This window comes from Nocardioides maradonensis, from assembly GCF_054777115.1.
This window is the reverse complement of sequence record NZ_BAAHAZ010000002.1, coordinates 57672-114059: the sequence shown is the minus strand read 5'-3', so window position 1 is coordinate 114059 and position 56388 is coordinate 57672. Positions and strand designations below refer to the sequence as shown.

Annotated in this window: 52 protein-coding genes (2 of these 52 running past the window's edge); 31 read left to right on the top strand and 21 right to left on the bottom strand. The window is 72.5% G+C overall.

What is annotated here, in order from left to right; all coding sequences use genetic code 11:
* Window positions 1-968, top strand: partial view of a RimK family alpha-L-glutamate ligase gene (locus tag ACYVAQ_RS02215; protein ID WP_460786819.1) — the 3' portion only. The gene continues 223 nt to the left of window position 1, outside the view; the window shows 968 of its 1191 coding nt (coding positions 224-1191); the start codon falls outside the window, past its left edge; its stop codon occupies window positions 966-968.
* Window positions 969-1098: 130 nt separating this feature from the next.
* Window positions 1099-1857, top strand: a complete 759-nt coding sequence (locus tag ACYVAQ_RS02210; RefSeq protein WP_460786818.1) for an enoyl-CoA hydratase-related protein — start codon at window positions 1099-1101, stop codon at window positions 1855-1857.
* Between the two features lie 190 nt (window positions 1858-2047).
* Here the strand turns inward: ACYVAQ_RS02210 and ACYVAQ_RS02205 are convergent, their stop codons facing one another.
* Window positions 2048-3574, bottom strand: coding sequence for an MFS transporter (locus tag ACYVAQ_RS02205; protein WP_460786817.1), 1527 nt, complete (start codon window positions 3572-3574; stop codon window positions 2048-2050).
* A gap of 106 nt (window positions 3575-3680) precedes the next feature.
* Here ACYVAQ_RS02205 and ACYVAQ_RS02200 point away from each other — a divergent pair, with 106 nt between their 5' ends.
* The 4 genes from ACYVAQ_RS02200 (at window position 3681) to ACYVAQ_RS02185 (ending at window position 8477) form a co-directional block, all read left to right on the top strand.
* On the top strand, window positions 3681-4262 hold the full coding sequence (locus ACYVAQ_RS02200; RefSeq protein ID WP_460786816.1) for a TetR/AcrR family transcriptional regulator: 582 nt from the start codon (window positions 3681-3683) through the stop codon (window positions 4260-4262).
* A 63-nt stretch (window positions 4263-4325) separates the two neighbouring features.
* On the top strand, window positions 4326-6536 hold the full coding sequence (locus ACYVAQ_RS02195; protein ID WP_460786815.1) for a HelD family protein: 2211 nt from the start codon (window positions 4326-4328) through the stop codon (window positions 6534-6536).
* Between the two features lie 143 nt (window positions 6537-6679).
* Window positions 6680-7192: a SigE family RNA polymerase sigma factor gene (locus ACYVAQ_RS02190; protein WP_460786814.1), complete on the top strand. Its 513-nt coding sequence runs from the start codon at window positions 6680-6682 to the stop codon at window positions 7190-7192.
* The gene (locus ACYVAQ_RS02185; RefSeq protein ID WP_460786813.1) at window positions 7185-8477 is read left to right on the top strand and encodes a hypothetical protein; all 1293 of its coding nucleotides are present in this window, start codon (window positions 7185-7187) and stop codon (window positions 8475-8477) included. Before ACYVAQ_RS02190 ends, ACYVAQ_RS02185 begins: the two co-directional genes overlap by 8 nt.
* Window positions 8478-8480: 3 nt before the next feature.
* Here the strand turns inward: ACYVAQ_RS02185 and ACYVAQ_RS02180 are convergent, their stop codons facing one another.
* Window positions 8481-9098, bottom strand: a complete 618-nt coding sequence (locus ACYVAQ_RS02180) for a TetR/AcrR family transcriptional regulator (RefSeq protein ID WP_460786812.1) — start codon at window positions 9096-9098, stop codon at window positions 8481-8483.
* Between the two features lie 107 nt (window positions 9099-9205).
* Here ACYVAQ_RS02180 and ACYVAQ_RS02175 point away from each other — a divergent pair, with 107 nt between their 5' ends.
* Window positions 9206-10369 carry an acyl-CoA dehydrogenase family protein gene (locus ACYVAQ_RS02175; protein WP_460786811.1) on the top strand — a complete coding sequence of 388 codons (1164 nt, stop codon included), beginning with the start codon at window positions 9206-9208 and terminating at the stop codon, window positions 10367-10369.
* A gap of 87 nt (window positions 10370-10456) precedes the next feature.
* Here ACYVAQ_RS02175 and ACYVAQ_RS02170 read toward each other — a convergent pair whose 3' ends face one another.
* On the bottom strand, window positions 10457-10852 hold the full coding sequence (locus ACYVAQ_RS02170) for a hypothetical protein (RefSeq protein WP_460786810.1): 396 nt from the start codon (window positions 10850-10852) through the stop codon (window positions 10457-10459).
* A 156-nt stretch (window positions 10853-11008) separates the two neighbouring features.
* Here ACYVAQ_RS02170 and ACYVAQ_RS02165 point away from each other — a divergent pair, with 156 nt between their 5' ends.
* Together ACYVAQ_RS02165 and ACYVAQ_RS02160 are read left to right on the top strand one after the other, a co-directional pair.
* Window positions 11009-11590 carry an RNA polymerase sigma factor gene (locus tag ACYVAQ_RS02165; RefSeq protein WP_460786809.1) on the top strand — a complete coding sequence of 194 codons (582 nt, stop codon included), beginning with the start codon at window positions 11009-11011 and terminating at the stop codon, window positions 11588-11590.
* A complete protein-coding gene (locus ACYVAQ_RS02160; RefSeq protein ID WP_460786808.1) occupies window positions 11587-12045 on the top strand; it encodes a hypothetical protein in 459 nt (152 codons plus the stop codon). Before ACYVAQ_RS02165 ends, ACYVAQ_RS02160 begins: the two co-directional genes overlap by 4 nt.
* A 60-nt stretch (window positions 12046-12105) precedes the next feature.
* Here the strand turns inward: ACYVAQ_RS02160 and ACYVAQ_RS02155 are convergent, their stop codons facing one another.
* Window positions 12106-13527, bottom strand: coding sequence for a S8 family peptidase (locus ACYVAQ_RS02155; protein WP_460786807.1), 1422 nt, complete (start codon window positions 13525-13527; stop codon window positions 12106-12108).
* Between the two features lie 111 nt (window positions 13528-13638).
* Here ACYVAQ_RS02155 and ACYVAQ_RS02150 point away from each other — a divergent pair, with 111 nt between their 5' ends.
* Window positions 13639-16167 carry a CHAT domain-containing protein gene (locus ACYVAQ_RS02150; RefSeq protein WP_460786806.1) on the top strand — a complete coding sequence of 843 codons (2529 nt, stop codon included), beginning with the start codon at window positions 13639-13641 and terminating at the stop codon, window positions 16165-16167.
* A gap of 74 nt (window positions 16168-16241) precedes the next feature.
* Here ACYVAQ_RS02150 and ACYVAQ_RS02145 read toward each other — a convergent pair whose 3' ends face one another.
* Window positions 16242-16622, bottom strand: a complete 381-nt coding sequence (locus tag ACYVAQ_RS02145; RefSeq protein ID WP_460786805.1) for a hypothetical protein — start codon at window positions 16620-16622, stop codon at window positions 16242-16244.
* Between the two features lie 177 nt (window positions 16623-16799).
* Here ACYVAQ_RS02145 and ACYVAQ_RS02140 point away from each other — a divergent pair, with 177 nt between their 5' ends.
* Complete coding sequence (locus ACYVAQ_RS02140) at window positions 16800-17366, top strand: RNA polymerase sigma factor (RefSeq protein WP_460786804.1); 567 nt, start codon at window positions 16800-16802, stop codon at window positions 17364-17366.
* Here ACYVAQ_RS02140 and ACYVAQ_RS02135 read toward each other — a convergent pair.
* Window positions 17355-18023 carry a GNAT family N-acetyltransferase gene (locus tag ACYVAQ_RS02135; protein ID WP_460786803.1) on the bottom strand — a complete coding sequence of 223 codons (669 nt, stop codon included), beginning with the start codon at window positions 18021-18023 and terminating at the stop codon, window positions 17355-17357. The two genes, ACYVAQ_RS02140 and ACYVAQ_RS02135, sit on opposite strands and share 12 nt — an antisense overlap.
* Before the next feature lie 186 nt (window positions 18024-18209).
* Between ACYVAQ_RS02135 and ACYVAQ_RS02130 the strand changes: the two genes are divergently transcribed.
* The 3 genes from ACYVAQ_RS02130 to ACYVAQ_RS02120 are packed head-to-tail and all read left to right on the top strand — an operon-like array spanning window position 18210 to window position 21896.
* Window positions 18210-20141, top strand: a complete 1932-nt coding sequence (locus ACYVAQ_RS02130; RefSeq protein ID WP_460786802.1) for an anthranilate synthase family protein — start codon at window positions 18210-18212, stop codon at window positions 20139-20141.
* A complete protein-coding gene (locus ACYVAQ_RS02125; RefSeq protein WP_460786801.1) occupies window positions 20125-20694 on the top strand; it encodes an anthranilate synthase component II in 570 nt (189 codons plus the stop codon). The genes ACYVAQ_RS02130 and ACYVAQ_RS02125 overlap by 17 nt, the downstream gene beginning before the upstream one ends.
* Window positions 20691-21896, top strand: a complete 1206-nt coding sequence (locus tag ACYVAQ_RS02120; RefSeq protein ID WP_460786800.1) for an anthranilate synthase component I family protein — start codon at window positions 20691-20693, stop codon at window positions 21894-21896. The genes ACYVAQ_RS02125 and ACYVAQ_RS02120 overlap by 4 nt, the downstream gene beginning before the upstream one ends.
* On the opposite strand, the gene ACYVAQ_RS02115 is transcribed toward ACYVAQ_RS02120, so the two are convergent.
* Genes ACYVAQ_RS02115 through ACYVAQ_RS02095 form a run of 5 tightly spaced genes read right to left on the bottom strand, consistent with a single transcriptional unit; the run spans window position 21883 to window position 25893 of the window.
* The gene (locus tag ACYVAQ_RS02115) at window positions 21883-22467 is read right to left on the bottom strand and encodes a hypothetical protein (RefSeq protein WP_460786799.1); all 585 of its coding nucleotides are present in this window, start codon (window positions 22465-22467) and stop codon (window positions 21883-21885) included. The two genes, ACYVAQ_RS02120 and ACYVAQ_RS02115, sit on opposite strands and share 14 nt — an antisense overlap.
* Window positions 22460-23854 (bottom strand): sensor histidine kinase, encoded by a 1395-nt coding sequence (locus tag ACYVAQ_RS02110; RefSeq protein ID WP_460786798.1) that lies wholly within the window; start codon window positions 23852-23854, stop codon window positions 22460-22462. Before ACYVAQ_RS02110 ends, ACYVAQ_RS02115 begins: the two co-directional genes overlap by 8 nt.
* The gene (locus tag ACYVAQ_RS02105; RefSeq protein ID WP_460786797.1) at window positions 23851-24555 is read right to left on the bottom strand and encodes a response regulator transcription factor; all 705 of its coding nucleotides are present in this window, start codon (window positions 24553-24555) and stop codon (window positions 23851-23853) included. The genes ACYVAQ_RS02110 and ACYVAQ_RS02105 overlap by 4 nt, the downstream gene beginning before the upstream one ends.
* A gap of 40 nt (window positions 24556-24595) precedes the next feature.
* Entirely contained in the window at window positions 24596-25453 is an 858-nt protein-coding gene (locus ACYVAQ_RS02100) for a fructosamine kinase family protein (protein ID WP_460786796.1), read from the bottom strand.
* A 35-nt stretch (window positions 25454-25488) separates the two neighbouring features.
* Entirely contained in the window at window positions 25489-25893 is a 405-nt protein-coding gene (locus ACYVAQ_RS02095; protein WP_460786795.1) for a phage holin family protein, read from the bottom strand.
* A 32-nt stretch (window positions 25894-25925) separates the two neighbouring features.
* Between ACYVAQ_RS02095 and nhaA the strand changes: the two genes are divergently transcribed.
* Window positions 25926-27359 (top strand): Na+/H+ antiporter NhaA, encoded by a 1434-nt coding sequence (nhaA, locus tag ACYVAQ_RS02090; RefSeq protein WP_460786794.1) that lies wholly within the window; start codon window positions 25926-25928, stop codon window positions 27357-27359.
* Here the strand turns inward: nhaA and ACYVAQ_RS02085 are convergent.
* The 8 genes from ACYVAQ_RS02085 to ACYVAQ_RS02050 all read right to left on the bottom strand — a co-directional run bounded on the left by ACYVAQ_RS02085 (window position 27343) and on the right by ACYVAQ_RS02050 (window position 35317).
* On the bottom strand, window positions 27343-27516 hold the full coding sequence (locus tag ACYVAQ_RS02085) for a hypothetical protein (protein ID WP_460786792.1): 174 nt from the start codon (window positions 27514-27516) through the stop codon (window positions 27343-27345). The two genes, nhaA and ACYVAQ_RS02085, sit on opposite strands and share 17 nt — an antisense overlap.
* A 46-nt stretch (window positions 27517-27562) precedes the next feature.
* Entirely contained in the window at window positions 27563-28486 is a 924-nt protein-coding gene (locus tag ACYVAQ_RS02080) for a GNAT family N-acetyltransferase (RefSeq protein ID WP_460786790.1), read from the bottom strand.
* Between the two features lie 50 nt (window positions 28487-28536).
* Entirely contained in the window at window positions 28537-30501 is a 1965-nt protein-coding gene (gene acs, locus ACYVAQ_RS02075; RefSeq protein WP_460786788.1) for an acetate--CoA ligase, read from the bottom strand.
* Window positions 30502-30629: 128 nt separating this feature from the next.
* Entirely contained in the window at window positions 30630-31217 is a 588-nt protein-coding gene (locus tag ACYVAQ_RS02070; RefSeq protein WP_460786786.1) for an acetate uptake transporter, read from the bottom strand.
* A gap of 362 nt (window positions 31218-31579) precedes the next feature.
* The gene (locus ACYVAQ_RS02065; RefSeq protein WP_460786784.1) at window positions 31580-33100 is read right to left on the bottom strand and encodes a sodium/solute symporter; all 1521 of its coding nucleotides are present in this window, start codon (window positions 33098-33100) and stop codon (window positions 31580-31582) included.
* The gene (locus ACYVAQ_RS02060) at window positions 33097-33474 is read right to left on the bottom strand and encodes a DUF485 domain-containing protein (protein ID WP_460786782.1); all 378 of its coding nucleotides are present in this window, start codon (window positions 33472-33474) and stop codon (window positions 33097-33099) included. The genes ACYVAQ_RS02065 and ACYVAQ_RS02060 overlap by 4 nt, the downstream gene beginning before the upstream one ends.
* Complete coding sequence (locus ACYVAQ_RS02055; RefSeq protein WP_460786780.1) at window positions 33471-34211, bottom strand: LytR/AlgR family response regulator transcription factor; 741 nt, start codon at window positions 34209-34211, stop codon at window positions 33471-33473. The genes ACYVAQ_RS02060 and ACYVAQ_RS02055 overlap by 4 nt, the downstream gene beginning before the upstream one ends.
* Window positions 34208-35317, bottom strand: coding sequence for a sensor histidine kinase (locus ACYVAQ_RS02050; RefSeq protein ID WP_460786778.1), 1110 nt, complete (start codon window positions 35315-35317; stop codon window positions 34208-34210). The genes ACYVAQ_RS02055 and ACYVAQ_RS02050 overlap by 4 nt, the downstream gene beginning before the upstream one ends.
* Window positions 35318-35378: 61 nt before the next feature.
* Here ACYVAQ_RS02050 and ACYVAQ_RS02045 point away from each other — a divergent pair, with 61 nt between their 5' ends.
* The 9 genes from ACYVAQ_RS02045 to ACYVAQ_RS02005 all read left to right on the top strand — a co-directional run bounded on the left by ACYVAQ_RS02045 (window position 35379) and on the right by ACYVAQ_RS02005 (window position 47494).
* On the top strand, window positions 35379-36002 hold the full coding sequence (locus tag ACYVAQ_RS02045; RefSeq protein ID WP_460786776.1) for a hypothetical protein: 624 nt from the start codon (window positions 35379-35381) through the stop codon (window positions 36000-36002).
* 85 nt (window positions 36003-36087) lie between these two features.
* Window positions 36088-37239 (top strand): serine/threonine-protein kinase, encoded by a 1152-nt coding sequence (locus ACYVAQ_RS02040; RefSeq protein ID WP_460786775.1) that lies wholly within the window; start codon window positions 36088-36090, stop codon window positions 37237-37239.
* A 76-nt stretch (window positions 37240-37315) separates the two neighbouring features.
* Window positions 37316-38869: an MFS transporter gene (locus tag ACYVAQ_RS02035; protein WP_460786774.1), complete on the top strand. Its 1554-nt coding sequence runs from the start codon at window positions 37316-37318 to the stop codon at window positions 38867-38869.
* 199 nt (window positions 38870-39068) lie between these two features.
* Entirely contained in the window at window positions 39069-41129 is a 2061-nt protein-coding gene (locus ACYVAQ_RS02030; protein WP_460786773.1) for a molybdopterin oxidoreductase family protein, read from the top strand.
* A complete protein-coding gene (locus ACYVAQ_RS02025) occupies window positions 41126-42580 on the top strand; it encodes an FAD-dependent oxidoreductase (protein WP_460786772.1) in 1455 nt (484 codons plus the stop codon). The genes ACYVAQ_RS02030 and ACYVAQ_RS02025 overlap by 4 nt, the downstream gene beginning before the upstream one ends.
* Before the next feature lie 123 nt (window positions 42581-42703).
* Window positions 42704-45307 carry a nitrite reductase large subunit NirB gene (gene nirB / locus ACYVAQ_RS02020; protein ID WP_460786771.1) on the top strand — a complete coding sequence of 868 codons (2604 nt, stop codon included), beginning with the start codon at window positions 42704-42706 and terminating at the stop codon, window positions 45305-45307.
* Entirely contained in the window at window positions 45307-45663 is a 357-nt protein-coding gene (gene nirD, locus ACYVAQ_RS02015; RefSeq protein WP_460786770.1) for a nitrite reductase small subunit NirD, read from the top strand. Before nirB ends, nirD begins: the two co-directional genes overlap by 1 nt.
* On the top strand, window positions 45660-46772 hold the full coding sequence (locus tag ACYVAQ_RS02010; RefSeq protein WP_460786769.1) for a uroporphyrinogen-III synthase: 1113 nt from the start codon (window positions 45660-45662) through the stop codon (window positions 46770-46772). Before nirD ends, ACYVAQ_RS02010 begins: the two co-directional genes overlap by 4 nt.
* On the top strand, window positions 46769-47494 hold the full coding sequence (locus ACYVAQ_RS02005; RefSeq protein ID WP_460786768.1) for a sirohydrochlorin chelatase: 726 nt from the start codon (window positions 46769-46771) through the stop codon (window positions 47492-47494). The genes ACYVAQ_RS02010 and ACYVAQ_RS02005 overlap by 4 nt, the downstream gene beginning before the upstream one ends.
* Window positions 47495-47593: 99 nt before the next feature.
* Here the strand turns inward: ACYVAQ_RS02005 and ACYVAQ_RS02000 are convergent, their stop codons facing one another.
* Complete coding sequence (locus tag ACYVAQ_RS02000) at window positions 47594-48595, bottom strand: class I SAM-dependent methyltransferase (RefSeq protein WP_460786767.1); 1002 nt, start codon at window positions 48593-48595, stop codon at window positions 47594-47596.
* A gap of 75 nt (window positions 48596-48670) precedes the next feature.
* Between ACYVAQ_RS02000 and ACYVAQ_RS01995 the strand changes: the two genes are divergently transcribed.
* The 3 genes from ACYVAQ_RS01995 (at window position 48671) to ACYVAQ_RS01985 (ending at window position 51460) form a co-directional block, all read left to right on the top strand.
* Window positions 48671-49447, top strand: a complete 777-nt coding sequence (locus ACYVAQ_RS01995) for an alpha/beta fold hydrolase (protein WP_460786766.1) — start codon at window positions 48671-48673, stop codon at window positions 49445-49447.
* Window positions 49448-49520: 73 nt separating this feature from the next.
* Complete coding sequence (locus ACYVAQ_RS01990) at window positions 49521-50702, top strand: cytochrome P450 (protein WP_460786765.1); 1182 nt, start codon at window positions 49521-49523, stop codon at window positions 50700-50702.
* 20 nt (window positions 50703-50722) lie between these two features.
* Entirely contained in the window at window positions 50723-51460 is a 738-nt protein-coding gene (locus tag ACYVAQ_RS01985; RefSeq protein ID WP_460786764.1) for a Fic family protein, read from the top strand.
* 322 nt (window positions 51461-51782) lie between these two features.
* On the opposite strand, the gene ACYVAQ_RS01980 is transcribed toward ACYVAQ_RS01985, so the two are convergent.
* On the bottom strand, window positions 51783-52580 hold the full coding sequence (locus ACYVAQ_RS01980) for an HAD family hydrolase (RefSeq protein WP_460786763.1): 798 nt from the start codon (window positions 52578-52580) through the stop codon (window positions 51783-51785).
* Window positions 52581-52708: 128 nt separating this feature from the next.
* On the opposite strand from ACYVAQ_RS01980, the gene ssd reads away from it, so the two are divergent.
* The 4 genes in view from ssd to ACYVAQ_RS01960 are tightly spaced (each overlapping or abutting the next) and all read left to right on the top strand, a layout consistent with a single transcriptional unit that may run on beyond the window.
* A complete protein-coding gene (gene ssd, locus ACYVAQ_RS01975) occupies window positions 52709-53758 on the top strand; it encodes a septum site-determining protein Ssd (protein ID WP_460786762.1) in 1050 nt (349 codons plus the stop codon).
* Window positions 53758-54918: a TadA family conjugal transfer-associated ATPase gene (locus ACYVAQ_RS01970; RefSeq protein WP_460786761.1), complete on the top strand. Its 1161-nt coding sequence runs from the start codon at window positions 53758-53760 to the stop codon at window positions 54916-54918. Before ssd ends, ACYVAQ_RS01970 begins: the two co-directional genes overlap by 1 nt.
* Window positions 54915-55685: a type II secretion system F family protein gene (locus ACYVAQ_RS01965; protein ID WP_460786760.1), complete on the top strand. Its 771-nt coding sequence runs from the start codon at window positions 54915-54917 to the stop codon at window positions 55683-55685. The genes ACYVAQ_RS01970 and ACYVAQ_RS01965 overlap by 4 nt, the downstream gene beginning before the upstream one ends.
* Window positions 55682-56388: the 5' portion of a type II secretion system F family protein gene (locus ACYVAQ_RS01960; RefSeq protein WP_460786759.1), read on the top strand. 7 nt of this gene lie beyond the right edge of the window; the window shows 707 of its 714 coding nt (coding positions 1-707); the start codon lies at window positions 55682-55684; its stop codon lies off the right edge, out of view. Before ACYVAQ_RS01965 ends, ACYVAQ_RS01960 begins: the two co-directional genes overlap by 4 nt.

Below are 56388 nucleotides of genomic sequence, written 5' to 3'. Positions count from 1 at the left end.
CCGTGGTGCGTCAGTTCGAGCAGATGGACGTGTACACGCCCAACACGGCGAGCGGCATCACGAACTCGCGCGACAAGCTGCGCTGCTTCCAGATCCTCTCGCGGCACAACATCGACATGCCGCAGACGATGTTCGTGCAGGACCGGGCGGGCGTGATCCCCGCGATCGAGCAGGTCGGCGGCGCGCCGGTGGTCATCAAGCTGCTCGAGGGCACGCAGGGCATCGGCGTGATCCTGGCGCCCGGCCTCAAGGTCGCCGAGGCGATCGTGGAGACGCTGCAGTCGACCCGGCAGAACGTGCTCATCCAGAGCTTCATCAAGGAGAGCAAGGGGCGCGACGTGCGCGCCCTGGTCGTGGGCGACCGCGTGGTCGCGGCGATGCGGCGTACGGCGCAGGGCGACGAGTTCCGCTCCAACGTGCACCGCGGCGGGTCGGTCGAGCGGGTGGAGCTGGACCCGGAGTTCGAGCGCACGGCCGTCCGGGCCGCACAGATCATGGGGCTCAAGGTCGCGGGCGTCGACATGCTCGAGGGCAACGACGGACCGCTGGTCATGGAGGTCAACTCCTCGCCCGGCCTGCAGGGCATCGAGGCCGCCACCAACCTCGACGTGGCCGGCGCGATCATCGACTACATCGACAACCAGGTCGCCTTCCCGCAGATCGACGTGCGCGAGCGGCTCGCGGTCTCGACCGGGTACGGCGTGGCCGAGATCGTCGTCCACGGCGACGGAGCCTTCGTCGGCAAGACCCTCGGCGAGTCGGGCCTGCGCGACCGCGACATCACCGTCCTCACGCTGCACCGTGGCACCCAGGTCATCCCGAACCCCTTCCCGCACCACGTCCTCGCCGCCGAGGACCGGCTGCTCTGCTTCGGCCGGCTCGAGGAGATGCGCGGGATGATCCCGGCGCGGCCGAAGCGGCGGGCGCGGGTGAAGAAGCTGCCGAAGCAGCCGATCCACGAGGACTGATGCTGCTGCAGATTTCCCAAGGTATGTAGGGAAATCCGCGCATCCCAAGCGCTGCAGCGCCAGGGAGGCTCTGGCATCCCTACATACCTTGGGAAATCTGCGAGCACCCGACCCCTGGCAGGATGGGCCCGTGACTGAGCCCGCCACCGAACTGGTCCACCTCGAGGTCGCCGACGGCATCGCGACCATCACCCTGGACAGCCCGCACAACCGCAACGCGCTCTCCCGCCAGCTCGTCTCCGAGCTGGTCGACCACCTGACCGCGGTCGGCGAGGGTGACGAGGCGAAGGTCGTGGTGCTGCGGTCGTCGGGGCGCGTCTTCTGCTCGGGCGCCGACCTGTCGGAGGCCTCCACCGTGCCGCTGGAGGAGGGGCTGCGCACGATCGCCGCCGTGCAGCGACAGATCCTGTCGCTGCCGCAGCCGGTCGTGACGGTCGTCGAGGGCGCGGCCCGGGCCGGCGGGATCGGCATCGTCGCCGCCTCCGACATCGCGATCGTGGCCGAGGACGCCACCTTCGCGCTCACCGAGGTCAAGCTCGGCCTGGCGCCGGCGATCATCTCGCTCACCGTCTTCCCGCGGATGACCCAGCGCGCCGCCTCGCTCACCGCGCTCGGGGGTGAGGTCTTCAGCGGCGCCGAGGCGGCGGCGTACGGGCTGGTGACGAAGGCGGTTCCGGCCGCCGAGCTCGACGCCGCCGTCACCACGCTCGTCGGTCAGCTCGCGACCGGCGCCGCTCAGGGTCTGCGCGAGACCAAGGCCCTGCTCAACGCCCCGCTCATCGCCGACATCGCCGCCCGCACCGACGAGCTCGCCGCCCTGTCCGGCCGGCTCTTCGCCTCCGACGAGGCGCGGGAGGCGATGATCGCCTTCCTCAACCGAAAGAAGTGACCCTGTCGCTGTAACACGTCGTTGCGGGCTGTAACACGTCGTTACGCGAGCTGCGCGTCGCGCCTGGTCGCTGGAAGCCCGTCCGGCACGGCTGCCAGCAACCAGAACGGGCGACCGGCTCGCGTCACTACGTGTTACAGCACCCCGATCAGGTCCGCAGTGTTACAGCACCCCGATCAGGCACGACGCGTTACAGCACCCCGATCAGGTCCGGGTCGCCCACAGCCGTCCCGGCCGCCCGCTGGAACCGGCGCCCCGGCAGGGCGAACAGCCCGACCACGGCCGCGAGGTAGCAGACCCCGGCGACCACCAGGCAGCCCACGGTCAGTCCGGCGAGGAACGAGTCCTGGGCGGCCGACACCAGTGCGGGGTGGTGCCCGGCGATGGTGAACGCCACCGGCACGGACTCCTTCGCCACCGATGCCTGACCGGTGGCGGCGAACGCGCTGCCGAGCAGGTGCGAGCCGAAGACCGAGGAGAACACCGAGCCGACGACCGCGACGCCGAGGGTCGAGCCGAGCTCGCGGGTCGCGTCGTTGACGGCGGAGCCGACGCCGGCGCGGGCCGGTGGCAGCACGAGCATGATCGACTCGGTAGCGGGCGTCGACACGAGCCCCATCCCGAGTCCCATCAGCACCATCTGCGGCACGATCACGGTCCAGTACGGCGTACCGACCTCGACGCTCCACGCGATCCAGGCCATCGCCGAGCCGAAGAACACCAGGCCGGTCACGACGACGACCCGGGTGCCGATCCGCGGTGCCAGCAGGCCGCCGAGCACCGACGCGACGGCGATCGACAGCGCGACGGGCAGGATCCGCGATCCGGTGGACAGCGGGCCGAACCCGCGGACGACCTGGAAGTACTGGGTGATCAGGAAGATGAAGCCGGCGAGGGCGAAGAAGTTGGCGGTCACGGCGCCGCTTGCCGCGCTGAACCGTCGGTCGGTGAAGAGGCGTACGTCGAGCATCGGGTGCTCCGCCGCGCGCTCGGACGCCACGAACGCGACGACGAGCAGGGCCGCGACCGCGAACCCGCCGAGGGTGGCGGCGCTCGACCAACCCCGCTCGGGCGCCTCGATCACGGTGTAGACGAGCGCACCGAGCATGAGCACCGAGATCGCGAGGCCGCGCAGGTCGAGGGCCGGTACGTCGGGGTCGCGCGACTCGGGCACCAGCCAGAAGGCCAGCGCGGCAGCGACCAGGGCCACGGGAGCGAGGGCGAGGAAGACGCTGCCCCAGTAGAAGTGCTCGAGCAGCAGGCCGCCGGTCACCGGGCCGGACGCCACCCCCACACCGACGACCGCACCCCAGCCACCGAGCGCGGCCGCGCGCTGCTTCCGGTCGGTGAAGGCGTTGGAGATGATCGACAGCGTCGCGGGGAAGATCATCGCGGCGAAGGCGCCCATCCCGAACCGGGCCGCGATCAGCGTGCCGGTCGAGTGGACCAGGGCGCCCAGGACGCTGGTGGCCGCGAAGCCGAGCAGCCCGACGATCAGCGCGGGCCGTCGGCCGAAGCGGTCGGACAGGCTGCCGAACGCCAGCACCAGGGCGGTGAAGGCGAGGTTGTAGCCGTCCACGACCCACTGCAGGCCGCGGGTGCCCGCGCCCAGCTCGCGGGCGATGCTCGGCAGCGCCACGTTGACGATCGTGACGTCGAGGTTGATCGCCAGCACGGCGACGTACACCGCGGCGAGGATGCCGGCCCTGCGCTTCATGGTCTCTCCCGTGTCGCCATAAGTTCCCACTGTCAACATCGCCCACCATGACACCCAGATGTTCCCACTGTCAACACTTCCGGTTCGGAACGCCTACCATGCAGTCGTGAGCTCCTACCACCACGGCAACCTGCGCGAGGCCCTCATCGAGACGGCCGTCGCGCTGGCGCGGGAGAAGGGGCCGGACGGGCTGGTGCTCCGCGAGGTGGCCCGGCGGACCGGGGTCTCGCACAACGCCGCCTACCGGCACTTCGCCGACCGGGACCAGCTGGTCCAGGAGGTCGCGTCGGTGGCCCTCGCCGAGCTGGCCGCGGCCATGCGCGCCAAGGTGGGCCGGGTGCGGGCGAAGGACCCGCAGGACCGCGCGCGCAAGCGCCTGCGGGCGACGGGACAGGCGTACGTCGAGTACGCGCTCGCCGAGCCGGGGCTGTTCCGGGTGGGCTTCGACGAGGGCAGCATCGGTGAGCTGGCCGGCCCCTACCAGCTGCTCACCGAGGCATTGGACGCGTGCCTGGAGGTCGGTGCGATGGCGGTCGCCAAGCGTCCCGGAGCGGAGCTGTCGTGCTGGGCCGGTGTCCACGGGTTCTCCATGCTCTACGGCAGCGGCCCGTTGCGGGACACGCCGCGCATGCAGCGCGATGCCGATCTGACCCGCCTGCTGGACGGCATCGACGACGCCCTCCGGTAATCTTGAGGACTTGCCACCTCCCGTTCGGGAGGGGCGAACGGGCGTGCTCGAGGGGAAGCGTCGATGTCGGATCAGGTGGAGCGCGAGGTCGCCACCGAGCAGGTGTTCGTGGATCGCGTCTACGCACAGCTGGACCATGCGGGGCTCGCTGCGCAGGAGCTCGCCAAGGAGGGCCATGCCCGCGGCCGGCTCGGACACGAGGGCGGGCTCGTCGAGCGTGACGCCATGGTGTTCCAGGCGGCGAAGCGCCTCGCCCAGCTCGACGCCGCGCACGAGGGCCTGGTCTTCGGCCGCCTCGACCTGGTCGACGAGATCGACCCCGAGCCGCGGTACGTCGGCCGCATCGGCCTGCGCGACGACGACCGCGAGTCGCTCCTCATCGACTGGCGGGCCCCGGCGGCCGCCGTCTTCTACCAGGCCACCGCGGCCGAGCCGCACGGCGTGATCCGGCGCCGCGTCCTGCGCAGCACCGGCCGCACCGTCATCGGTGTCGAGGACGAGCTGCTGGACGCCGACGCCCAGGAGGCGGCCGAGGCCGAGGGTCGCAGCCTGCCGATCGTCGGCGAGGGGGCCTTGATGGCCCAGCTCTCGCGCGCCCGCGACCGGAACATGCACTCCATCGTGGCGACCATCCAGGCCGAGCAGGACAAGGCGATCCGCGCCCCCGCTAAGGGCGTCGTCGCGATCTCCGGCGGCCCGGGCACCGGCAAGACGGTGGTCGCGCTCCACCGCGCGGCGTACCTGCTCTACACCGACCGCCAGCGCTACGAGCGCGGGGGCGTGCTCGTGGTCGGCCCCTCCGGCGTCTTCATGCGCTACATCGAGCGGGTCCTGCCCAGCCTCGGTGAGACCGCCGTCGCACTGCGCAGCCTGGGCGAGGTCGTCAGCGACGTACGCGCCACCCGGCACGACGAGCCGGCGGTCGCCGACATCAAGGGCTCGGCGCGGATGGCCGAGCTGATCCGGCGTACGGCCCGTCAGCAGGCGCCGGGATCGTCCACCGAGTTCCGGATGTTCTACCGCGACGACCGGCTGGTCCTCGACCGCGGCAAGCTCGGTCAGGTACGCCGCCAGCTGATGTCGCAGGGCCTGCGCAACAAGCAGGTGCCGCGCGTCTCCCACGCGCTGCTCGACGCCCTGTGGCGCCAGGTCCGCTCCGAGCGCGGCCGCGACCGCGGCCGCGAGGAGTTCAACGAGGACCTGCTCGGCAACGACGACTTCCGCGACTTCGCCCTCGCCTGGTGGCCCCCGCTGGACGCCGCGACGGTCCTGTGCTGGCTGCGCGACCCCGAGCTGCTCGGCCGGGTGTCCGAAGGCCTGCTGAGCCGCGAGGAGCAGGCCCTGCTGGCGAAGTCCTGGGCGCACCTGGACGCGTCCCGCCCGATCAGCGGGCAGATCTCGATCGAGGACGTGCCGCTGCTCGACGAGCTGCGCTACCTGCTCGGCGACAAGCCGGAGCGCAAGGTGGACGAGGACGGCTACGCCGCGGCCCTCAAGGACAGCGACCGCGAGGAGCTGCTCACCGTCGCCGACCGGGAGTTCGCGAGCGGGCGCGGGTGGGTCGCGCCGACGTACGGTATCGACGACGACCCCTATGCGCACGTGCTCATCGACGAGGCGCAGGACCTCAGCCCGATGCAGTGGCGGATGGTCGCCCGCCGTGGGCGGACGGCGACCTGGACGATCGTCGGCGACCCGGCGCAGTCCTCGTGGCCGGTGCCCGCGGAGTCGGACGAGGCGCGCGCGAAGGCGCTCGAGGGCAAGGCCGTGCACGCGTTCCACCTCTCCACGAACTACCGCAACAGCGCCGAGATCTACGCGTACGCCGCCGCGTACGCCGAGCGGGTCGGCCTCGACGCCGACCTGCCCGACGCCGTGCGGCGTACCGGCGCGGAGCCGGTGCAGATCGGTCCCGTGCCCGACCTCGAGGCGGCCACGCGCGCCGCTGTCACCGAGCTGGCCCAGCAGGTCTCCGGCACGGTCGGCATCGTGGTGCCGGTCGCCCGCCGTAGCGAGGTCAACGGCTGGCTCGCCTCGTGGCCCGAGCTGGCCGAGGACGCCCCGTCGGCCGCCGCCTCGGCCCGCGACGCCCTCGCTCCGCCCTCCGGCACCGACCGCGTCGTCGTCCTCACCGGCCTCGACACCAAGGGCCTGGAGTTCGACGCCATCGTGGTCGTCCGCCCGCAGGAGATCCAGGACGAGTCCGCCACCGGCCGCGCCACGCTCTACGTGGTCCTCACCCGCGCGACCCAGCTGCTCACGACGATCTCCTGACCCGCCGTCCTACCTGATCGTTTGGCCCTTCTGAGTCACGAAAAGGGGCCACACGATCAGGTACGACGAAAACCTCCGCGGACCGGTGCAACCCCCGATGATGGTCGTGCGTGTTGGGTGCATGACGACATCGGGAGCACGGCATGAGCGCTGATGCTGACTTCGCGGCGTTCTACGACGCCACGTGGGGCAGGACCGTCGCCTGCGCGTACGCCATCTCGGGCGACCTCGGGCACGCCGAGGAGATCGCCCAGGAGGCGTACACGCGGGCCTGGCCGCGCTGGTCCAAGCTGAGCAGGTACGACGAGCCCGGCGCCTGGGTGCGCCAGGTCGCGACCCGGCTGGCGGTGTCACGCTGGCGGCGCCACCGGACCGCGCTGCGGCACCTGGCCACGACCCGCGGCCCCGAACCTGTGCTCGGCCCGGACGGCTCCACCGTCGCGCTCGTCGCAGCCCTGCGGGAGCTGCCCGAGGCCCAGCGCCGTGCCGTCGTGCTGCACCACCTCGCCGGCTTCCCCGTCGCCGAGATCGCCTCCATGGAGCGGTGCCCCGAGGGCACCGTCAAGGCCCGCCTCTCGCGCGGGCGCACCGCACTCGCCCAGCTGCTGGGCGAGGATCAGGACCAGACCCGGAGCGGGGACACAGCCCATGCCTGACCTCTTCGACATCGACCGCGCGTTCGACGCGCTCACCCACGACGTCGCCACCCGGACCCACGCCCCCGGCGCGGAGCGTGTCACGCAGACCGCTCGCCGTCGTCGTACGACGAGGCTGGTGGGCGCCGTCGCCGCCCTCGCCGTGATCGCGGGCGGAGGGGTGGGGCTCATCGAGCACCGTTCCACGCACGCCGTGGTGGATCCGGCCGGCGACCTGCCCGCCCCGGCGCCGCTGAGCGTCGGTGTCCTGGACGCCGTCACCACGGGCTGGATCTCCGGCTGGACCGAGCCGACCAGCATCAAGGACGTCCCGCACGACCTCAACGCGGCCGGCGACGACTGCATGACCTCGCTGCTGGGCAACGAGCGGGACAGCGACGTGGCGAGCTACGGCGCCTCGGCCTTCCTGTCCGGTCACTCGATCGCGTTCTCCCGCGGCATGGCCATGAAGACCGCCGCCTCGGCGCAGCACCTGATGGCGGCCGCGTCTCCGTCGAGCGCCTGCACCGACGTGCGTACGACGGAGCCCGCGGCCGACACCGAGCTGGTCACCGCCCGCGCCTCGGACGCCAACGGTCACGCCCTCTTCGCGGTGGCCCGCTGGCACGAGCGGCTCGCGTTCCTCGGCATCTCGGACCCGGCGAACGCCGATCCCGAGGCGGTCCGGGCCGCGCTGGGCGACGCGCTGCTGGCTGCCATCCAGGAGGACAGCACGGTCAGTGTGATGTCCGGCATCGCCGGCGACACCTTCTCCAGCGGCTCGTCGAGCGGCAGCGGGAGCTCCTCCGCCAACGCACCGTCGTACTCGATGACGAGCCCGACGGCCGCGGAGCTCCGGCAGGCGCTCGGCAGCTGGGCGGCCGGCTTCCGGACCCAGGGCGCCTCGCAGTACATCGACGCGCCGAGCTGCCTGGTGGACGACGCGTCCTCGTCCCAGGGTGAGACGGTGGGCAGCGACGCCGTGGTCATGCTGAGCAGCTACGACTCCGGCGCTGCCTCGCAACAGGCGTTGGCTGACCTGCAGTCGTCGCTCGCGTCGTGCGGTTTCGCGACGGCCGGACCGACGGGTGACCTCCTCGTCGCCTCGAGGGGCGGCGCCCACCCGACCACGCTCTGGTTCCTGCGCAGCGACAGCCACATCGCGCGGGTCCAGGTCGACGGCTGGGCCGACCCGCCCCAGGCCGTCACCGAGGCCGTCGACCGGCTCCTGACCGCCGCCGTCGCGACGATCAAGGTCGAGCCATCCGGGCCGGTGATGACCGCGAGCGCCAAGGCTCTCGGGTAGGGGTCAGCCGACGCTGTCCAGGACCGCCGGGTCGATGCCCACCGCGGTGAGCACGTCCTCGAGGACGAGCAGCACCTGCCGGGCGAGCCGGTCCACCACCTGCGACTGGGTCTCGTCGTGGTGGTCGAGCCACCACAGCGTGCCGGCGTCGACCATTCCCATCAGGCTCGCCAGCACGGCGTCCGGAGCCGGCACTGCGACGTCGCCGACGACCCGGCGGGCGTGCTCGGTGGTGGTGTCGACGATCTCGGAGAGGAACTGCGGACGGCCGCCGCGGTCGCCCTGCAGCGTGATGGCCTGCCGCTGGGCGGTGACGAAGCGGTAGAGGTGCGGGTGCTGCGCGGCCCAGCCGAACTGCTGGTCGATCATGGCGCGGACGACGTCGTACCGGAGCCCGGTGCTGGTCAGCTGCGGCCGGACGTGGGAGAGCAGCTCCTTGCTGGCCTGCCGGGCGACCTCGCGGTCGAGCTGCTCCTTGCTCTCGAACAGCCGGTAGACGTTGGGCCGCCGGATGCCGGCCCGTTCGGCGATCTGGGCCATGCCGACGCCCGGCCCGAGCTCCTCGATCGCGTCGCGGGCGGCCCGGACCAGCGCCTTACGCCGCTCGTCGCCATCGATCACACGACAACCCTACCGGTCCTGATACACCTTGTATCAAGCGTTCCCGGGTGCCACAATCGTGGTGTTGATACAGCCTGTATCAGGCTCTTCCCGAAAGGTTCCTCATCGTGCCCACCCGCCGCTCGCCCTGGATGGACTCCTCGGAGTCGCTCGACGACTTCCGCGACCTCTGCCGCACCTTCATGGAGAAGGAGGTCCGCCCCAACGTCGAGAAGTTCATCTCCAACAAGGAGGTCGACCGCGACCTGTGGAACCGCGCCGGCGAGGTCGGCCTGCTCTGCCTCTCCATCCCCGAGGAGTACGGCGGTGGCGGCGGCACCTTCGCGCACGAGGCGATCCTCATCGAGGAGCAGGCCAAGGTCGGCGACAGCAGCTGGGGCGTCTCGCTGCACAACGGCATCGTCGCCCACTACATCCTCGCCTACGGCTCGGAGGAGATGAAGCAGGAGTGGCTGCCCAAGCTGGCCTCCGGTGAGGTCGTCGGCGCCATCGCCATGACCGAGCCCGGCACCGGCTCGGACCTGCAGAGCGTCAAGACCAAGGCGATCCGCGAGGGCGACGAGTACGTCATCAACGGCTCCAAGATCTTCATCACCAACGGCCGTCAGGCCGACCTGGTGATCACGGTCGCGAAGACCAACCCGGAGGAGGCGGCATCCGGCATCTCGCTGATCCTCGTGCCCACCAGCACCCCGGGCTTCTCCCGCGGCAAGACCCTCGACAAGGTCGGCATGAAGGGCCAGGACACCGCCGAGCTCGTCTACGAGGACGTGCGCGTCCCGGTCACCAACCTGCTCGGCACCGAGGAGGGCCAGGGCTTCGTCCAGCTGATGATGCAGCTGCCCCAGGAGCGCCTGATCATCGCGGTCTCCAACACCATCGCGATGGAGTACATGGTCGAGGAGACGCTGCGCTACGTCCACGACCGCGAGGCCTTCGGCCGCCCGATCTGGGGCTTCCAGAACACCAAGTTCAAGCTCGCCGAGTGCGCCACCGAGGCGCGCGTGGCCCGCTCGTTCGTCGACGAGTGCATCGGCCTGCACCTGCAGGGCCAGCTCGACATCCCCACCGTCGCGATGGCCAAGCTGTGGTGCTCGGAGAAGGCCCAGGAGGTCGCCGACAAGTGCCTGCAGCTGCACGGCGGCTACGGCTACATGAACGAGTACCCGATCGCCCGCGCCTGGGCCGACCTGCGCATCTCGCAGATCTACGGCGGCACCAGCGAGATCATGAAGGAGATCATCAGCCGGACGATGACAGCACCGGCCTGATCGTCGTACCGACGTACAGGACAGAGGAACAGCAGCCGCGCGGTCCCCACAGATCCGCGCGGCTGCTGCCCTTTTCGCGCCGCAGCCTCAGTGACGAGGCTCGGCGGTGGGGAGGACCGGACCGCCGTGGAGGGCGAAGATCCGGCGCTTGACGACCTGCGGGAGCGGTGCAGCCCCGGTGAGCGGCAGGACCCGGCCGACGGCCTGGTCGCGTGCCGTCTCGAGGATCTTGACGACGGCGGCCTCGGAGCGGCGCAGCCGCGCGTAGGTCTCGTCGACGTCGTCGTGGCTGGCCTGGCTGTCCAGCTGGGCCACGCACATCCGCTCCCAACGGGCACGGAGCGCGGCCACCAGGCCCGAGGGGCCGTCGAAGTACGCCGACCACTCCTCGCGCCACGGGACGGCGCCGGTCATGTCGCTGGCGGCTGCGGCGATCGCCTCGCGGATGATGCGGGTGCGTTCGTGGGTCTCGGTCCAGGTCATCGTCGTGTTCCTTCCGGGGAGCTGCTGCGGCGGTGCGCCGCGGTTCACGGGAGGAGGAGCGGCGGGGGCCGGCCGCTGATACACCGGTTTCGGAAAACTTCTCGGATGTATCAGGAGCACTGGTCGCGCGCTCTGTATGTGCGGGACCATGCACAGGTGGACGCTTCGCACCCACTCTCCGAGCTGGTCCCGGCCGCCAAGGGAGGAGACCAGCATGCGTGGGACGCGATCGTGGAGCGGTTCCTGCCGCTCGTGGGCGCCATCATCCGCGCGCACCGGCTCTCGGAGGCCGACGGCGACGACGTCAGCCAGACCGTGTGGCTGCGGCTCGTCGAGCACCTCGGTGCGCTGCGCGAGCCCGACGCCCTGCCCGGGTGGATCCGGACGACGACCCGCAACGAGTGCCTGCGCCTGCTGGGTGCGCGCGGCAAGGTCCGCGCGGTCGACCCGCAGGCCGAGCACGGGCTGGACGCCGTCGTACCCGATGCGGCGGGGGAGGAGCTGCTGGCCGCCGAGCGCCGGCAGCTGTTGCGGGAGGCGCTCGCCGAGCTGCCGGCCGGCCGGCGGGAGCTGCTGCTCCTGCTGCTGGCCGATCCGCCGGTGGGCTACGAGCGGATCAGCGCCCGGCTGGGCATCCCGATCGGGAGCATCGGGCCGACCCGTGCCCGCGCGCTGGAGCAGTTGCGGCGGACGCGGGCGCTACGTCAGCTCGGTGAGCTGGAGGGGGAACGAGCATGAGTGACCTGAGCTGGGACTCGATGTCCGACGACGAGCTGCTGGCCGCGTTGGGCGAGGCGGTGGGCGAGGCGGGGGCGGTCAGTGACCGCCGCCGTGACGCGGCCCGCGCCGCCTTCACCTGGCGCACCGTCGACGAGGAGCTCGCCGAGCTGCTGCACGACTCGCTGCTGGACGCCGGCGCCGCCGTTCGATCCTCCGGAGGTACGCCGCGCGCCCTCACCTTCGGTCGCAGCGGCATCACCGTCGAGGTGGAGGTCGACGGCGACCAGGTGCTCGGCGAGGTCGTGGACGGGGCGGGCGCCGTGGTGACGCTGCAGCGCCCGGATGTCGAGGACGTGACCGTCGAGGCCGACGCCGCCGGCTTCTTCCGCTTCGCCGGGGTCGGTGCCGGGCTGGTGCGCTTCGTGGTGGAGGTGGGGGGCTTCTCGCTCACCACCCCCTGGGTCACCCTCTAGCTTGTGCCGTTGGTTGAGTAGCCGCGAGCGCCAGCGAACGGCGCATCGAAACCAGCGGGCTCAGGTCAGCGGCCCGACGATCGTGATCGCCCGGTTGGCGCGATCAGTTCCTGGAACGCCCGCCTTCAGGACGGCGGCGTAGGCGGCCCTGGGGTCCTTTCCGGTACGGCTCATCTCCGCAGCGATCAGCCCTGTGACGACCGGGGTGGAGAACGACGTACCGCTCCACTGTGCGAGCCCGTCGAACTGGCGCACCTGTCCGGCGTTCGCCGGTTCGTAGCAGGGGTAGATCCCGACGGGGAATGCGTTGATGTGGTCGCGACCACGGGCGTAGACCTTCACCCACGGGCCGATGTTCGAGTAGTCGCTGCAGTCCTTGTTCGCGTCGACAGAGCCGACGCCGATGGCCCAGGGGAAGGCCGCCGGCCAGAACGGCTGTTCGCCGTAGTCGTTGCCCGCTGCCGCGACCAGCAACGGATCGATGTCGCGCTCATGCAGCGCAGCCATCAACGCGTCGAACGCGATCAGCGGGAAGTCCTTGCGGCTGTGGGTGCCTGCCGACATCGAGATCAGTTGCGGGTGATCTCGCTCGGTGTAGGCCTGGTGCAGCTGCGCCACGATGGCGGACTCGTAGATGGCGCCGCCGTGCGTGAGTGCTCCCTGAACCTGGATGTGAGCGTCCGGGGCTGCACGCTTGATGACTCCCGCCACGAAGGTGCCGTGGCCGCCGTACTCGTGGATCGCCTTCGGGTTGATGTCCTCCACGTCGAGCGGGTCGGCGTAGACGCCGCTCGCCAGCCAGGACGCGTGCTTCGGGGCGGGTGCCCACCAGCCGGTGTCGACCACCGACACACGGACCCCGTGTCCCCAACTGGGATCCGCGCCGAAGTGGGGGACGGGTTCATCGGTCGACGGGTACTCGGGCTCAGTGGCGGGGCAGAAGTGTGGAGCAACGTTGGTGACGTAGAGCACGTGGTCCGGCGACACCGCGCGCCGGCCCTCGTCGTCCGGGAGAATCGAACCGTCGAGCTCGTCGAGCGTGCGGAGGACGTCGTCTTCGCCGTCACGACGAGAGGGCAACCTGATCGTCACCAGCCCAGGGATGGACGGCTGCTCGTCGGAACGCTCGGCAGGGCCGACGAAGTCGCGTTCGTTGTCCCGGAAGAACGTCAGCACCTCCTCGAGGCGGCTCTCCCGGACCAGAGCGTGGCCCGGGCGGAAGAAGTACGCCGCCTCCGCGTCGTCATCCGTCCGACCTCCTCCGTCGCGTGCCGCCGCCGCCACACCGTCCCCGAACGCTCGCCGGATGACGCGGCCCTGGGCGCGTGCTGTCTCGGCTGCCAGGTCGGACGGTTCCTGGTGCCTCTTGTCGTCCTGGTCGTCTCGGTCGATCGTCCGCCACCAGTCCCACGGCCACCGCAGTCGTGAGACCAACCAGCCGAGCGGGCGGAGGGCGGACGACGGACGCACCGGGTTTGACATGGCCACTCCTTGGGCTAGGGACGAGGGCAGCCCGAGATCCCCTTGCGGCGCTAACGTAGTGGCGCTCGGGACTGGCGGTAAAGAGCTTCCTCCCTCGCGCTCAGGATGCCCATGGATGACCTGCTGGACCTCGCCATCGAGCGACCTCGGGAGGCCCGCGCGCGCGCCGAGGCGACGTTGGAGTCGAACCCCGACCACCGCTCGCGGTCGGTGGCCGAGCAGGCGTTGGCCATCGTCCTGCGCGACAGCGGTGACCTGGACGCCGCGCTCACTCGCATCCGCGTGGCCCTCGCCGCCGCGACGGCGTGCGGAGAGGCCAACCGTGAGGCCGACGTACGTGCCACGTTGGCCGGAACGCTGCTCTACGCGGGACGGTCCGCTGCAGCACTCCGGGAGCTCGAGATCGCCAGCTCTCTGGCCGACGGCGAGGTCCTCGCCAAGGTGCAGCTGAGGCGTGCTGTCCTGCTCCTGATGGTGGACCGCCACGCGGAGGCTCTCCCCGCCGCGGAGGAAGCGCGGCGTCTGCTCGCACGATCGGGTAACCCGCTGTGGGAGGCCCGAGCGTGCATCTGCGTGGCGGGTGCCGAGGAGCGGCTCGGGCGGATGGCGTCGGCTGACACCCACCTGCGCCAAGCCGTGGACCTGCTGGCTCGTGTAGGGGCGACCGGTGAGATGGCATCGGCTTACTCGAACCTCGCCGAGGTTGCCGTTCTGCGAGGCGATGTCGCGCGCGGTCTTGCTCACTACGCCGAGGCTGTCCGTCTCTACCGCGCGGCCGGAGCGACGGTGCGGGTCGACCTTCTCTGCGCCTACGCGAACGCCTACCTGACGGCGGGTCTTCCGACCGAGGCGGCGGATCTGCTGGCGCGACCGGAGGGCGTCACTGCGTTCGACATCTCGCGCGTGCGATTGGTACAGGCGCGGGCGCTGCTGGCGTCTGGTGATCCTGCCGCGTCGCAGGTCGCAGCACGCGAGGCGACGACGGCCGCGCGACGCCAGCAGCGGTCGTGGCTCGAGGCACGTTCCCGGCTCGCCGAGGTTCGCGCGCGCTTCGAGACCGGCGAGCGGCGGCGCCTCGCAGCCAGCGCAGCTCGGGTTGCGGAGGAGCTGCACGCGCAGAGTGCGACCGATGCTCCTCTGGCGCTCGGTCTCGCAGCACGTGCCGCGCGCACGCCGGCCGAGAGGCAGCGCTGGTGGGCAGCCGCGGCGTCGTACCGGAACCACCCCAACGCCCTGGTCCGGGCGGCGGCCTGGTTGGCGCGGGCGCTGGAGCGCGAGGAGGCGGGGGACCGGGGCGCGGCGTTGCGGGCCTGCCGGGCAGGGCTCGACGCCATCGACGAGCAGCGGCGGCTGCTCGGCAGCTCGGAGCTGCGGGCCCAGGCGACCACGCACGGGCGGGAGCTGACCGAGGTCGCGCTGCGGGCGGCGGCGCCGGACCCGCGGCGCCTCCTGGGCTGGGTCGAGCGCACCCGTGCGACCACGCTCGCGCAGCCGGCGATGACCTCGGACGCCACCACGATCCCCGAGTCCCTGGCCGCGCTCCGCGACAACGGCCGTCAGCTCGCCGAGGCACGGGCGGCTGGCGAGCCCACCGAGAAGCTCGAGCGGGACCGGCTCCGGCTGGAGCGGGCGGTCCGCGCGGAGAGCCACACTCGCTCCGCCGAGGGCGCCGACCCCGACCGGCCGGCCAGCGCCGAGGAGGTCGTCGCCGGCGTCGGCGACGGCTGCCTGGTCGAGCTCGTCGACGTCGACGGCGCGCTGCACGTCCTCGTGGTCCATGACGGCAGGGTCAGACGCCGGGTCGCCGGCCCCACCGCCGACGCCCTCGCCCTGCTCGACCCCGTTGCGATGCTGCTGCGACGCAGCGCCCGCGGGCGTCCTGCTGCCACCGACCAGGTCGGCGCCCGGCTGCAGGACGCGATCCTCGGCGACGCGGCCCGCCTGATCCCGGACGGCCCGGTCGTCCTCGCCCCGACGACCCGGCTGCACGGCCTGCCGTGGGCGGTCCTGCCGACCCTCGCCGATCGCCCGTTCAGCGTGGTGCCGTCCGCGGGTCAGTGGCTCCGTGCGCGAGCGGTGAGCCGGCCGGCGGAGCGACGTACCGTCCTCGTCTGCGGACCCGGCCTGGAGTCGGGCGGCGCGGAGGTCCCGCTGCTGGCCCAGCAGCACCCCGAAGCCCAGTTGCTGGCGGGCAGGCAAGCCACGCTCGAGCAGGTCCTGACCGGCCTCGACGGTGCGGACCTGGTCCACCTGGCCGCCCACGGCCACTTCCGTGCCGACAGCCCGCTGTTCTCCAGCCTCGACCTCGCCGACGGTCCGCTGACGGTGCACGACATCGAGCGGATCGGACGGGCGCCGTACCGCGTGGTGCTGTCGGCCTGCGAGTCCGGCGTGCTCGCTCCCGTCGGCGCTCAGGAGCTGCTCGGCCTGGCCGCCGCGCTCTTCGGCCTCGGCACCGCCGGCTTGGTCTGCAGCGTCGCCGAGGTCAACGACGACGCCACCGCCGAGCTGATGGTCGGCCTGCACGCCGCCCTCGCCGAGGGGAAGGACCCGGCCACCGCCCTGTGGGAGGTACGCCGGCACACCACCGACCCGATCGCGTCCGCGACCACCGCGTCGTTCCTGGCGCTCGGGGTCTGAGCCCCGTCCCGAGTGGGGGCGACAACGACCGTGCGTCCCCCACAGCCCGCACGGTCGTTGCCTGTCCGGGGGGATCAGCGCCAGACGTTGGTCGGCAGCGCGGCACCGCCGCGGCCCTGCCAGAAGTGCACGCGTTCCACGACCGGCTCCGGTACGACGGGCGCAGGGATCGTCCGCAGCGCGTGCGCGCCGGCCCGCAGGATCGCGATCACGCCGGCCTGGCTCTCCCGGATCCGGTGCTGGGTGTCCTCGTAGTCCTGCGGCGAGTGGTCGTCGACCTGGGCGTCGTACATGCCCTCGAGCCGGCCGCGCAGGGCGTGGAGCAGGCCGGTCGGGCCGGCGAAGTACTGACCCCACTCCTCCCGCCAGGGGAGCGCGCCGGACATGTCCGTCGCGGCCACCTCGGCGACGTGGCGCAGGATGCGGGTGCGTTCGTGGGTCTCGGTCCAGGTCATCGTGATCAGTCCTTCCAGGGAGCTGCGGTGCGACGGGTGTCGCGATCTGCAAGGAGGACCCGCGAGACCGCTCCGCAGATACGTGATCCACGTGACGCCCCACCGGGCTGTCTGCTCGGTCACGACCGCTGGCTGTGGCCCTGCGCCGGCGGGACCATGCGAGAGGAGGTGGACGCCATGGAGGCAGCACTCACGACACTGGTCCCGGCGGCAAGGGCCGGCGACGGCCCCGCGTGGGACGCCATCGTGGAGCGGTTCCGCCCGTTGGTCGAGGCGATCGTGCGGGCGCACCGCCTCGGCGGCGCCGACCGCGACGACGTCAGCCAGACGGTCTGGCTGCACCTGGTCGAGCACCTCGACGAGCTCCGCGATCCGGCGGCGCTGCCCGGCTGGATCCGTACGACGACCGCCCACGAGTGCGTGCGCCTGCTCGGCCGCGGTCAGCGGCTGCGGTCGGTCGACCCGTCCGACGAGCGCCACCTCGACACCGCCGTCGCGGACCAGGCCGAGGCCGGCGCGATCGCGGCCGACGAACGACGACGGGTCCGCCGCGCGCTCGCCCAGCTGCCGCCGCCGGCCCGCGACCTGATGGTGCTGATGGTCGCCGAGCCGTCCCTGTCGTACGCCGAGCTGGCGGCCCGTCTGCACGTCCCGGTGGGCAGCATCGGGCCCACGCGGGCCCGGGCGCTGGAGCAGCTGCGCCGGTCGACCGACCTGCGCAGCTGTTGGGAGCTAGGAGCCTGAGCCGTCGTCCGTGGCCCGCGGCATGCGCGCCATCAGCTCGATCGGCGGCCAGCCGCGGCTCCGCTTCCGGCCGGGCCCGACCACGGTCCGCTTGGTCACGAAGCCGTGCCGGCGGTAGAGGCGGGCGCTGTCCGGGCTGGTCGCCTCGAGGTAGATCGGCAGCCCTTCGGCGTCGGCGCGCGCGATCAGCTCCTCGAGCAGCAGGCTGCCGACGCCGGTGCCCTGCGCGCTCGTCGCGACGCCGATCAGCGGGATGTAGTAGTGCGGCTCGCGAGGGTGCAGCCGGTTGAGGCGGCTCTGCAGCGCATTCGCCCGACCGATCCGCGCGCCGAAGATCGAGAGGAGGGCGCGGGCGCTGCGCAGCTGCTCCAGGAAGGACGTCTTCCAGTGGTGCGGCGGCAGGACCAGCAGGACTCCGCGGGGCGTGCCACGGCGGGCGGCCAGCAGGCTGTCGGAGTGCTGCAGCACGTGCTGGGTCTCGAGGGCGAAGAACGTCTCCAGCGCAGGCTTGCGTCGGTGCTCGTAGGGGATCAACCAGGTCAGCACCGGGTCGTGGTGGAACGCCTCGGTGAGGATCGCGGCCGCGGCCTCCGCGTCGGCCGGCGTCATCGGCGACGTCGTGATCTCGTCCATCGGCCCTCCAGCCTCATCTGACATCTGCGCCGAGACTAGTGGGGCCTCGGAACGAGGGCTGGCGGCCGGCGCACCGCTGGCACGCGCCTCGCCGCGTTGTCGTCGGTCGGCGGGCCTCCGGCCCGCCTCCCTCCTCCGCCTTGCGATGCACGCACCAGGAGCACGCCGGCCACTCAGCCCCCGCCCCGAGGCCCCACTAGGCTTCGCCCCATGACGCAGACACACCTCGACGCCCGGGACGCCATCGCTGCGATCCAGGGGCACGAGGCGTGGGCGATCATCCGTCGCTCGACCCGGGCCGGCGACATGCCGACCGTCGGCGTGATCGGCGGGACCCGCAGCGTGGTCGAGTCGATCATGGACATCCCACTGGAGTCCGGCGTACCGCAGCCGGGGCACCAGGCGGACCGCTTGGTCGCCGTGCCCTTCCGGCAGGTGCGGGAGCGTGGCTTCGAGGCGCACGACGACGGCACGCCGCTGGTGGTCGTCGACGTCGAGGAGGAGCACGAGTTCTCCGTCGCCGACGTGATCGCGGCCATCGACGACGACGGGGTGGAGTTCACCGACCGCGGCGGCTTCGACACCGACGACGCGGCGTACGCCGAGATCGTCCGCACCATCATCGAGAACGAGATCGGCCAGGGCGAGGGCGCGAACCTCGTCGTCGGGCGCACCTACCGCGCCGAGGTCGCCGACTGGAGCGCTGCCACGGCGCTCACCGTGTTCCGGCGGCTGCTCGAACGCGAGCGCGGCTCGTACTGGACCTACGTCTTCTTCACCGGCGACCGGTTCCTGATCGGCGCGAGCCCGGAGCGGCACGTCAGCGTCCACGGCGGCGACGTCCGGATGAACCCGATCTCCGGCACCTTCCACCTGCGCCCGCCCGCGGGCGAGACGCGCGGGATCGAGGCGCGGATGCGCGACTTCCTGCGCGACGAGAAGGAGATCTACGAGCTCTTCATGGTCGTCGACGAAGAGCTCAAGATGATGTGCGACATCTGCACCGAGGGCGGCCAGGTGCTCGGCCCGTTCCTCAAGCCGATGACGCACCTGATCCACACCGAGTACCTGCTGGCCGGCCGCACCTCGAAGGACGTGCGCGAGGTCCTCCGGGACACGATGTACGCCGCCACGGTGACCGGCTCTCCCGTCGAGAACGCCTGCCGGCTGATCAAGGCCTACGAGCCGGACGGGCGCGGCTACTACGCCTCGGCGCTGGCGCTGTTCGGCCGCGACGAGGAGGGCCAGCAGGTCCTGGACAGCCCGATCGTCATCCGCACCGCCGACGTGGCCATGGACGGGAAGCTGAAGGTCACCGCGGGCGCGACCCTGGTGCGCGACTCCGACCCGGACTACGAGGTCGCCGAGACCCACGCCAAGGCCGGCGGCATCCTGTCCGCCTTCGGCCTCGTCGACCGCGCGCCCGCGCCCGACGTCGACATCGCGACGCTGGTCGCCGACGAGGACGTGCTGATCGCCCTCAACGCCCGCAACCGCCGGCTGTCCGGCTTCTGGCTGGCCGACCAGGCCGGCTCGCCCGTCGACCCGCGGCTGATCGGCAAGCACGCGATCATCCTCGACGGCGAGGACGACTTCGTGAACATGCTGCGGCACATGCTGATGCGGATGGGCATCAGCTCCTCCGTCGTACGCCACGAGGACTACGCGACCGGGGCCTTCGACGGCGCCGACCTGGTCATCGTCGGCCCCGGCCCCGGCGACCCGCGCGACGACGCCGACCCGAAGATGGGCCGGCTGCGGGCCGCGGTCAAGGACCTGATGGCCGAGCAGACGCCGTTCATCGCCGTGTGCCTCGGGCACCAGGCGCTGTGCCACTCGCTGGGCATCCCGCTGGCGTTCAAGGACATCGTCTTCCAGGGCACCCAGGCCGAGGTCGAGCTCGGCGGGCGCCTGGAGCGGGTCGGGTTCTACAACACCTTCGTCGGCCGCCCGGACGCCTCGACGGTGCTGCCCGAGGGCGTGACCGTGGACGCCGATCCCGACACCGGCGACGTGAACGCGCTCAGCGGGCCGCACTACCGGGGCGTCCAGTTCCACGCCGAGTCGATCCTGACCGAGCGCGGGTTCGACATCGTGCACGACCTGGTCGTCGGGGTGCTGCTGGATGGCTCCCCGTCCTGACGTGGTGGTCGTGGACCACCACGACTCCTACACCTGGAACCTCGTCCACCTGATCGCCGGAGCGACCGGGGTGCTGCCGACCGTGGTGGAGTCCGACGAGGTCGTGGCGGCCGACCTGGCGACGTACTCCCACGTCGTGCTGTCGCCCGGCCCCGGCCACCCCGACGAGTACGACTGGGCGATGCTCGACCTCGGCCTGCCCGTGCTCGGGGTGTGCCTGGGGATGCAGGGCATCGTGACGAGGTACGCCGGCGTGGTGGATCGCGTCGCCCCGGCCCACGGCCAGGTCGCGCACGTCCGGCACGACGGTCGCGGGGTGTTCACCGGCCTGCCCCAGGGCCTGGCCGCGGTCCGCTACCACTCGCTCGCGGCGGTCGCGCTGCCCGACGAGGTCGTCGCGACGGCATGGGCGGACGGACCGGACGGCGGCGACGAGGTGGTGATGGGGGTGCGGCACCGGCACCTCCCCGTCGAGGGCGTGCAGTTCCACCCCGAGTCGATCCTGTCCGAGCACGGCGCAGCGATGATCCGCAGCTTCCTGGACCGCCGATGAGCTTCGAGGAGATGGCGAGGACGGCGCCGCGGTGCGCCTGGATCGGCGACAGCCTGGCCTGGCTGGAGCCCGACGACGTGTCGTTGACCTACGACGCGAGCCGGGGCGAGGTCACCCGGCACGTCTCCGGCCGGGCCGAGGTGGTCGGCGAGGACCCGTTCGCCGTGCTCGAGGCCGAGCTGGCCGACGGACCCGAGGACGCTCGCTGGTACGGCTACTTCGGCTACGCCTCCCGCTCCGACCTCCCCGCCACCCCCGACCCGCACCAGCCGGATGCCGTCTGGATGCGCCCCTCCCGCACCCTCCAGCGCGAGTTCAGACGTGTGGTCGACCCAATCGGTGGTTTCGGTCGACCAGAAGGCCGAACTCGGCAGACCACACGCCCGAGCTCGGCGTACGAGGAGGCGTTCGGCCGGGTCCAGGAGGAGCTGCACGCGGGCAACTCGTACGAGGTGAACCTGACCCACCGGGTCGAGGTGGAGAGCGCGCTGGACCCGGTGACGGCATACCTCCGCCTCAGCGAGCTGAACCCCGCCCCCTATGCGGGTTTCCTGCAGCACGACGTGCCCGGGGCGCGTGCGTGGCTGCTCAGCTCCAGCCCGGAGCGGTACGCGCTCATCGGCGCCGACCGCACGATCGAGACCAAGCCGATCAAGGGCACCACGCCGCGGGGCGCGACGCCGGAGGAGGACGAGGCCGCGCGGGTGCACCTCGCGACGGACCCGAAGTTCCGCTCCGAGAACCTGATGATCGTCGACCTGCTGCGCAACGACCTCGCGACGGTCTGCGAGGTGGGCACGGTGACGGTGCCGGGCCTCATGCAGGTCGAGTCGTACGCCGCGGTGCACCAGCTCGTCTCCACGGTGCGGGGCCGGCTGCGGCCGGACGTGAGCACCGTCCACGCGCTGCGCAACCTGTTCCCCGCGGGCTCGATGACGGGTGCACCGAAGCTGCGGACCATGCAGATCATCGATGCCGTGGAGGCCACCCCGCGCGGCACGTACGCCGGTGCCTTCGGCTGGATCGGCGCCGGCGGCCGGGCCGACCTCGGGGTGGTGATCCGCAGCCTCACCACGACCAGGGACGGCCGCTACCGCCTCGGCACCGGCGGCGGCATCACGGTCGCCAGCGACGTCGCCGAGGAGTGGGCCGAGACGCAGTGGAAGGCCGAGCGGGTGCTCCGGGCGCTCAGTTCTGGGTGACGGTGGCCGTCGCGCTGGGGGACACCCCGGCCCCGGTCTCGTCGGCGTGCTGGGACAGCGAGGTGAGGATCGCCTCGACGCCGGCGGTGTCGCGCCGGACGTCGTACGGCGCCGGGTCGACGACGTTGACGACCTGGAACAGGTCGCCGTTCTGCACGAAGCCGGTGATCGTGAGCAGCTTGGTCGTGTAGTGGACGACCATCCGGGCGTCGTCGGCGAGCGCGATCCTCGGGCGGCGTACGTCGGCCTTGCTGCTGAGGTGCATGGCCTTCCAGTAGGCCTGCAGGTCGATCGGCGTCAGCTGGTAGTTCGCGGACAGCGCGAACTTGTCGGCCTTCGGGTCCGCCGGGGTGAACCGGCAGTCCGGCTGGGTCGGCGTCCCGTCGCTCTCCTTGGTCTGCACGCCGAAGGAGCGGTGGACGAGCGCGGAGTCGATGGCGTCGCAGGGGTTCCACAACGCCGGCGCGTCCGAGGAGAAGGCGGGCTTCGTCGAGCCACCGCTCCCGCAGGCGGCGAGCAGGGCCGCGAGGGGCAGCAGGGCGAGGGCCATCCTGGGCTGAGGCTTACGCATCGATGTGTTCCCGTCCGGGTAGGCGGAGGACCAGGCGGGCGCCTCCGGTGGAGTTGTCGGTGGCGATGACGTTGCCGCCATGGCGTTCGGCGACCTGGCGGACGATCGACAGGCCGAGCCCGGAGCCGGGCATGGTGCGGGCGTCGGGGGAGCGCCAGAACCGGTCGAAGACGCGGGTCCGGTCGGCCTCGGCGATGCCGGTGCCCTGGTCGTCGACGGTCAGGACGCCGTCGCTGAGCCGCACCGTCACCTGACCTCCCTCCGGGCTCCACTTCGCGGCGTTGTCGAGCAGGTTCGTCACCGCGCGCTCCAACTCTGCCGCCTCGCCCTCGACCCACCACGGCCGGGTGAAGACCTCGAAGGTGATGCCGGGGGCGCGGCGTCGTACGCGCTGCACGGCATGGTCCACGACGTCGGTGAGGTCCACCGGCTCCACCTGGAGGGTGACCGGCTCGTCGCGGGCCAGCTCGGTGAGGTCGCCGATCAGGGTGGTGAGCTCCTCGATCTGCGCGCGTACGTCGTCCATCAGCTCGTCGCGCGCCTGCGTGGGCAGGGCCGCGGGGTCGGCCGCGACCATGGTGAGCAGGTCGATGTTGGTGCGCAGCGCGGTGAGCGGGGTGCGCAGCTCGTGGCCCGCGTCGGCGACCAGCTGCCGCTGCCGGGTGCGCGAGGCGTCGAGCGAGGTCAGCAGGTGGTTGAAGGCGGTGGCGAGGCGGGCGACCTCGTCGTCGCCCTCGACCGGCAGCGGGGTGAAGTCCTCGGTGCGGGCGACCCGCTCGACCGAGGCCGTCAGCCGCCGGACCGGCCGCAGGCCGTTGGTCGCGACCAGCCAGCCGGCGAACGCCGCGCCGACGACCCCGATCAGGCCGAACGCCAGCGTCACCCAGCCCAGGCGCGAGAGCACGTGGTCCTGGGTCGCGAGCGGCTGGGCCAGGATCACCGCGACGCCGGGGCTGTCGGTCGGCACCGTGACCATCCGGTAGCGCTGGTCCGCGATGAGGACGGTGCGCACCTCCTGCTTGCGCCTGCCCGCCGCCACGGCGCGCTCCGCGCTGCCCACGGGGATCGTGCTGCCGTTGTCGAGGATCGCCTCGGTGCCGTCGGAGTCGACCAGCGCGATGCGGACGTCGGCCGCGCCGATCTCCCAGGGGGACAGGCTGGTGCCTTGGGTGCTGAGCAGCGCGTCGATGTTGGCGGCGTAGTGGGCGCGCTGGATCAGCGAGCGGTCCAGGTCGTCCTGCATCTGCACCCGGGCCGTCAGGTACGCCCCTGCCGCCACGAGGGCCACCGCGAGACCCACCGCCATCGTGGTCAGCACGATGACCCGGCTCGCGAGGGATCGGCGGTAGTGCCACCGCCCGGCCGGGAGGTTCCCCGGCCGGATCAATCGGCCGCCTTGAGCACGTAGCCGATGCCGCGCACCGTGTGGATCAGCCGCGACTCACCCTCGGCCTCGGTCTTGCGGCGCAGGTAGCCGACGTACACCTCGAGGGAGTTGGCGGTCGTGGGGAAGTCGTAGCCCCAGACCTCCTCGAGGATGAAGTTGCGGTCGAGCACGCGGCGCGGGCGGCGCAGGAACATCTCCAGCAGGGTGAACTCGGTGCGGGTCAGCTCGATCGGCCGGCCGGCGCGGGTGACGTCGCGGGTGGTGACGTTCATCGTGAGGTCGCCGAAGGTCAGCACCTCCTCGCCCTCGTCACCGGCCGGGGTGACGCGGCGCAGCAGCGCCCGCAGCCGCGCCAGCAGCTCCTGCAGCGCGAACGGCTTGGTGAGGTAGTCGTCGGCCCCCGCGTCCAGGCCCTCGACGCGCTCGCCGATCGCGTCCCGCGCGGTGAGCACCAGGATCGGTACGTCGTTGCCCGCCGCCCGCAGCGCGCGCGTGGTCTCCAGGCCGTCCAGGCGCGGCATCATCACGTCCATCACCACGACGTCGGGTGCGATCGCCCCGATGCCGGCCAGCGCCTCGGCGCCGTCACCGGCCAGGTGCACGTCGTACCCGTTGAACTCCAGGGACCGGCGCAGCGACTCGCGCACGGCGCGGTCGTCGTCGACGACGAGCACCTTGGAGGAGGGGACGGACGTGGCCACGGGTCCATTGTGGCCGATCCGGCTGAAGACGGGCTGAGAGTCAGAGGTAACGGCTCGCGAGCCGCGCCGCCCGAGCGCCGTACTGCCCGCCGAACAGGCAGGCGTGCACCAGCAGCGGGAAGAGCTGGTGGAAGGCCACCCGGTCCTCCCAGCCGTCGGCCAGCGGGCTGACCTCCTGGTAGGCGGCCAGGACGGCCGGCAGCTGGGGCAGCCCGAAGAGGGCCAGCATGGCGAGGTCGACCTCGCGGTGCCCGGCGTACGCCGCCGGGTCGATCACCACGACGTGGTCGGTCGTCCACAGCACGTTGCCGTTCCAGAGGTCGCCGTGCAGGCGCGCGGGCGGCTCGGCGGGAACGACCTCCGCGGTCCGCGCGACCGCGCGCTCGACGGTGGTGGCGTCCTCGGCGCTGATCTGGCCGCGGTCGCGCGCGATCTTGAGGTACGGCGCGATCCGCCGCTCCGTCCAGAACTCGGCCCAGGTGGGGAGGGGTCGGTTCGCCATCGGCAGCTTGGCGATCCAGCCGTCCGCGGCGCCGCCGAACCCGTCGGCACCGGCCGCGTGGGTGCGGGCCAGCGCCCGGCCGAACCCGCCAGCGACCTCGGCGCTCGGGCGGTGCGGCTCGATCCACTCCAGGATCAGGCAGTCGGCGTCGACGGCGAGGACCTCCGGGGTGGCCACCCCGTCCGGGACCTCGGCCAGCCACGCGAGGCCGGCCGCCTCCCGCTCGAAGAACCTCGGCGGCGCGGGGTGCAGCGTCTTGAGCAGCGCCGTGCGCCCGCTCGACAGCCGCAGCTTCACCGCCGTGGAGACGTCACCGCCCGCGACCGGAGCGGTCGCGACGACGGCCGAGCCGAGCAGGTGCTCCGCCCGCTGGGCGACCACAGGTTGGCGTGCCACCCGCGTTCACCCCTCTCGTGCCGTCGGTCAGCTGATCAGGCCTTGCCCTTGAGGGCCTTCGGGATCTCCCGCCCCTGCTCGATCGCCCGCTGCGGTGCCTTCACCTTCTTCTTGAAGATACGGATCGCGACCAACACCAGGACCGCCGCGACCAGCGTGTAGGCGCCGAACACGATGAGGAAGGCCCAGTGCAGCGCGAGGCCGTGGCCGTTCCAGTTGATGAAGTAGGCGATCGCCACCGACAGCATGATCACGCCGAGCAGCAGCAGGAAGGCCGCGGCGCCGATCAGGCCGATGCCGATCGCACTCGCTGTCACGCTCACCTTGAGCTCGGACTTGGCGAGCTCGATCTCCTTGCGGACCAGGAGGGAGAGGTCGGTCTGCGCGTCCTTGATCAGACGCCCGATGGTGGGCTCGTCCTGGAGCGGTTCGGTGGCCATACGACCGACCCTACCGATAAGGGGCCGATAGGGTGGAGAGCGGTGAGCCGGGAAGTCTGGTCGGCACGCGTCCGTCGTGCCCCGATCCCGAGGAGCTGCTCGTGCCGTTGAACCTCCCGCCCGGCCAGCGTCCACCGTCGAGGCTGTGGCGCGACGGACCGGTCTGGGTGGCCGGCGACACCCCGCTGGCCCGGTACGTCGCCCGCCCGCTCCGCGAGTTCCTCCGCGTCGAGTCGACGGCCTCGCTGGCGCTCCTCGTCGCGACCGTCGTCGCGCTGGTCTGGGTGAACGCGGGCGGTGCGGCGTCGTACGAGCACCTCTGGCACACCACGCTGGGCGTCGACCTGGGGCACTGGCGCTTCGCGCAGTCGCTGCAGCACTGGGTCGACGACGGGCTGATGGCGACCTTCTTCTTCGTGGTCGGCCTGGAGATCAAGTACGAGCTGGTCAACGGCGATCTCCGCGACCCGCGCACGGCCGCGCTGCCGGTGCTCGCGGCGATCGGCGGGATGGTCGCGCCCGCCGCGATCTACCTCGCCCTCGCGGGCCGGGGAGCCGGTGCCGACGGGTGGGGCATCCCGATGGCGACCGACATCGCCTTCGCGGTCGGCGTGGTGGGGCTGCTCGGCCGGCGCGTGCCGTCCTCGGTGCGCCTGTTCCTGCTCACCCTCGCGATCGTCGACGACGTCGGCGCGATCGTCGTGATCGCGGTGTTCTACACCGGCACCCTGCACTGGGGCTGGCTCGGGATCGCCGTCGCGCTGCTCGCCGCCGGCTACCTCCTGCGCCGGCTGCGGGTCTGGACGCCCTGGATCTACGCGGGCCTCGGCGTCGTCGTGTGGTTCGCGACGCTGCAGTCCGGTGTGCACGCGACGCTCGCCGGGGTCGCCCTCGGGCTGCTCGCCCCTGCGACGCCGCTGCTGCGCGAGGACGCCGCCAAGGAGTACGCCGCCGCGGCCCTGGCCGACAACGAGCTGGACGCGGAGGAGCAGCACCGCCTGCGCTTCCTGCTCGCGGAGTCGGTGCCGGTGGTCGAGCGCTGGCAGCACATGCTGCACCCGGTCTCGGCGTACGTCGTCCTGCCGGTGTTCGCGCTGGCCAACGCGGGGGTGGACCTCCGCGGCGGCGTGCTCGGCGACGCGCTGTCCTCGCCGGTGGGCCTGGCGGTGGTGATCGGCCTGGTACTCGGCAAGCCCCTCGGCATCGTGCTCGCGTCGCTGGCGGCGGTGCGTCTCGGCGTCGCGCGGCTTCCGGAGGGCGCCCGGTGGGCGCACGTGGTCGGGGCGGGCGCGGTGGCCGGTATCGGCTTCACGGTGTCGCTGTTCATCGCCGGGCTGTCCTTCCCCGGCTCCGCCGAGCTCACCGCGGAGGCGAAGGTCGGGATCCTGGTCGGCTCGCTGGTCGCGGCCGGCCTCGGCGCGCTGCTGCTGGCGCGGCTGCGCCCGGAGGTCAGCGCGCCGGGCTGACCTGGTGGGTCGGCTGCGGGACGGGCGCCGGTTGCGGTCGCTCGAAGCGGGCCCTGGCCGGGCCGAGGGTCACCACGCTCAGCACCGCGAACGTGATCGCGATGAGCAGCACCAGCCGGCGGACCTTGTCCTTCGGGATGGGCTCGGCGACGTGCACACCCTCCGATCGGCCGTCGGGACAGAGGCCTGAGGAGTCCCGGGGATCAGCGCTCGTCGTCCCAGGCGACCGCGCTGATCCGCCAGCCCTGTGCGGTGCGGGCGAGCTGGATCGACTTCGCCCCGCGGCCGGCGTACGCCGCGCCGTCGAGGACGCCGCTCTTCGCGTAGCCGCCGAACCACTGGGCGATGTCGCCGAAGACGTCGATCCGGCCACCCGTGGCGTGCTCGGTGAAGTCCGTCAGCCGCCCCTGGGTGAGCAGGGCGTGACGCGGGGCGAGGAACGCCTCGACGTCGTACGCCGTCGGCTCGGTCCCGCAGGTCTGGACGATGATCGCGCCGTCGAGCATCGCGGCCCGCAGCGCGTCCATCCGCTCGTCGAGGCCCGGGCCGGTCCGGAAGGCGTCGAAGAAGCAGTCGACCAGGCGTCCGATCTCCGCGCGGTCGCCCTCCGGTCGGGCCGTGTCGATCCAGTACCGGCGCTTGCCGTCGCGGACGTCCTCGAGCCGGCCGCCCTGGGCCTCGATCGTGCCGATCGAGCCCCTGTTGTCGTCGTCGCAGGTCACCAGCGCGCGCTCGATGCCGAGCTCGGCCGCGCGTCGCAGCGCCAGGCCGAGGGCCCGGGTCGCGTGGCCCTGCCGGCGGCGCGAGGGGCGGACCGAGTAGCCGATGTGGCCGCCGACGTCGAGCAGGAAGTCGTTGAGCCGGTGCCGGATCGCGAGGAAGCCGACGACCTCGTCGCCCTCGGTGATCCACCAGTAGTCGCTCGGCACCTTGGTCGGGTCCCACTCGCGCCCCTGCCGGCGCAGCAGCGCGACGAGGGCCTCGCAGGTGTCGCGGTCGGTGTCGTGCTGCAGGGCCTCGGGCAGGTTCCAGTTCCCCGAGCCGTGGAGCAGGCCAGGCTCGTACTCGGCGACGCACGCCGCCCAGCGGTCGTAGAGGTCGAGGGTGGGAAGCACGAGCGCGGTCACCGGCCCATCGGACCAGTGACCGCGCTCGAGGTGCAACCCGGATTGGGGGCTCAGTCCTCGGTGGAGGTGGCCTGGCCCGCCGAGATCAGGTTCATGATGTTGGCGTCGGCGAGCGTGGTCGTGTCGCCGACCTCGCGCTTCTCGGCCACGTCGCGCAGCAGGCGGCGCATGATCTTGCCGGAGCGGGTCTTGGGGAGCTCCGGGACGATCATGATCTCGCGCGGCTTGGCGATCGGGCCGATCTCCTTGCGCACGTGGTCGGAGAGCTCCTTGACGATGTCCGGACCGCCGTCACCGGCCTCGTTGCGCAGGATCACGTAGGCGACCACGGCCTGGCCGGTGTCCGGGTCGGAGGCACCCACCACGGCGGCCTCGGCGACCTTCGGGTGGGAGACCAGGGCCGACTCGATCTCGGTGGTCGAGAGCCGGTGACCCGACACGTTCATCACGTCGTCGACCCGGCCCAGCACCCAGATGTCGCCGTCCTCGTCCTTCTTCGCGCCGTCGCCGGCGAAGTAGTAGCCGAGGTCCTTGAAGCGCGACCAGTAGGTGTCGACGTACCGCTGGTCGTCGCCCCAGATCGTGCGCAGCATCGAGGGCCACGGCGAGGTGACGACCAGGTAGCCACCCGACCCGTTCGGCACGGACGTGCCGTCGTCGTCGACCACGTCGGCGGTGATGCCCGGGATCGGAGTCATCGCCGAGCCCGGCTTACCGGCGGTCACTCCCGGCAGCGGGCTGATCATGATCGCGCCGGTCTCGGTCTGCCACCAGGTGTCGACGACGGGGGTTCGGTCGCCGCCGATGACGTGGCGGTACCAGACGTAGGCCTCGGGGTTGATCGGCTCACCGACCGAGCCCAGGATCCGCAAGCTCGACATGTCGTACTGGTCGGGGACGTCGTGGCCCTGCTTCATGAAGGAGCGGATCGCGGTCGGGGCGGTGTAGAAGATCGACACCTTGTTCTCGGCGATGATCTTCCACCAGCGACCCGGCTCGGGGCTGTCCGGCGTGCCCTCGTAGAGGACCTGCGTGACGCCGTTGGCGAGCGGCCCGTAGACGATGTAGGAGTGCCCGGTGACCCAGCCGATGTCGGCGGTGCACCAGTAGACGTCGTCGTCCTTGAGGTCGAAGACGGCGTTGTGGGTGAACGCGGCCTGGGTCAGGTAGCCGCCGGTGGTGTGCAGGATGCCCTTGGGCTTGCCGGTGGTGCCGGAGGTGTACATGACGTAGAGCGGGTGCTCGGCGTCGAACGCCTCGGGGGTGTGCTGCTCGGAGGCGCCGTCCACGGCGTCGTGCCACCAGACGTCGACCTGGTCGTCCCACGCCACCTCCTGGCCGGTACGCCGGACCACGAGCACCTTCTCGACCACGTCGGTCTTCGTGCGGGCCTCGTCCACGGCCGGCTTCAGCGCGGCCGCGGCACCGCGGCGGTAGCCACCGTCGGAGGTGACCACGACCTTGGCCTGGCAGTCGTCGAGCCGCGAGGCCAGGGCATCGGCGGAGAAGCCGCCGAACACGACCGTGTGCGGGGCACCGATCCGGGCACACGCCAGCATCGCGATCACTGCCTCGGGGATCATCGGCATGTAGATCGCCACCCGGTCACCCGTCGCGACCCCCAGAGCCGTGAGGGCGTTGGCCGCCTTGGAGACCTCGCGCTGCAGGTCGGCGTAGGTCAGGTCCCGGGTGTCGTCCTCGGGCTCCCCGACCCAGTGGATCGCGACCTTGTCGCCCCGGCCGGCCTCGACGTGCCGGTCCACGCAGTTGTAGGCCGCGTTCAGCCTGCCGCCGGTGAACCACTTGTAGAACGGCGGGTTGTCGTCGTCGAGGACCCGGTCCCACCTCGTGGCCCAGGTCAGGCGGTCGGCCGCGGCGGCCCAGTAGCCCTCCCGGTCGGCGGCCGCCTCGTCGTACGCCGACGCCTGGACGTTGGCGTTCGCCGCCAGCTCGGCCGGCGGCTCGAAGCGTCGGTCTTCCTTCAACAGGTTCGCGAGGGTCTCGCTGTCGCTCACGGGTCATCTCTCCTGGGTCGCGGTGGATCGCGGTGTGCCACTGCTCACAGTAGGCACTCGGGTCAGTGTCCCGGCAAGGGGTTGCAACGCGGTTGCGATCCCCTGTGCCGGGACACGGGTGGGTCGGGTCAGCCCAGGCTGGTGGGCAGGATCGGGCGCTTGAAGGTGGAGGCGGTGACCCCGGCGAAGGAGGCATACCAGGCCGCCACCGCGGTCGCCAGGCCGAGCCAGCCGCCGGTCTTGGTGAGGCCCTCGCTCGGGCCGAACTCGCCGAACGCCAGCAGGAGGAACGTGATCGTCAGCAGGAGGAAGACCAGCACCACCGCGTGGTTCCCGGTGCCGAAGGAGGCGACGAGCATGTACGCGGTGAAGATGGCCCAGGCCAGCAGGAACAGCCCCACCCCGTTGCCGACGTCCCCGGCCTGGACCTTGGACAGGTCGGTGTGACCGGTGAGGTACCAGAAGGACAGCCAGAAGGCGCCGTACGACGTGAACGCGGTCGCGCCGAAGGTGTTGCCCTTCGCGAACTCCCACATGCCGGCGAGGATCTGGGCGATGCCGCCGTAGGCCAGGGCGAGGCCGAAGACGACCGGTTCGGCCTTGAACAGGCCGGTGTTCATGAAGCTCAGGACGAACGTGGTGAGCGCGAACGCGGCCAGGCCCAGCGGGGCCGGGTCGGCGAGGTGGGCGCCCCTGTTCTCGGGCATCTCAGACATCTCGACTCCTTGTGGTCGACGGGTGATCGGTGCATCCGACGCTAGGGACGCTGTGACCGTGCTCACAGAGGGTCGGGGTCGTGGCTCGGCGGACGGCGTGGATCCTGCGCCGACCGCCGGGTGGCGGTGCGCCGAACGGTCGATCTCGTACGACGAACGGCCGGGCTCGCCATCGGGGCTCCTCGTCCTGGGTCGGGGTACTTCGCGGGACTACCCCCTATGGGTCACCTCCCGAATGCCGTTTCGAAGGCGCGATCGATCACGGGTGGTGACCCATAGGGGGTGACGCCCGCGAAGTACCCCGACCCAGGACGAGGAGCGGAGAGTGGCGAGCCCGGCCGTTCGCCGTTCGCCGGTCAGTCTCAGTCCGCGCCGCGGGCCCGGAAGCCGCCGCGGTCGACCGCGATCGCCTCGGGGGTGTGCAGGCGGACCAGGGTGCGGGCGACGTGGGCGGGGCGGGAGTGGCGGGTGGCGAGCGAGACCGACACCATGACCGCGAACGCGAGGGGGACCGTGCACAGCGCGGGCTGGGCGAGGAGGTCGGCGAGGAAGCCGTGGGCGTGGACGCCGACGGTCGCGGCGACGACGGCCGCGGTGGAGAGGCCGCCGCCGACCGCGAGGCCCGCGATCGCGCCCCGGGCGGTGAGCCCGCGCCACCAGATCCCGAGCAGCAACAGCGGGCAGAACGTCGAGGCCGACACCGCGAACGCCAGCTCGACCGCGTGCGCGACGGCCAGGCCGGAGCTGGCGGCGGTGAGGATCAGCGCGCCGGCGGTGGCGAGCACCGCGCCGGCCCGGAACGCCGGGACCGCGCCGGTACGCCGCCCGATCAGGTCCTGCCCGACGACACCCGCGATCGACACGATCAGGCCCGACGAGGTCGACAAGAAGGCGGCGAACGCGCCCGCCGCGAGGACCGCCGTCAGGACCGCACCCAGGTCACCGCCGACGATCGTGCGGGGCAGGCCGAGGATGAGGGAGTCGGTGTTGCCGATGCCGCTGCCCAGGTAGCCGCGCGCGAGGGCGGCGTACAGGGGTGGGAGGACGTAGAAGCAGCTGAGCAGACCGATCACCACGATCGTCGTACGCCGTGCGGTGCGACCGTCGTTGTTCGTGTAGAACCGCACGACCACGTGCGGCAGGCCCATGGTGCCGAGGAACGTGGCCGTGATCAGCGAGTAGGTCAGGTAGAGGGTGTGGTGGCCGGCGGTCCAGTCGGTCGCCCAGTCGGAGGCGTGGATCCGGTGCAGGGCGCCCGTCGTACCGCCGCCGCGGACGACGAGGAAGACCGCGAGCGGGAGCAGCAGCGCGGTGAGCTTCACCCAGTACTGCACCGCCTGGACCAGGGTGATCGAGCGCATGCCGCCGGCGGCGACGGACAGCAGCACGACGACACCGACCGCGACCGCGCCGACCCAGGTCGGCGCGCCGGTCAGGATCCGCACGGTCAGGCCGGCGCCGCGCAGCTGGGGCACCAGGTAGAGCACGCCGATCAGCACCACCAGCACGCTGGAGACCGCGCGCGCCCGCGACGACTCGAGGCGGAACTCCGCGAAGTCCGGCACCGTGTAGGCGCGCGAGCGGCGCAGCGGCGCGGCGACGAAGAGCAGCAGCACCAGGTAGCCGGCCGTCCAGCCGACCGGGTACCAGAGCATGTCCGGGCCGCGGGCGGCGATCAGCCCGGCGACGCCCAGGAAGGAGGCGGCCGAGAGGTACTCCCCGCTGATCGCCGCTGCGTTGACGGTGGGCCCGACCGTGCGGGACGCGACGTAGAAGTCGCTGGTGGTGCGCGAGATGCGCAGCCCGAAGGCGCCGACGGTCAGGGTGAGCAGCGCGACCGCGGTGATCGCCGCGACGCTGAGCGGGCCGGCGAGGCCGCTCACCGGTCGCTCCAGGGCGGCTCCTGGGCGACGAGCTCGGCGAAGGAGCGCTCGTTGAGCTCGGCCCGGCGTACGTAGAGGATCGCGAGCGCGGCCAGGACCGGGTAGCAGCCGGCGCCGAGCACCACCCACTGCAGGGGTACGCCGAGGAGCCGGTGGTCCGCGAGGTCCGGCCACGCCGCGATGACCAGCGGCAGGGAGCCGACGGTCAGCAGCAGCAGGGCGAGGACCAGGAGCGCGAGCCGGAGCTGGCTGCGCATCAGCGAGCGGATGTAGATGTCGCCGACGACGGTCTGCGCGTCGATCTCGGCGACCACCGTCGTACGCCGGGGACGGCCGCGGCGCGGTCCGGTGACCCGGACCCGGGCCTGGTTCACGCCTCGCCCCGGCGCGTGCGGCGCAGCTGCTCGCGCAGCGCCGGGGTGAGCCGCCGCGAGACGGGCAGCTCGCGTTCGCCCACCCGCACGGTGAGCCGCCCGGCGGTCTCGTGGATCGCGTCGACGTGCCGCAGGGCGACCAGGAACGAGCGGTGGATCCGCACGAAGCCGTGCTCGCGCCACCGCTCCTCGAGCGTGCTGATCGGCAGCCGGACCAGGTGCGAGCCGGTCGCGGTGTGCAGCCGGCTGTAGTCGCCCTGGACCTCGACGAAGACCACGTCGGCACGCTGCACGAAGCGGGTCACCCCACCGAGCTCGACGGGGATCGCGTCGTTGCCGGCCGTCGGCCCGCCCTCGCGGTGGTCGAGCCTGTCGAGACCCCGTCCCTCGAGGATCCGGCGGACGGCCTCCCGCAGCCGCTCGGTCCGCACCGGCTTGAGCAGGTAGTCGACCGCGTGCAGCTCGAACGCCTCGACCGCGTGCTCGGCGTGCGCGGTGACGAACACGATGGCCGGCGGCGTGGGCGCCCGCCCGATGACCGCGGCCAGGTCGAGCCCGGACAGCCCCGGCATGGCGATGTCCAGGAACACCGCGTCGTACGCCGCCGCGCGCAGCTCCGCCACGGCGTCGGTCGCGACGTGGCAGCCCGTCACGGAGTCGACCCGCTCGTCGCTCTCCAGCAGGTAGACCAGCTCGTCGAGCGCGGGCTTCTCGTCGTCGAGGACCAGGACCCTCATGGGCGCACCCCGGCGGCGTACTTGGGGACCCGGACGGTGACCCGGGTGCCGGCACCGGGCGCGGTCTCGACGACGAGGCCGTAGTCGTCGCCGAAGCTGGACCGGAGGCGCTCGTCGACGTTGGCCAGGCCGACCGAGTCCAGCGACACGTCGCCCCCGAGCACGCGGCGGATCCGCTCGGGGTCCTCGCCGACCCCGTCGTCGTCGATGGTGATGACCGCCTCGCGGTCCAGGTCGCGGGCCTGGATGGTGACCGAACCGCCTTCGGGCTTGGGCGCGAGGCCGTGTCGGACGGCGTTCTCGACGAGCGGCTGCAGCGAGAGCACGGGGATCACGACGGGCAGCACCTCGGGCGCGATCTGCAGGGTGACACCGAGGCGGCTGCCGAACCGTGCCTGCTCCAGCACCAGGTAGCGCTGGATCGACTGCAGCTCCTCCTCGAGCGTGGTGAAGTCGCCGAGCTGGCGGAAGGAGTAGCGGGTGAAGTCGGCGAAGTCGAGCAGCAGCTCGCGGGCGCGGTCCGGGTCGGTCCGCACGAAGGAGGCGATCGCGGTCAGCGAGTTGTAGATGAAGTGTGGCGAGATCTGGGCCCGCAGCGCGCGCACCTCCGCGGCCATCAGGCGCTGCCGGGATCCCTCCAGCTCGCCCAGCTCGAGCTGGCCCGACACCCAGCGCGCCACCTCGGTGGCTGCTCGCACCCGGCTCGCGGAGGCGCTCGGCGAGAACGCCTGCAGGGTCCCCACCACCCGCTCCTCCACGATGAGCGGCGCCAGGATCGCCTGCCGCAGCGGGCACTGCGGGTCGCCGCAGTCGAAGCGGTCGTGCCGCACGACCGTCGTGGCGCCGTACGCCGCGGCCTCCTCGGCCAGCTCGGCGGCGTACCGCTCGTGGACAGGGCGCTCGCCGTCCCACGCCAGCAGCCGGGAGAGGTCGGTGACCGCCACGGCGGGGACGGACAGCAGCGTGCGCATGTGCTTCGCCGACTGCTCGGCGCTGGTCTCGCCGAGGCCGCCGCGCAGCGCGCCGGTCATCAGCGACGCCGTGTGCAGGGTGCGGAAGGTGGCGCGATCGGCCTGGCTGCCGAGCTGTCCGCGCCTGCCGAACACACGACCTCCTTGTCCGCGCCGAGTGGCCTCCGCCACAGTATCGGGCCAGTAGGCTGCCGCCGTGGCGCACGACGGTCCGGGTCCGGCATGGCCGACCTACGAGCCGCCCCGGCGCGGGCACGGTGCGCAGGAGCCGGAGCCGGAGCCCGGCTCCGAGCGGGGCCGGCGCCGCCGCCGTACCGTCCTGGCCGGGGTCGCCGCTGTGCTGCTCGCCGCCGGTGGTGTCACGGTCGCGGCCGTCCACGACGACGCCCCGCAACCGTCCCCGCCCCCGATCATCAGCGCGCAGGGGTACGCCGCCCTCCTCGCCGTGCTGCGCAGCGGCCCGGGCACCCAGGTGACCTCGGTCTACCTGGACGACAACATCGCGCAGGTGCACGTGGTCACCGACGCGGCGCACGACGAGATGTGGAGCTACACCACCGACGGCGGCCTGGCGCTGCAGGCGACGAGCCGGGCGGTGGATGCCAGGCGCCCGTTCGACGCCGCGACCTTCGACGGCGGGCGGCTGGCCCGGCTCTGCGCCGCGACGGCGCAGGACATCGGGAGCACCCCAGCGCGGTGCGCGGTCGACATCGCCCCGATCGACCGGGACGCCCATCCCTCCTGGGTCGAGCTGGACTTCGGGTCGTACACGGCCTACTTCACCCGGACGCTGCACCCGGACTACGCCGCCGGCGGCTGACCTCGGGTGCGGTGCGCGTGCGACGGGCCCGTCGTGGGTACAGGGAGCAGGCCCCCGCAGCACCGCACCGCGAGAGAGAGGTCCCGTGGAGACCCAGACGCTGCTCAACGGGCGTTACCGGATCGGCAACCGCATCGGCAGCGGCGGGATGGCCGACGTCCACCGCGCGACCGACGAGCTGCTCGGCCGTGAGGTCGCGGTCAAGCTGCTCCGCTGCGGTGACTCGCGGCGCTTCCGGACCGAGGCGTGCACCGCGGCCTCGCTCAGCCACCCGAGCATCGTCACCGTGCTCGACGCACGCCTGGACGAGGAGCGGCCGTACCTGGTGATGGAGCTGGTCGACGGGCCGACGCTCGCGCAGGCGATCGCCGACGGCCCGCTGGATCCCGAGCGGGTCCGGGCGATCGGTCGCGAGCTGGCCGAGGCGCTGGCCCATGCCCACGCGCAGGGGGTCGTGCACCGCGACGTGAAGCCGGGCAACGTGCTCCTCCGTCCGGACGGCACCGCCTGCCTCGCCGACTTCGGCATCGCGCGCACCGCCGACGGGCCCACCGACACGGTCACGGGGATGGTCGTCGGCTCGCCCGCCTACATCGCGCCCGAGCAGGTCGCCGGCGAGGAGGTCGGGCCGGCCGCCGACGTGTACGCCCTCGGGCTGGTGCTCCTGGAGGCGCTCACCGGCCGACGTGCCTTCTCCGGCACCGGGATCGAGGTCGCGTACGCCCGGGTGCACACGGCGCCGGTGATCCCGGTGTCGCTCGGACCGGTGTGGGTCAGCGCCCTCGCTGCGATGACCGCCCGGCTGCCCCAGGACCGCCCGGCAGCGGCTGAGGTGGGACGGCTGCTGTCGGGCCCCGGGGCGGCGCCCGAGGCGGCGGCCGAGGTCATGACCGCGGCGTTCGCCGCGGCGACGACATCGCAGCGCCGCCGGCGGGTGGCCTGGGCGGCGGTCACCACCGCGGCCGCGCTGGTGTCCATGCTGCTGCTGATCGGCGTCGCCGAGGGAGGCACGGACCGCGCCCCCGCCGTACCTCCGCAGGCGGCGGCGACCTCGAGCACCACGCCGGTGCTACGCGCGACGCACCGCCGGTCGGCCCCGGCGAAGGTGACTCCCCGGCCGGTCGCGCACCGGACCACGGCGCCGGCTCCCCGCCACGCGCGGCACCCGGCGGTCATCAGCACCCCCAAGCCGAAGAAGCAGCAGGGGAAGGGCCACCACAAGCACGGTCGTCGGTGAGACCGTGAGGAGAAGTTGACCGGAGCCGTACGTCGGAGCGCGTCGCCCCGAAACCGCGCGATCGCACGATCGATGCATGAGCCTGAGCACCCAACCCACCACGACCGGCGCCCCCACGTCACCGGCTGCGCACCGCAGCGGCCGCTGGATCGACGACTGGCGCCCCGAGGACCCTGAGTTCTGGGAGTCCACCGGCGCCCCCATCGCCCGCCGCAACCTGATCTGGTCCATCTTCTCCGAGCACCTCGGCTTCTCGGTCTGGCTGATCTGGAGCGTCTCCTCGGCGTTCCTGCTGGCCCAGGGCTTCACGTTCACGCCCCAGCAGCTGTTCTTCCTGGTCGCGATCCCGAACCTGGTCGGCTCCCTGCTCCGGGTGCCCTACACCCTGGCGGTCGGCAAGATCGGCGGTCGCAACTGGACCATGGTGAGCGCCTCCCTGCTGCTGGTCCCGACGCTGCTGTTCGCCTATTTCGTGACCCAGCCGGGGACGCCGTACTGGGCGTTCTGCCTCGTCGCCGCGACCGCCGGCCTCGGCGGCGGCAACTTCTCCAGCTCGATGGCGAACATCAACTTCTTCTACCCGACCCGGCTCAAGGGCGCGGCCCTCGGCCTCAACGCCGCCGGCGGCAACATCGGTGTCGCGATCATCCAGTTCTTCCTGCCGATCATCGTCGGTGGCGCCGGTGCCTTCGGGTTGGTCAAGGCCTCAGCAGGCGGCGTGCACCTGGAGCGGGCCGCATGGGTGTACGCCGGCCTGGCGGTCGCCGCGACGCTCGCGGCGTACTTCTTCATGGACAACCTGAGCAGCGCGAAGACCGACACCAAGTCGCAGCTGGCCGTGCTCAAGCACAAGCACACGCTGATCATGGCGTTCCTCTACATCGGCACCTTCGGCTCCTTCATCGGCTACTCCTCGGCGATGCCGCTGCTCATCAAGCTGAACTTCTGGCGCCAGCCCGTCCCGAACGTCGTCGGCATCGGCATCAACTTCGCCTTCTACGCCTTCCTCGGCGCGCTCGTCGGCTCGCTGACCCGTCCGCTCGGCGGCTACCTGGCCGACAAGTTCGGTGGTGCCCGGATCACGCTCGCAGCGTTCGTCGGCATGGTCATCGGCACGCTCGGGATCCTGGTGACGCTCGGTCACCTCGAGGCCTTCCCGCCGGCCCCCACGCCGGACGCGCTGGCCAAGATCAAGGCCGACCCGTCGTCGTTCACCTACCCGGACCCCGTCGTGCACGCGATCCACGCCAACCACGGCGTCTTCCCGGTGTTCCTGGTGATCTTCCTGCTCGTCTTCGCCTGCACGGGCATCGGCAACGGAGCGACGTACAAGATGATCCCGGCGATCTTCCGCAAGGACGCCGTCTCCGCGACGGGCGAGGGCACTCCGGAGCGTGAGCTCGCGGTCCTCGACTCCACCAAGAAGGCTTCGGCCGCCGCCGGCATCATCGGCGCGATCGGCGCCCTGGGCGGCTTCCTGATCCCGATCACCTTCTCGAACCCGTGGATCACCGACCCGCTGGGCGCGACGAAGACCGCCTTCTGGATCTTCTGCGCCTTCTACGTGGCCTGCGCGGTCGTCACCTTCACGGTCTACGTGCGCCGGAAGGGTGCGTACGCCGGCATCTGAGGCTGGCTGCTCTGCGGGCGCAGGAATCCCCGGTCGACCGGGGATTCCTGCGCTTGTCGGGTGTTGCAACACCCGACAAGCGCCAGAAAACCTCCGCCGACCCGCCCCGACCCCGGCCGTGAGCGCGTGAGGACTAGTTGACACCGAGGGGCCACGGGAGGCCCCGATCCCGTTACCGGCACCACGTGGAATGGATGACATGACCGAGATCCGCACCCACTGCCCCTACTGCAGCCTGCAGTGCGGGATGACCCTGCAGGTGCAGGGTCGCGGGCGGCTCGAGGTGACCCCGTGGGAGGAGTTCCCGGTCAACCAGGGAGCGCTGTGCCGCAAGGGCTGGACCTCGACGGGCCTGCGAGGTCATCGGGAGCGCCTGACGACCCCGCTCGTCCGCGACCCGGCGACCGGCGAGCTGGCCACCGCCACCTGGGACGGGGCGCTCGACCTGATCGCCTCGCGGATCACCGACCTCCAGGACGCGCACGGGCCGAATGCGGTCGCCGTCTTCGGCGGCGGTGGCCTCACCAACGAGAAGGCCTATCAGCTCGGTAAGTTCGCGCGGGTCGCGCTCGGCACCAGCCAGATCGACTACAACGGCCGCTGGTGCATGAGCTCCGCCGCCAGCGCCGGCAACCAGGCCTTCGGCGTCGACCGCGGCCTGCCGTTCCCGCTGGCCGACCTCGAGCAGGCCGACCTGGTCGTGCTCGTCGGGTCCAACATGGCCGAGACGATGCCGCCGGCGGCCCGCCACCTCGACAACCTCCGGCAGCGCGGCGGCAAGGTCGTGGTCATCGATCCCCGCCGCACTGCGACGGCCGATCGCGCCGACCTCTTTCTCCAGCCCGTCCCCGGCACCGACCTCGCGCTCGCGCTGGGCGTCCTGCACCTGCTCGACGCCGCTGGCGCCGTCGACGAGGAGTACGTCGCCGAGCGCACCACCGGCTTCGACGACGTACGCCGATCCGTCGCGGCCTGGTGGCCCGAGCGGGTCGAGCGCGTGACCGGTGTCGGTGTCGAGGAGCTGCGCGCCCTGGCCGACCTGCTGACGAGCACGACGAAGGCGATGATCCTCACCGCCCGCGGCGCCGAGCAGCAGGCCCAGGGCACCGCCACGGTGCTCGCCTGGATCAACGTGGCGCTCGCCCTCGGCCTGCCTGGCCGCGAGCACGCCGGCTACGGCTGCCTCACCGGTCAGGGCAACGGCCAGGGCGGCCGCGAGCACGGCCAGAAGGCGGACCAGCTGCCCGGGTACCGGATGATCGACGACCCGGTCGCGCGCGAGCACGTGGCGAAGGTGTGGGGCGTGGAGCCGGAGACGCTGCCGGGCAAGGGGCGGTCGGCGTACGAGCTGCTCGACTCGTTGGGCGAGGGTGGTGGCGCGAAGGCGCTGCTGGTCTTCGCCTCCAACATCATCGTGTCCGCGCCCCGCGCGCTGCACGTCAAGGAGCGGCTGGAGTCCCTGGACCTGCTCGTCGTCGCCGACATCGTGCTCAGCGAGACCGCCGCGATGGCCGACGTGGTGCTGCCCGTGACCCAGTGGGCCGAGGAGACCGGCACCATGACCAACCTCGAGGGCCGGGTCATCCTGCGCCAGCAGGCCGCGAAGGCGCCCGAGGGCGTGCAGAGCGACCTGTTCGTGATCGCCGGCCTCGCCGAGCGGCTGAAGGCGCCGATCGGGTTCTCCCAGGAGCCCGAGGAGATCTTCGCCGAGCTGGGTCGCGCGTCGGCCGGCGGCACGGCCGACTACGCCGGCATCACCTACGACCGGATCCGCGCGGAGAAGGGCGTCTTCTGGCCGTGCCCGTCGATGGACAACCCCGGCACCCCACGGATGTTCACCGAATCCTTCGCCACCCCGGACGGCCGGGCCCGCGCCCTCGTGCAGGAGTACGTCGGCGCGGCCGAGCAGCCCGACGCGACGTACCCGGTCCACCTGACGACGGGCCGGGTGCTCGCGCAGTACCAGTCCGGCGCGCAGACCCGGCGGATCCGCGACCTGCCCGACACCGGTCCGTTCGTCGAGCTGCACCCGATGCTGGCCGCCCGGCTCGGTGCGATCGACGGTGAGCCGGTCACCGTGCGCACCCGACGCGGCGAGATGACCGCGCCTGCGCGCGTCGTCGCCACCATCCGGCCGGACACCGTCTTCGTGCCCTTCCACTGGGTCGGCGCCAACAAGCTCACCAACGACGCGCTCGACCCCTCCAGCCGGATGCCGGAGTTCAAGGTCTGCGCGGCCCGCGTGGAGGTGGCGGCGTGAAGCGCCTGGTGGTCGTGGGCGCCGGCATGGCGACCGCCCGGCTCGTCGAGGAGCTCGTGGCGCTCGGCGCGACCGACACCTGGTCGATCACCGTGCTCGGCGACGAGTCGGCACCGCCGTACAACCGGATCCTGCTGTCCGCCGTGCTCGAGGGCACCCACCGCCCCGACGCGATCGAGCTCCGCTCCCCGCAGTGGTACGCCGACCACGGCGTCGACCTGCGCCTCGGCTCGCGCGTCCTCGGCATCGACCGCGAGCTGTCCGACGTGATGCTGGTCGACGGCACCGTCATCGAGTACGACGCGCTCGTGCTCGCCACCGGCGCCATCCCCACCCTGCCGCCGATCCGCGGGCTGGTGCGCCGGGACGGCTCGCTGCACGAGTCGGTCCACGCCTTCCGCCACCTGGCGGACTGCGAAGGCCTGCTGGCCGCCCTGGACGGGCAACGGAGGGCCGTCGTCGTCGGCGGTGGACTCCTCGGCCTCCAGGTCGCCCGCGCCCTCGCCGTCCGCGGCCTCGAGGTCGAGGTGGTGGAGGGCGGCGAGCACCTGCTCCGCCAGCAGGTCTCCCGCACGGCGGGCCGGCTGCTCGCGCGCGACCTGAAGAAGCTCGGCACGCAGGTCTACACCGGCGCGCGCGTCGTGCGCCTCGTCGAGGCCGGGGCCGGACCGGGCTTCGGGCTCGCTCCGACCCGTGAGATCGACGGTCGCGTCTCGCTGGTGCTCGACAACGGCGCGAGCCTCGACACCGACCTCGTCGTCCTCACCGCCGGCGGCCGTCCCGCGACGTCCCTGGCCCGCAAGGCGGACCTCGCCGTCCACCGCGGCATCGTCGTCGACGACCAGCTGCGCAGCACGTCCTGCGGCCCCGGCGAGCACATCTACGCGATCGGCGACTGCGCCGAGCATGCCGGGAGGACCACGGGATTCGTGCCGCCGGCGTGGGAGCAGGCCGAGGTCCTGGCCCGTGTCCTCGCCGACCGCCCCGTCAAGTACGACGGTCACCGGGTCGTCGCCCGGCTGCGCGCGACCGACCTCGACGTGGCGGTCCTCGGCGACCCCGAGCAGGCCGAGGGCGAGGTCGTCGAGATGACCAACCCGGTGCGGGGGTCGCACCGCAGGCTCGTCGTCCGCGACGGCCGGATCGTGGCCGGCGCGCTCGTCGGCGACCTGTCCCGGATCGGCCTGATCACCCAGCACTTCGACCGGCAGACCGTGCTCGGTCCGAAGGAGCCCGGCGAGCTGCTGCTCGCGGTGACCGAGGGGACGAGCACGCCGGTCGTGCTGCCCGACGACGCCGAGGTGTGCCAGTGCGCCGGCGTCTCGGCCGGCGCGATCCGGATCTGCTCCTCGCTGGAGCAGGTCAGGGGCGAGACCCGCGCCACCACGGGGTGCGGGGGTTGCTCGGACGTCGTGCGGCAGCTGCTCGCGTCCCGTGTTACGGCCTCGTAACGCGAAACGCCCTCAAGGGTGAGGGCGTGAGAACTAGTTGACCGTGGGGTGCTCCTGGGTGATCAGGAGCGAAACCGGAGCCGCGTGCAATAGGCGGTGCACCAAGGGAAAGAGGGCAGGCAGATGGCACTCCGCAAGCAGCTGGTCGTGGTCGGGCACGGCATGGTCGGGCACCGCTTCGTCCAGGCGGCGATCGAGCGTGGGCTCACCGAGACCTACGACATCACCATCATCGGCGAGGAGCCGCGCCCGGCGTACGACCGCGTGGCCCTGACCTCGTTCTTCGAGCGCGGCGCCGAGGCGCTGAGCTTCCTCCCGAGCGGGCAGTACGACGACCCGCGGGTCACCCTGCGCACCAAGGCCGAGGTGATCGCGATCTCCCCGCGGCACCGCATCGTCACGCTGAGCAACGGCGAGGACCTGCACTACGACGAGCTGGTCCTCGCGACCGGCGCCTACCCGTTCGTGCCGCCGGTGCCCGGCAAGGACCTCAAGAACGTCTTCGTCTACCGCACGATCGAGGACCTCGAGGCGATCCGCCAGGCGTCGAAGAAGGCCAAGGTCGGCGCGGTCATCGGTGGCGGCCTGCTCGGACTCGAGGCCGCGAACGCGCTCTACCAGCTGGGTCTGGAGACCCACGTCGTCGAGCTCGCGCCCCGCCTGATGGCGGTCCAGATCGACGACGCTGCCGGCTCGACGCTCAACCAGCACATCAACAAGCTCGGCCTCAACGTCCACACCGGCGCGATGACCGAGGCCATCCTCGGCACCGACAAGGTGACCGGCCTCGCGCTCAAGGACCGCAACCCGATCGACGCCGACCTGGTCGTCTTCAGCGCCGGCATCCGGCCGCGCGACAACCTCGGCCGGGCCGCCGACCTCGACATCGCGGAGCGTGGCGGCATCCTGGTCGACGAGCATTGCCGCACCAGCGACGAGCACATCTACGCGATCGGCGAGTGCGCGGCCCCGGGCGGTCGGATGTACGGCCTGGTCGCCCCCGGCTACGACATGGCCGAGGTCGTCGCGGACACGCTGCTCGGCGGCGAGGGCACCTTCAGCGGCGCCGACATGTCCACCAAGCTCAAGCTGCTCGGCGTCGACGTGGCCTCCTTCGGCGACGCCTTCGGCAACACCGAGGACTCCCTCGAGGTCGTCTTCTCCGACGCCGTCGCCGGCATCTACAAGAAGCTCGTCGTCAAGGAGAAGGAGGACGGTGGGTACGAGCTGCTCGGCGGCATCCTGGTCGGTGACGCCAGCCAGTACGGCGTCCTCCGCCCGCTCGTCGCCTCCGGCATGACGCTGCCGGACAACCCCGAGGACCTGATCCTCCCGGCGTCCCGCGGGGGCGTCGAGATCGGCCTGCCCGACGAGGCGCAGGTCTGCTCGTGCAACAACGTGACGAAGGCCGAGATCGTCGCGGCGGTCTCCGACGACGCCACGCTCAACGGCGGCGGCCCGTGCAGCGATGCCGGGTGCGTCACGAAGCACACGTTGGCCGGCTCCACCTGCGGCTCCTGCAAGCCGGTCGTCAAGAAGATCGTCGAGGACTTCTTCGCCGCCTCCGGCAAGACCGTCGACAAGAGCATCTGCGCGCACTTCAAGATGACGCGCCAGGAGCTCTTCGAGGTCATCGCGATCCACGGCTACACCCGGTTCGACGAGATCGTCGAGGCGCACGGCACCGGCCGCGGCTGCGACATCTGCAAGCCGGCGGTCGCGTCGATCCTCGCGAGCCTGTTGAACCACCACGTCCTCGAGGGCCAGAACGCCACCCTCCAGGACACCAACGACGCCTACCTCGCGAACCTGCAGAAGAACGGCACCTACTCGGTCGTCCCGCGCATCCCCGGCGGCGAGATCACGCCGGACAAGCTGATCGTCATCGGCCAGGTGGCGCAGGAGTTCGGCCTCTACACCAAGATCACCGGCGGGCAGCGCATCGACATGTTCGGTGCGCGGATGGAGGACCTGCCGGCGATCTGGAAGCGCCTGGTCGACGCCGGCATGGAGTCCGGCCACGCCTACGGCAAGTCGCTGCGGACCGTGAAGTCCTGCGTCGGCTCGACCTGGTGCCGGTACGGCGTGCAGGACTCGGTCGGCCTCGCCATCGAGCTCGAGCTGCGCTACCGGGGCCTGCGCAGCCCGCACAAGCTCAAGGGCGGGGTGTCGGGCTGTGCCCGCGAGTGCGCCGAGGCACGGAGCAAGGACTTCGGCATCATCGCCACCGAGAAGGGCTGGAACCTGTACGTCGGGGGCAACGGCGGTGCCATCCCCGCCCACGCCCAGCTGCTCGCCGGCGACCTGTCCAAGGACGAGCTGATCCGCTACCTGGACCGCTTCTTCATGTACTACATCCGCACCGCGGACCGGCTGCAGCGCACGGCGTACTGGATGGACGAGGTGGGCGGCCTGGACCGCGTCCGCGAGGTCGTCGTCGAGGACCGCCTCGGCCTGGGCGCCGAGCTCGAGGCCGCCATGGCCGTCCACGTCGACAGCTACTTCGACGAGTGGAAGGCCACCATCGAGGACCCCGAGAAGCTCGCCCGCTTCGTGTCCTTCGTCAACGCCCCCGGTACGCCGGACCCGAACATCACCTTCAGCGAGGAGCGCGGCCAGATCCAGGCCGCCCTCACCACCGGCCCCGTCGAGCTCGGCCTCCCCACCGTTGGTCGAGCAGGCGCGAGCGCCAGCGAGCGCCGTATCGAGACCGTAGGAGCGCCGTGATGCAGGAGTGGGAGTCGGTGTGCCGGCTGGACCAGATCACCAAGGAGAGCGGCGTGACCGCCCTGGTGCACGGACGTGCGGTCGCCGTGATCCGGACCCACGACGACGAGGTGTTCGCCCTGTCGAACTACGACCCGATCGGGCACGCCTCCGTGCTCGCGCGGGGCATCGTCGGCACGATCGTCGTCGGTGACGCCGAGGTACCCTTCGTGGCGAGCCCGCTGCTGAAGCAGAAGTACGACCTGCGCACCGGCCGCTGCCTGGACGACCCGTCGGTCGTCATCCCCACCTACGAGGTCCGCATCGACGACGGCGTTGTGGTCGTGGGGCCGCGCCGCGAGACAATCGCGTCGTGACCGACCTCCCTCTGGCTGGATTCCGGATCGGTGTGACCGCCGCCCGGCGGGCCGAGGAGCAGATCACCCTGCTCGAGCGCCGCGGCGCCGAGGTCGTGCACGCGCCGGCGCTCTCGCTGGACCCCAACCACATCGACGAGGTGGCGCTCCGGGCCGCCACCCAGGAGGTCCTGGCGAACCCGGTCGACATCTTCGTGGCGACCACCGGGATCGGCCTGAAGTCGTGGTTCACCGCTGCCGACCGATGGGGTCTGCTCGACCCGCTCCGCACGCACCTGGCCAAGGCCGACATCCTGGCCCGCGGTCCGAAGAGCGTCGGTGCGCTGCGGCGCTTCGGCCTGCGCGAGCTGTGGGCCCCGGAGTCCGAGCAGCTCGACGACGTCCTCGCCCACCTGCGCGGCCGCGACCTCACCGGCCGCCGGATCGTGGTCCAGGAGCACGGGCAGTCGCTGTCGATGGCCGCGCACGCGCTGCGCCGCCAGGGCGCCGACGTCACCACCGTCACCGTCTACCGGGTCGAGGGCGCCGAGGACCCCGAGCCGATGTTCGGCCTGGTCGAGGACATCGCCCAGCGCCGGGTCGACGCCGTCACCTTCACGGCGGCACCCGCGGTCGCCGCGCTGATGCAGGCCGCGACCTCGACCGGGCACCGTGACGAGGTCGAGGGCGCCTTCCAGGCCGACGTGATCGCCGCGTGCGTCGGGCCGGTCACCGCCGCCGCGTTCGAGATGTGGGGCGTCCCGACGATCTACCCGGAGCGGTCACGGCTGGCCGCCATGGTCAAGCAGCTCGAGGCCGAGCTGCCCTCGCGAGCCGCCGGCACCACCCTGGAGGTGGCCGGCCACACCCTGCTGCTGCACGGCACCGACGTGCTGCTGGACGGGGTCGAGGTCAAGCTCACCCCGGCGCCGTACGCCGTGCTCCAGGCGCTGCTGGTCAACCCCGGCATCGTGGTCTCGCGGCGCGAGCTGCTGGCCGCGCTGCCGTCCGGGACCGCGGGGTCCGAGCACGCCGTCGAGATGGCCGTGGCGCGGCTGCGGGCCGCCCTCGGCACCCGCGTCGTCCAGACCGTGGTGAAGCGGGGCTACCGGCTGGCGGTCGCGCAATGAGTAGCCACCCCACGAAGTTCTCGGCTCCCCCGCTGCGCTCCTCCGCCGACAACTTCGCGGGGACCCCGCGACTGGTGACCGTCGCCCACGGCACCCGCAACCCGGCCGGCAACCTGGTCGCTGCCGAGCTCACCGCGATGGCGGGGCGGCGGCTCGGGTGGAGCGCCACGACGTCGTACGTCGAGCTCTGCCCACCCCTCTTGGCGGACGTGGCGTCGGGGCTGGGTGCGGCCGACACCGCCGTCGTACCCCTGCTGCTGTCGACCGGCTACCACGTGCGCCACGACCTGCCCGCCCAGGCGGGTGAGCTCACCGTCGGCCGGCCGCTCGGCCCCGACCCGCTGCTCGCGTCCGCCCAGGTCGACCGGCTGGTCGCCGTCGGCGCCCGGCGCTCGCAACCCGTCGTCCTCGTCGCGGCCGGCTCCACCGACCCGGCCGCGCTGACCGACCTCGACGCCGCGGCCCGCCTCCTGGCGCTCGCCTGGGGCGGACCCGTCCGGGTGGCGACGCTGTCCGGGCTCGGCCCACGGCCGGCCGAGGTCGTGCGCCCCGGCGACGCCGTCGCGCCCTACCTGCTGGCTCCCGGCCACTTCGCCGACCGGGCCCGCTCCGAGGCGGTGGCCGCCGGCGCCACCGCCGTCGCCGACCTGATCGGCCCGCACCGCTGCGTGGTCGAGCTGATCACCCTCCGGGCGCGGGCGCTCGTCTCCGCCGCCGCCTGACCCCACAGCGGACCAATCGTGACTGGTGGGACCGGAGTCGGCGCGCGGCAGTGAGCAGCAGCCCCAGGCGTCCCGATCGGTCCGCTCCCGGGCCGCGCGTCAGCGGAAGTTGATGAGCAGCACGCCGGAGTCGTCGTCGGCGGGCGGCTCGGAGATGCCCGGGATGTCCTGGGCGGGCAGGCTGCCGGTGTCGTAGTCGCGGACGTAGTTCGCCGAGAGCGGGACCGTCTCCTCGCCGACGTACGTCCCGGCCCCCATGGTGTCGACGACCGCCGGGTTCTCGCGGGTCACCTCGGCCAGGCTCTCCCCGGCGTCCTCGGTGGCGACCTCCACCGGAGGGCGGGGCGCCCGGTGCGGCTTGACCGCGACCACCGAGCGGTAGCACTTGGTGAGGTAGGGCAGCTGAATGCCGTCGTACCCACGCCCGAAGTCGTCGTAGAACGCCAGGACCTCGCGGATCTTGGCCTCGCGCTCGCCCTGCGGAAGCGTCGAGATGGTGGATCGGGAGAGGGCCAGGTCCTGGATCGAGTCGCGGTCGACGGTCTGCCAGTGCTTGAAGATCGCCTCGTCGGGGATGCCGAAGTACGGCGATTCCTCCAGGGCCTCGTCCGGGCCGGCGCTGCGCTCCGCCTCGGAGACGCCGAGCAGCCGGCCGAGCCGCCTGACCCACGGAATGGTCTCGTCCTTGATGTTCCAGGCCAGGGCGAGATGACCGCCGCGCTTGAGCACCCGCGCGATCTCCGGCAGCGCGAGCTCCTTGTCGAACCAGTGGTAGGCCTGACCCACCACCACGACGTCGATGCTGGAGTCGGGGACCGGGATCTCCTCGGCGCCGCTCTGCGTCACCCGCAGCTCCGGGAAGCGCTGGGTGAGGCGGTCGAACATCTGCGGGTCGGGCTCGGTCGCGTGCAGGTCGTGCCCCAGGGCGAGCAGCTGCTCGGTCAGCTTGCCGGTGCCGGCACCCAGCTCGAGCACGGTCGCCGGCTCGCCGCCGGTCAGCCAGCGGGCGGCGTCCAGCGGGTAGCCGGGCCGGGCCCGGTCGTACGCGTCGACCACGCTCCCGAACGACAGGGCGAGATCTGGTGAGTTCTGCTCCGACATCAGCGCAAGGCTACGCCCGCGGGGCTCGAAAAATCGGCAGCGCCGCGGGGGTGGACGCGCCACTACAGTGCCCTCATGGCGGACGACGACCTGCTCGCGTACGACGACACGGGATCCGGCCCGCCGCTCGTGCTCGTGCACGGGCTGACCTTCAGCCGGCGTACCTGGGACCCGGCAGTGGAGCGGCTCCGCGACCGGTTCCGCTGCGTCGCCGTCGACCTGCCCGGCCACGGGGACTCGACCGGCTCCGGGGCCGATCCGCTGCAGGTGGTCGAGCGGCTGCACGCCACCCTCGAGGAGATCGGGGTCGCGCGACCCGTCGTGGTGGGGCACTCCGCCGGCGCGATGGTGGCCCTGGGCTATGCCGCGAACCACCCGGTCAGCGGGGTGGTGGACGTCGATCAGCCGTTCGTGGTCGGTCCGTTCGCCGGGTTCGTGCAGCAGCTGGCCGACGCGCTCCGCGGCCCGGACTTCGGCGCCGCGTTCGCGCCGTTCGAGGACAGCATCGGGGTCGACCGGCTGCCCGAGCCGGAGCGCAGCCGGGTCGCCGGCACCCGGCGGGTCGAGCAGGCGCTCGTCCTGGACCACTGGCACACGCCGCTGACCACGTCGCCGCCGCAGATGCAGACGCTGGTGGACGGTCTGCTCGACGCGGTCACCGCGCCCTTCCTGTACGTCGCCGCGGAGGACCCGCCTGCCCCGGTGCGCGACCACCTGGCCTCCCACGTGGCCGACCTCGAGGTCGTGGTGCTGCCGCCCGGCGGCGGTCACCTGGCCCACCTGGCCCACCCCGACCGGTTCGCCGCGGCGTTGGCGGGCTTCGCGGCGCGCGTCGTACCTCAGGGACCCTGACGTCTCGGATCCGAGACGGTTGCTGCGCGACCCCGCCTTGCCGCCCGGGAGACCGGGTCGCGACGATGCCTCCATGCAGATCCCGCGGTTCGACCTCAGCGACCTGTCCTTCGACGTCACGTCCGAGGCGGTCCACGAGGCGCGCGAGCAGAGCTGGTACGCCGAGACGAACTACGGGCTGGCCGTCCTGCGCTACGAGGAGGCCAACGCGATCCTCAAGGACCGCCGCTTCCAGCAGGGCACCGCGCAGTGGCCGGCGCAGAACGGCATCCACGGCGGCCCGTTCCACGACTGGTGGGCCAAGACCCTGCTCGCGCTCGAGGGTGAGGAGCACACGCGCATCCGGCGGCTGCTGTTCCCGGCGTTCAAGCAGCGGCCGATCGCGGCGATGCGCCCGCGCTTCCAGCAGATCGCGACCGAGCTGATCGACGGGTTCGCCTCTCGCGGCGAGGTCGAGTTCATCTCCGAGTTCGCCGAGCCGTACGCCTCGCGGATCATCTGCGGGCTGCTCGGCCTGCCCGACGAGGAGTGGCCGCAGGTCGCGCACTGGGCCGACGACCTCGGCAAGAGCTTCGGGGTCAACCTCAAAGCGGACCTGCCGCGCATCGAGGCGGCCCTCGACGGCCTGTACGGGTACGTCGGCGAGGTGGTCGCCGACCGCACCGCGCACCCCACCGACGACCTGGTCAGCGACCTCGTGCGGGCCCAGCAGGAGGAGAGGCTGTCCGCCGAGGAGCTCGGGGTCGCCCTGGTCTTCCTGGTGTTCGCGGGCATGGAGACCACCCGCAACCAGCTCGGTCTCGCGCTGCAGACGCTGCTCGCGCGCCCGGACCAATGGAAGCTGCTCGGCGCCAACCCCGACCTCGGCCCGAACGCGGTCGAGGAGGTCATGCGGGTCAACCCGACGGTCACCTGGATCACCCGCGAGGCGCTCGAGGACGTCGAGGTCAACGGGCTGCTGATCCCCAAGGGCGGCATCGTCCAGCTGCTCTCGCACAGCGTCGGCACCGACCCGCGCGCGATGCCGGTCACCGACTTCGACATCACCTCGCCGCGGCCGACCCACATGGGCTTCGGTGGCGGCGTCCACCACTGCCTCGGCCACTTCGTCGCGCGCATCGACATGGCCGTCGCGCTCCCGCTGCTCGCCGAGCGGATGCCCGACGCCGAGCCCGACGGCCCGGGCGAGTGGCTGCCGGTGAGCGGCAACACGGGGGCGATCCGCTTCCCGATCCGGTTCACGCCGGTCGGCTGAGGTCTCCTAGGCTGGGCGGCGTGTCCGACCTGCCCGCCGCCACCGCCGGCTGGTTGCAGTCGCTCGAGGGTGTGCCGTCGGCGTACGCCGGAGCCCGGGACGGCATCGACGTCGTGCTGCGTGATCGCGGGCTGCGTCGTACCAGCCCCGAGACGACCGCCGAGTCGCTGCTGCGCGGCGCGCACGCGAGCGCGGCGCTCGAGGGATCCGCGTCCACGCTCGCCCAGGTGCGGGCCGGCGCGGGCGACGAGATCGCCCAGGACGCCGTACGCCTCTCGACCGAGCTGCTCGGCCTCGCGCCGGCGCTGCGCACCCAGCCGCTGCAGGCGCTGGCGCGCATCCACGCCCTCGCCGCCGCCACGTCGCTCCCGGCCGAGCGCCTCGGGCGACCGCGCGACGCGTCGTCGGCCGAGGTGCTGCGCGCCGTCGCCGAGCTGATCTCCACCCCGTCCGACGCTCCGGCGCTCGGCATCGCCGCGATCGTGCATGCCGACCTGGCCACGGCCGCGCCCTTCCCGAGCCACAACGGCATCGTCGCCCGGGCGGTCGAGCGGCTGGTCCTCGTGGCCCGCGGCGTCGACGAGAAGTCGCTCACCGTCCCCGAGGCCGCCCACCTCGCCCTGCGCGCCCAGTACGAGTCGAACCTGCGCGGCTGGGCCAGCGGCACCCCCGCCGGCCGCCACTCCTGGCTGCTCTACTCCGCCGAGGCGTACGCCGCCGCCGCGGAGGCCAGCCCGCTGCGGCGGGCTGCCGAGTAGCCACGACGCGCTGCCCCGGACATGCAAGTGGCACCGGGGCCTGAACGACCTCGGTGCCACTGCTGACACGTGATCCGTTGGCTACCAGGCGTGCATCATCAACTACTGCCTCGGGAGTCTCCCGGGTGGTCAGCGCCCAATTCGGAAGGGTAGATCGCCGCGTGGGTACCGGGGTCACGTGTTGCTCTATCTAGTTCTTGGTGCCCTTTCTACGCCGGGGATCGGTGAGGTTCAAGGCTTGTATTTGCGGCCGATCCGGGGGACGGTGGTCGGGTCTGCGCCGACGACGGACCGGGCCTGAGGGGCGGCCAGAGGAGCCCGGTCAGGCCGTGTCGCGGGAACGGCGTACGCCGATCCAGACCGCCGCCCCGACCGCGACGACGCCGCCCACCGCGAGCGCGGCGAGGGTCGGCTTCGGCGGGGGGAGCGGGAGCCGGGACTGCAGAGCGACCGGCTTGACGAAGACCAGCACCGGCCAGCCGCGCTCGGCCGCGACCTTGCGCAGCTCTTTGTCCGGGTTCACCGCGTGCGGGAAGCCGACGGCCTCGAGCAGAGGGACGTCGGTGATCGAGTCGCTGTAGCCGTAGCTGCGCTCGAGGTCGTAGCCGCGGACGGCCGCGAGCTCGCGGATCGCGTTGGCCTTCTCCTCGGCGTAGGCGTAGTAGTCGATCTCGCCGGTGTAGCGGCCGTCCTCCTCCGCGAGCCGGGTGGCGACGACGCGGTCGGCGCCGAGCATCGCGCCGATCGGCTCGACCACCTCGCTGCCGGAGGTGGACACGATGACGACGTCGCGGCCGGCGGCGTGGTGCTCCTCGATGAGCCGTACCGCCTCGTCGTACACGATCGGGTCGACGACGTTGTGCAGCGTGTCGGCGACGATCTCGCGCACGGTGGCGACGTCCCAGCCGGCGACGAGGTGCGACATGAACTGGCGCATCTTCTCGACCTGGTCGTGGTCCGCGCCGCCCACCATGAAGAGGAACTGGGCGTACGCCGAGCGCAGCACCGAGCGACGGGAGATCAGGCCCCCGGCCTGGAACGGCTTGCTGAACGCCAACACGCTCGACTTGGCGATGATCGTCTTGTCGAGGTCGAAGAACGCCGCTGGTCGGCCCGCCATGCGCACATCCTGACACTCCCGTCACGAAGCGGTGCACTTGTGGGCGCGTGTGCTGTGGATGGCCGTCGCTGTCCACAGGCCTGAGGGGCGGTGGCGTGGCGATGTCGGTGGTCGGCGAGGAGATGGTCATGACCACAACACCCGCACCCCTCCTGGTGACCACCGATGACGCCCTGCTCAACGAGCTCATGCAGCTCACCGCCGCCGCCGACGTCGCTCCCGACGTCGCGCGCGACCCGTTCGAGGCCGTACGCCGCTGGGCGCGCGCCCCCGTCGTGCTCGTCGGGGCCGACCTCGCCGAGTCCCTGGCCGAGGTCGCCCCCGAGTCGCGCGACCACACCTACCTGGTGAGCCGTGGCCCGGCGCCCGACCGCGCTTACCCGCTGGCGCTCGCCCTCGGCGCGCGGCAGGTCGTCGACGTGACCGTCTCGGCCGGCTGGGTCGTCGAGCTGCTCGCCGACATCACCGAGGACCGGCCCGAGCGCGGCCACGTCATCGGCGTGATCGGCGGCACCGGCGGGGCCGGAGCGACCACCTTCGCCTGCGCGCTGGGGCAGTGGGCCCAGCGCAGCGGCGAGACCGCGGTGATCGACTGCGACCCGCAGGGCCCGGGGCTGGACCGGGTCCTCGGTGTGGAGACCACCGAGGGCTTCCGGTGGGACGCGCTCTGCTCGACGACGGGCCGGCTCTCGGCGCGCGCCCTGCGCGAGGCGCTGCCGCGACGTGGGCGGCTCGGTGTGCTCTCGTGGTACGTCGACGCCGAGCCGCAGACGCTCCAGGCCTTCGCCGTGCGCGAGGCGCTGTCGGCGGCCCGACGCGGCCACCGCACGGTCGTGCTCGACCTGCCCCGCACCCCCGACCGGCTCGTCGACGAGCTCGCGTCACGCTGCGACCAGCTCCTGGTGATGACCGTCGCGGGCGTGACCGGCGTGGCGGGCGCGGCGCGGATGCGGGCACGGTTCGGGGAGCATCCCCACGTGGGCCTCGTGCTGCGGGGCGAGTCGCTGAGCGCCGCCGAGGTCGCGAAGGCGGTGCGGATGCCCGTCGTGACGCAGATGCGCGAGCAGCGCGGGGTGTCCGAGAGCATCGACCTGGGCCTCGGGCCGCTCCGCTCGGCGCGCGGTCCGCTGGCGCGGGCCTGCGCGGACATCCTCGCCGCGGTCGAGGGGCGGGCGTGATGGACGCCGTGCTCGCTCCGTTGCTGGAGGCCGCGCGCTCGCACCTCGCCCGTTCGCCGGGCGAGCTCTCCCCGCACCGGGTGGCCGAGGCGTTGCGCGCGACCGGCCGACCGGTCGGTGACGCGACCGTGCTGGCGGTCTACGAGGCGCTCCGGCGCGATGTCGTGGGCGCCGGGCCGCTCGAGCCGCTGCTCCGCACGCCCGGCGTGACCGACGTCCTCGTCAACGGGCCCGGACCGGTCCGCATCGACCGCGGCGCCGGCCCGGAGGTCACCGACGTCCGGATCGGCTCCGAGGAGGAGTGCCGGCGGCTGGCGCAACGACTGGTCGCGAGCGGAGGGAGGAGGTTGGACGACGCGGCGCCGTACGCCGACGTCCGGCTGCCCGACGGCACGCGCTGCCACGCGGTCCTGGCGCCGCTGGCCCATCCCGGCACCGCGATCTCGCTGCGGGTGCCGCGGGCCGGCGGGTTCACCCTCGAGGAGCTGCGCGCGGCCAGGACCCTGACCGACGAGACCGCGGAGCTGGTGCGGCTCGTCGTGGCGACCCGACTGGCGTTCCTGGTCTCCGGCGGGACGGGCAGCGGCAAGACCACGCTGCTGTCCGCGCTGCTCGGTGCGGTGCCGGACGGTGAGCGGATCGTGGTCGCCGAGGACGCCGCCGAGCTGCGGCCCGCCCACCCGCAGGTGGTCGGGCTCGAGGCCCGACCGCCGAACATCGAGGGCGGCGGTGCCGTCGTGCTGCGTGACCTGGTCCGGCAGGCGCTGCGGATGCGGCCCGACCGGCTGGTCGTCGGCGAGGTCCGCGACGCGGCGGTCGTGGACCTGCTCGCCGCCATGAACACGGGCCACGAGGGCGGGTGCGGCACGCTGCACGCCAACTCGGCGGCCGACGTACCGGCGCGCGTCGAGGCGCTCGCGCTCACCGCGGGTCTGGGCCGGGAGGCCGCCCACAGCCAGCTGGCGTCCGCCCTGGACGTGGTGCTGCACATGGTCCGCGACCGGGACGGCCGCCGGCTCGGCGAGATCGCGCTGCTCGAACGCACCGGCTCCGGCCTGGTCCGCACCGTCACCGCCGGCACGGTGGGACGTGACGGACGGTTCCAGGCAGGACCGGCCGCGGACCATCTGGTGGACCTGATCGAGGGGCGGCGGCGATGAGCGGCTGGGTGCTGCTGGCATCGGCCGGCGTCGCGTGGCTCGCCGTGCCGCCGCCTGCCGCCGTGGCGGACCGAAGGACTCGTCGTCGGTCGGTCCCGCCCTGGGTCGCCGTCGGGGTGCTGGTCGCGGTGGTGGCGTGGGTCGACCGCTCGGTGGTGGTCGTCGCCGCGATCGGCGCGGTGGCACTCCTGGCGGCCCTGCGGCTGTGGCGACGTCGGGCACTGGCAGCCCGCGCCGCCACGAACCGCACCCGGGTCGTCGAGCTGTGTGACGCGCTGCGGGTCGAGCTGGGTGCCGGCCAGGCTCCTGCCGACGCGCTCGCGCTCGCCGCGCACGACTGGCGGGAGATGGCGCCCGCGGCCCGGACGGCGGCGTCCGGCGGCGACGTACCCCAGGCCCTGCGGCAGCTCGCGGCCCTCCCCGGCGCCGGCGACCTGCGCGTCGCCGCGGCCGCGTGGCAGGTCGCGCACCGGACCGGTCACGGCCTCGCCGACGCACTCGGTCGGGTCGCCGACGAGCTCCGGGCCGCCGAGCAGACCCGTCGCGTCGTCGCCGGCGAGCTCGCCTCGGCCCGGGCCACCGCCCGGTTGGTGGCCGCCCTCCCGGTCGCCGCGCTCGTCCTCGGCACCGGCGCCGGGTCGGATCCGTGGGGGTTCCTGCTGCACCAGCCGCTCGGCTGGGCGTGCCTCGCCGGAGGCGTCGGCTTCGGCATCGCCGGGCTGACCTGGATCGAGGCACTCGCCGCCGACGTGGAGCAGGAGCGATGAGCGCGCTCGCCGTCGTCTGCGCGGCCGCTGGCATCGCGCTCCTCCTCGCCCCGACACCGGCGGTGCCCTCGGCCGACGCAGGACCCACCGGTCCCGCGCCGGCCGACGGCCTGCTGCGTCGCGGGAGATGGCTGTGGGCGGCGCTGGCCGGCGCCGGCGGTGGGATGCTCGTCGGGGGGTCCCTGACCGTCCCCGCCGGTGTCGCGATCGCCGCCGTGGTGTGGGTGGTGGCGGGTCGGATCGAGCCCGCCGGCGTACGTCGCCGCCGCGAGGAGGTACGCCGCGACCTGCCGCACGTCGTCGCCCTGCTGGCCTCGGCGCTGCGGGCCGGCATGGCGCCCGCGACCGCCATCGGACTGGTGGCCAGGGCCCTGCCCGGGGCAGCGGCCGACCGGCTGACCGCCCTGGCCGCGCGGCTGGAGCTGGGCGGCGACCCGGGCGAGGTATGGGGCTCCCTCGCCGCCGACGACGTGCTCGCCCCGCTCGGCCGCACCCTTGCGCGGGTGCACCGGACCGGTGCGCCGGTCGTCGCCGAGATCGAGCGGCTGGGTGAGGAGCTGGCCCGCAGCGCGCGGTCGCGGGTGGAGGACCGGGCGCGCGCGGTAGGGGTCCGCGCCGCGGTGCCCCTCGGCGTCTGCTTGCTCCCGTCGTTCCTGCTGCTCGGCATCGTCCCGCTCGTCGCCGGCCTGGCCGCAGCGATCCG

Bases quoted from the DNA above. Each gene is read 5' to 3' on its own strand.
- ACYVAQ_RS02205 (WP_460786817.1), bottom strand. From the start codon at position 3,574: ATGAAGCGCAGGGCCGGCATCCTCGCCGCGGTGTACGTCGCCGTGCTG.
- ACYVAQ_RS02195 (WP_460786815.1), top strand. From the start codon at position 4,326: ATGTCGGATCAGGTGGAGCGCGAGGTCGCCACCGAGCAGGTGTTCGTG.
- ACYVAQ_RS02190 (WP_460786814.1), top strand. From the start codon at position 6,680: ATGAGCGCTGATGCTGACTTCGCGGCGTTCTACGACGCCACGTGGGGC.
- ACYVAQ_RS02185 (WP_460786813.1), top strand. From the start codon at position 7,185: ATGCCTGACCTCTTCGACATCGACCGCGCGTTCGACGCGCTCACCCAC.
- ACYVAQ_RS02170 (WP_460786810.1), bottom strand. From the start codon at position 10,852: ATGACCTGGACCGAGACCCACGAACGCACCCGCATCATCCGCGAGGCG.
- ACYVAQ_RS02160 (WP_460786808.1), top strand. From the start codon at position 11,587: ATGAGTGACCTGAGCTGGGACTCGATGTCCGACGACGAGCTGCTGGCC.
- ACYVAQ_RS02155 (WP_460786807.1), bottom strand. From the start codon at position 13,527: ATGTCAAACCCGGTGCGTCCGTCGTCCGCCCTCCGCCCGCTCGGCTGG.
- ACYVAQ_RS02150 (WP_460786806.1), top strand. From the start codon at position 13,639: ATGGATGACCTGCTGGACCTCGCCATCGAGCGACCTCGGGAGGCCCGC.
- ACYVAQ_RS02145 (WP_460786805.1), bottom strand. From the start codon at position 16,622: ATGACCTGGACCGAGACCCACGAACGCACCCGCATCCTGCGCCACGTC.
- ACYVAQ_RS02140 (WP_460786804.1), top strand. From the start codon at position 16,800: ATGGAGGCAGCACTCACGACACTGGTCCCGGCGGCAAGGGCCGGCGAC.
- ACYVAQ_RS02135 (WP_460786803.1), bottom strand. From the start codon at position 18,023: ATGTCAGATGAGGCTGGAGGGCCGATGGACGAGATCACGACGTCGCCG.
- ACYVAQ_RS02130 (WP_460786802.1), top strand. From the start codon at position 18,210: ATGACGCAGACACACCTCGACGCCCGGGACGCCATCGCTGCGATCCAG.
- ACYVAQ_RS02125 (WP_460786801.1), top strand. From the start codon at position 20,125: ATGGCTCCCCGTCCTGACGTGGTGGTCGTGGACCACCACGACTCCTAC.
- ACYVAQ_RS02120 (WP_460786800.1), top strand. From the start codon at position 20,691: ATGAGCTTCGAGGAGATGGCGAGGACGGCGCCGCGGTGCGCCTGGATC.
- ACYVAQ_RS02115 (WP_460786799.1), bottom strand. From the start codon at position 22,467: ATGCGTAAGCCTCAGCCCAGGATGGCCCTCGCCCTGCTGCCCCTCGCG.
- ACYVAQ_RS02095 (WP_460786795.1), bottom strand. From the start codon at position 25,893: ATGGCCACCGAACCGCTCCAGGACGAGCCCACCATCGGGCGTCTGATC.
- ACYVAQ_RS02070 (WP_460786786.1), bottom strand. From the start codon at position 31,217: ATGTCTGAGATGCCCGAGAACAGGGGCGCCCACCTCGCCGACCCGGCC.
- ACYVAQ_RS02055 (WP_460786780.1), bottom strand. From the start codon at position 34,211: ATGAGGGTCCTGGTCCTCGACGACGAGAAGCCCGCGCTCGACGAGCTG.
- ACYVAQ_RS02035 (WP_460786774.1), top strand. From the start codon at position 37,316: ATGAGCCTGAGCACCCAACCCACCACGACCGGCGCCCCCACGTCACCG.
- ACYVAQ_RS02030 (WP_460786773.1), top strand. From the start codon at position 39,069: ATGACCGAGATCCGCACCCACTGCCCCTACTGCAGCCTGCAGTGCGGG.
- nirB (WP_460786771.1), top strand. From the start codon at position 42,704: ATGGCACTCCGCAAGCAGCTGGTCGTGGTCGGGCACGGCATGGTCGGG.
- nirD (WP_460786770.1), top strand. From the start codon at position 45,307: ATGCAGGAGTGGGAGTCGGTGTGCCGGCTGGACCAGATCACCAAGGAG.
- ACYVAQ_RS02005 (WP_460786768.1), top strand. From the start codon at position 46,769: ATGAGTAGCCACCCCACGAAGTTCTCGGCTCCCCCGCTGCGCTCCTCC.
- ACYVAQ_RS02000 (WP_460786767.1), bottom strand. From the start codon at position 48,595: ATGTCGGAGCAGAACTCACCAGATCTCGCCCTGTCGTTCGGGAGCGTG.
- ACYVAQ_RS01995 (WP_460786766.1), top strand. From the start codon at position 48,671: ATGGCGGACGACGACCTGCTCGCGTACGACGACACGGGATCCGGCCCG.
- ACYVAQ_RS01990 (WP_460786765.1), top strand. From the start codon at position 49,521: ATGCAGATCCCGCGGTTCGACCTCAGCGACCTGTCCTTCGACGTCACG.
- ACYVAQ_RS01980 (WP_460786763.1), bottom strand. From the start codon at position 52,580: ATGGCGGGCCGACCAGCGGCGTTCTTCGACCTCGACAAGACGATCATC.
- ssd (WP_460786762.1), top strand. From the start codon at position 52,709: ATGACCACAACACCCGCACCCCTCCTGGTGACCACCGATGACGCCCTG.
- ACYVAQ_RS01970 (WP_460786761.1), top strand. From the start codon at position 53,758: ATGGACGCCGTGCTCGCTCCGTTGCTGGAGGCCGCGCGCTCGCACCTC.
- ACYVAQ_RS01965 (WP_460786760.1), top strand. From the start codon at position 54,915: ATGAGCGGCTGGGTGCTGCTGGCATCGGCCGGCGTCGCGTGGCTCGCC.